The sequence below is a fragment of the Pseudomonas sp. UBA2684 genome (assembly GCA_002354655.1).
Taxonomy (GTDB): Bacteria; Pseudomonadota; Gammaproteobacteria; order Pseudomonadales; family Pseudomonadaceae; genus Aquipseudomonas.
This window is the reverse complement of sequence record DELY01000048.1, coordinates 55,688-112,875: the sequence shown is the minus strand read 5'-3', so window position 1 is coordinate 112,875 and position 57,188 is coordinate 55,688. Positions and strand designations below refer to the sequence as shown.

The 57,188-nt window shown below is 61.0% G+C and carries 48 protein-coding genes and 5 pseudogenes (2 of these 53 running past the window's edge); 15 read left to right on the top strand and 38 right to left on the bottom strand.

Going from position 1 to position 57,188, the window contains the following annotated elements; all coding sequences use genetic code 11:
• A protein-coding gene (locus B3M58_RS17000; protein WP_296220875.1) for a hypothetical protein crosses the window boundary here: on the top strand, nucleotides 1–336 show its 3' portion. It extends 312 nt beyond the left edge of the window; the window shows 336 of its 648 coding nt (coding positions 313–648); the start codon falls outside the window, past its left edge; its stop codon occupies nucleotides 334–336.
• A 219-nt stretch (nucleotides 337–555) separates the two neighbouring features.
• Here the strand turns inward: B3M58_RS17000 and B3M58_RS16995 are convergent, their stop codons facing one another.
• The 4 genes from B3M58_RS16995 to B3M58_RS16980 form a co-directional block, all read right to left on the bottom strand.
• Nucleotides 556–1,323, bottom strand: coding sequence for an SDR family oxidoreductase (locus tag B3M58_RS16995; RefSeq protein WP_296220874.1), 768 nt, complete (start codon nucleotides 1,321–1,323; stop codon nucleotides 556–558).
• A 33-nt stretch (nucleotides 1,324–1,356) separates the two neighbouring features.
• Nucleotides 1,357–2,424 carry a phosphotransferase family protein gene (locus B3M58_RS16990; protein ID WP_296220872.1) on the bottom strand — a complete coding sequence of 356 codons (1,068 nt, stop codon included), beginning with the start codon at nucleotides 2,422–2,424 and terminating at the stop codon, nucleotides 1,357–1,359.
• 209 nt (nucleotides 2,425–2,633) lie between these two features.
• Nucleotides 2,634–2,945, bottom strand: coding sequence for an SCP2 sterol-binding domain-containing protein (locus B3M58_RS16985; protein WP_090255840.1), 312 nt, complete (start codon nucleotides 2,943–2,945; stop codon nucleotides 2,634–2,636).
• Nucleotides 2,946–3,004: 59 nt separating this feature from the next.
• Nucleotides 3,005–3,715 (bottom strand): histidine phosphatase family protein, encoded by a 711-nt coding sequence (locus tag B3M58_RS16980; RefSeq protein WP_296220868.1) that lies wholly within the window; start codon nucleotides 3,713–3,715, stop codon nucleotides 3,005–3,007.
• A 214-nt stretch (nucleotides 3,716–3,929) separates the two neighbouring features.
• Between B3M58_RS16980 and sohB the strand changes: the two genes are divergently transcribed.
• Entirely contained in the window at nucleotides 3,930–4,949 is a 1,020-nt protein-coding gene (sohB, locus tag B3M58_RS16975) for a protease SohB (RefSeq protein WP_296220866.1), read from the top strand.
• A gap of 26 nt (nucleotides 4,950–4,975) precedes the next feature.
• Nucleotides 4,976–5,965 (top strand): YhdH/YhfP family quinone oxidoreductase, encoded by a 990-nt coding sequence (locus B3M58_RS16970; RefSeq protein ID WP_296220865.1) that lies wholly within the window; start codon nucleotides 4,976–4,978, stop codon nucleotides 5,963–5,965.
• 91 nt (nucleotides 5,966–6,056) lie between these two features.
• Here the strand turns inward: B3M58_RS16970 and B3M58_RS16965 are convergent, their stop codons facing one another.
• A complete protein-coding gene (locus tag B3M58_RS16965) occupies nucleotides 6,057–6,557 on the bottom strand; it encodes a DUF934 domain-containing protein (RefSeq protein ID WP_296220864.1) in 501 nt (166 codons plus the stop codon).
• Nucleotides 6,541–8,199, bottom strand: a complete 1,659-nt coding sequence (locus B3M58_RS16960) for a nitrite/sulfite reductase (RefSeq protein WP_296220861.1) — start codon at nucleotides 8,197–8,199, stop codon at nucleotides 6,541–6,543. The genes B3M58_RS16965 and B3M58_RS16960 overlap by 17 nt, the downstream gene beginning before the upstream one ends.
• A 541-nt stretch (nucleotides 8,200–8,740) precedes the next feature.
• Here B3M58_RS16960 and B3M58_RS16955 point away from each other — a divergent pair.
• Nucleotides 8,741–9,811, top strand: a complete 1,071-nt coding sequence (locus tag B3M58_RS16955; protein ID WP_414704103.1) for an ABC transporter substrate-binding protein — start codon at nucleotides 8,741–8,743, stop codon at nucleotides 9,809–9,811.
• Nucleotide 9,812: 1 nt separating this feature from the next.
• On the opposite strand, the gene B3M58_RS16950 is transcribed toward B3M58_RS16955, so the two are convergent.
• Entirely contained in the window at nucleotides 9,813–10,034 is a 222-nt protein-coding gene (locus tag B3M58_RS16950) for a DUF2970 domain-containing protein (RefSeq protein WP_296220857.1), read from the bottom strand.
• A gap of 351 nt (nucleotides 10,035–10,385) precedes the next feature.
• Nucleotides 10,386–11,426, bottom strand: a complete 1,041-nt coding sequence (locus tag B3M58_RS16945) for an RNA methyltransferase (protein ID WP_296220856.1) — start codon at nucleotides 11,424–11,426, stop codon at nucleotides 10,386–10,388.
• Between the two features lie 153 nt (nucleotides 11,427–11,579).
• Between B3M58_RS16945 and B3M58_RS16940 the strand changes: the two genes are divergently transcribed.
• Entirely contained in the window at nucleotides 11,580–11,882 is a 303-nt protein-coding gene (locus tag B3M58_RS16940) for a DUF1883 domain-containing protein (RefSeq protein WP_296220855.1), read from the top strand.
• Nucleotides 11,883–11,907: 25 nt separating this feature from the next.
• Here the strand turns inward: B3M58_RS16940 and B3M58_RS16935 are convergent, their stop codons facing one another.
• Entirely contained in the window at nucleotides 11,908–13,284 is a 1,377-nt protein-coding gene (locus B3M58_RS16935) for a sensor domain-containing protein (protein WP_296220853.1), read from the bottom strand.
• A gap of 56 nt (nucleotides 13,285–13,340) precedes the next feature.
• The gene (gene metH, locus B3M58_RS16930; RefSeq protein ID WP_296220851.1) at nucleotides 13,341–17,057 is read right to left on the bottom strand and encodes a methionine synthase; all 3,717 of its coding nucleotides are present in this window, start codon (nucleotides 17,055–17,057) and stop codon (nucleotides 13,341–13,343) included.
• Between the two features lie 171 nt (nucleotides 17,058–17,228).
• Here metH and B3M58_RS16925 point away from each other — a divergent pair, with 171 nt between their 5' ends.
• Together B3M58_RS16925 and nfuA are read left to right on the top strand one after the other, a co-directional pair.
• The gene (locus B3M58_RS16925; protein ID WP_296220850.1) at nucleotides 17,229–19,508 is read left to right on the top strand and encodes a fatty acid cis/trans isomerase; all 2,280 of its coding nucleotides are present in this window, start codon (nucleotides 17,229–17,231) and stop codon (nucleotides 19,506–19,508) included.
• A 228-nt stretch (nucleotides 19,509–19,736) separates the two neighbouring features.
• Complete coding sequence (nfuA, locus tag B3M58_RS16920; protein WP_296220849.1) at nucleotides 19,737–20,321, top strand: Fe-S biogenesis protein NfuA; 585 nt, start codon at nucleotides 19,737–19,739, stop codon at nucleotides 20,319–20,321.
• Nucleotides 20,322–20,496: 175 nt separating this feature from the next.
• On the opposite strand, the gene B3M58_RS16915 is transcribed toward nfuA, so the two are convergent.
• The 3 genes from B3M58_RS16915 to B3M58_RS16905 form a co-directional block, all read right to left on the bottom strand.
• A complete protein-coding gene (locus B3M58_RS16915; protein WP_296220848.1) occupies nucleotides 20,497–20,730 on the bottom strand; it encodes a DUF1272 domain-containing protein in 234 nt (77 codons plus the stop codon).
• A 21-nt stretch (nucleotides 20,731–20,751) separates the two neighbouring features.
• Nucleotides 20,752–20,991, bottom strand: a complete 240-nt coding sequence (locus B3M58_RS16910) for a helix-turn-helix domain-containing protein (RefSeq protein ID WP_296221046.1) — start codon at nucleotides 20,989–20,991, stop codon at nucleotides 20,752–20,754.
• Nucleotides 20,992–21,111: 120 nt separating this feature from the next.
• Nucleotides 21,112–21,381, bottom strand: coding sequence for a hypothetical protein (locus tag B3M58_RS16905; RefSeq protein WP_296220846.1), 270 nt, complete (start codon nucleotides 21,379–21,381; stop codon nucleotides 21,112–21,114).
• A gap of 623 nt (nucleotides 21,382–22,004) precedes the next feature.
• On the opposite strand from B3M58_RS16905, the gene B3M58_RS16900 reads away from it, so the two are divergent.
• On the top strand, nucleotides 22,005–22,673 hold the full coding sequence (locus tag B3M58_RS16900) for a hypothetical protein (RefSeq protein ID WP_296220844.1): 669 nt from the start codon (nucleotides 22,005–22,007) through the stop codon (nucleotides 22,671–22,673).
• Nucleotides 22,674–22,810: 137 nt separating this feature from the next.
• Here the strand turns inward: B3M58_RS16900 and B3M58_RS16895 are convergent, their stop codons facing one another.
• Nucleotides 22,811–23,653, bottom strand: coding sequence for a hypothetical protein (locus B3M58_RS16895; RefSeq protein WP_296220843.1), 843 nt, complete (start codon nucleotides 23,651–23,653; stop codon nucleotides 22,811–22,813).
• A gap of 236 nt (nucleotides 23,654–23,889) precedes the next feature.
• Nucleotides 23,890–24,969 (bottom strand): patatin-like phospholipase family protein, encoded by a 1,080-nt coding sequence (locus B3M58_RS16890; protein WP_296220842.1) that lies wholly within the window; start codon nucleotides 24,967–24,969, stop codon nucleotides 23,890–23,892.
• Nucleotides 24,970–25,171: 202 nt separating this feature from the next.
• Between B3M58_RS16890 and B3M58_RS16885 the strand changes: the two genes are divergently transcribed.
• From B3M58_RS16885 to B3M58_RS16870, 4 genes are read left to right on the top strand one after another with little or no spacing between them, the layout of a single operon-like run.
• Complete coding sequence (locus B3M58_RS16885; RefSeq protein WP_296220840.1) at nucleotides 25,172–25,480, top strand: PepSY domain-containing protein; 309 nt, start codon at nucleotides 25,172–25,174, stop codon at nucleotides 25,478–25,480.
• Nucleotides 25,480–25,794, top strand: coding sequence for a PepSY domain-containing protein (locus B3M58_RS16880; protein WP_296220839.1), 315 nt, complete (start codon nucleotides 25,480–25,482; stop codon nucleotides 25,792–25,794). The genes B3M58_RS16885 and B3M58_RS16880 overlap by 1 nt, the downstream gene beginning before the upstream one ends.
• Nucleotides 25,795–26,463, top strand: coding sequence for a response regulator transcription factor (locus B3M58_RS16875; RefSeq protein ID WP_296220838.1), 669 nt, complete (start codon nucleotides 25,795–25,797; stop codon nucleotides 26,461–26,463). It abuts the gene before it with no gap.
• On the top strand, nucleotides 26,460–27,788 hold the full coding sequence (locus B3M58_RS16870) for a sensor histidine kinase (protein WP_296220837.1): 1,329 nt from the start codon (nucleotides 26,460–26,462) through the stop codon (nucleotides 27,786–27,788). The genes B3M58_RS16875 and B3M58_RS16870 overlap by 4 nt, the downstream gene beginning before the upstream one ends.
• 180 nt (nucleotides 27,789–27,968) lie before the next feature.
• Here B3M58_RS16870 and B3M58_RS16865 read toward each other — a convergent pair whose 3' ends face one another.
• From B3M58_RS16865 to B3M58_RS22655, 3 genes and pseudogenes are all read right to left on the bottom strand, one after another.
• The gene (locus B3M58_RS16865) at nucleotides 27,969–28,565 is read right to left on the bottom strand and encodes an NADPH-dependent FMN reductase (protein ID WP_296220836.1); all 597 of its coding nucleotides are present in this window, start codon (nucleotides 28,563–28,565) and stop codon (nucleotides 27,969–27,971) included.
• A 182-nt stretch (nucleotides 28,566–28,747) separates the two neighbouring features.
• Nucleotides 28,748–29,260: pseudogene (locus B3M58_RS22660) on the bottom strand (methyl-accepting chemotaxis protein); the annotation flags it as partial.
• Between the two features lie 345 nt (nucleotides 29,261–29,605).
• Nucleotides 29,606–30,673, bottom strand: a pseudogene (locus B3M58_RS22655) (HAMP domain-containing protein); the annotation flags it as partial.
• A 497-nt stretch (nucleotides 30,674–31,170) separates the two neighbouring features.
• Between B3M58_RS22655 and B3M58_RS16855 the strand changes: the two are divergent.
• The 3 genes and pseudogenes from B3M58_RS16855 to B3M58_RS22645 all read left to right on the top strand — a co-directional run.
• A complete protein-coding gene (locus tag B3M58_RS16855) occupies nucleotides 31,171–32,490 on the top strand; it encodes a Na+/H+ antiporter family protein (protein ID WP_296220834.1) in 1,320 nt (439 codons plus the stop codon).
• Nucleotides 32,491–32,676: 186 nt separating this feature from the next.
• Nucleotides 32,677–33,501 (top strand): annotated as a pseudogene (locus B3M58_RS22650) (cache domain-containing protein); the annotation flags it as partial.
• A 363-nt stretch (nucleotides 33,502–33,864) separates the two neighbouring features.
• A pseudogene (locus B3M58_RS22645) lies at nucleotides 33,865–34,359 on the top strand (methyl-accepting chemotaxis protein); the annotation flags it as partial.
• Nucleotides 34,360–34,527: 168 nt separating this feature from the next.
• Here B3M58_RS22645 and nuoN read toward each other — a convergent pair.
• The 20 genes and pseudogenes from nuoN to B3M58_RS16750 form a co-directional block, all read right to left on the bottom strand.
• Nucleotides 34,528–36,015 carry an NADH-quinone oxidoreductase subunit NuoN gene (nuoN, locus tag B3M58_RS16845; RefSeq protein WP_296220832.1) on the bottom strand — a complete coding sequence of 496 codons (1,488 nt, stop codon included), beginning with the start codon at nucleotides 36,013–36,015 and terminating at the stop codon, nucleotides 34,528–34,530.
• Between the two features lie 21 nt (nucleotides 36,016–36,036).
• Nucleotides 36,037–37,566 carry an NADH-quinone oxidoreductase subunit M gene (gene nuoM / locus B3M58_RS16840; protein ID WP_296220831.1) on the bottom strand — a complete coding sequence of 510 codons (1,530 nt, stop codon included), beginning with the start codon at nucleotides 37,564–37,566 and terminating at the stop codon, nucleotides 36,037–36,039.
• A gap of 39 nt (nucleotides 37,567–37,605) precedes the next feature.
• Nucleotides 37,606–39,453: an NADH-quinone oxidoreductase subunit L gene (gene nuoL / locus B3M58_RS16835; RefSeq protein WP_296220829.1), complete on the bottom strand. Its 1,848-nt coding sequence runs from the start codon at nucleotides 39,451–39,453 to the stop codon at nucleotides 37,606–37,608.
• Nucleotides 39,450–39,758: an NADH-quinone oxidoreductase subunit NuoK gene (gene nuoK / locus B3M58_RS16830; protein ID WP_296220828.1), complete on the bottom strand. Its 309-nt coding sequence runs from the start codon at nucleotides 39,756–39,758 to the stop codon at nucleotides 39,450–39,452. The genes nuoL and nuoK overlap by 4 nt, the downstream gene beginning before the upstream one ends.
• Entirely contained in the window at nucleotides 39,755–40,264 is a 510-nt protein-coding gene (nuoJ, locus tag B3M58_RS16825; RefSeq protein WP_296220826.1) for an NADH-quinone oxidoreductase subunit J, read from the bottom strand. The genes nuoK and nuoJ overlap by 4 nt, the downstream gene beginning before the upstream one ends.
• Nucleotides 40,265–40,274: 10 nt before the next feature.
• Entirely contained in the window at nucleotides 40,275–40,823 is a 549-nt protein-coding gene (gene nuoI, locus B3M58_RS16820) for an NADH-quinone oxidoreductase subunit NuoI (protein WP_296220824.1), read from the bottom strand.
• A gap of 12 nt (nucleotides 40,824–40,835) precedes the next feature.
• A complete protein-coding gene (nuoH, locus tag B3M58_RS16815; protein WP_296220822.1) occupies nucleotides 40,836–41,828 on the bottom strand; it encodes an NADH-quinone oxidoreductase subunit NuoH in 993 nt (330 codons plus the stop codon).
• Nucleotides 41,825–44,554 (bottom strand): NADH-quinone oxidoreductase subunit NuoG, encoded by a 2,730-nt coding sequence (gene nuoG / locus B3M58_RS16810; protein ID WP_296220821.1) that lies wholly within the window; start codon nucleotides 44,552–44,554, stop codon nucleotides 41,825–41,827. Before nuoG ends, nuoH begins: the two co-directional genes overlap by 4 nt.
• A gap of 92 nt (nucleotides 44,555–44,646) precedes the next feature.
• Nucleotides 44,647–46,002 (bottom strand): NADH-quinone oxidoreductase subunit NuoF, encoded by a 1,356-nt coding sequence (nuoF, locus tag B3M58_RS16805; protein WP_296221045.1) that lies wholly within the window; start codon nucleotides 46,000–46,002, stop codon nucleotides 44,647–44,649.
• Nucleotides 46,003–46,016: 14 nt separating this feature from the next.
• On the bottom strand, nucleotides 46,017–46,517 hold the full coding sequence (nuoE, locus tag B3M58_RS16800) for an NADH-quinone oxidoreductase subunit NuoE (protein WP_296221044.1): 501 nt from the start codon (nucleotides 46,515–46,517) through the stop codon (nucleotides 46,017–46,019).
• Nucleotides 46,514–48,295, bottom strand: coding sequence for an NADH-quinone oxidoreductase subunit C/D (nuoC, locus tag B3M58_RS16795; protein WP_296220819.1), 1,782 nt, complete (start codon nucleotides 48,293–48,295; stop codon nucleotides 46,514–46,516). Before nuoC ends, nuoE begins: the two co-directional genes overlap by 4 nt.
• Nucleotides 48,296–48,355: 60 nt before the next feature.
• Nucleotides 48,356–49,033 carry an NADH-quinone oxidoreductase subunit B gene (locus B3M58_RS16790; RefSeq protein WP_296220817.1) on the bottom strand — a complete coding sequence of 226 codons (678 nt, stop codon included), beginning with the start codon at nucleotides 49,031–49,033 and terminating at the stop codon, nucleotides 48,356–48,358.
• A 10-nt stretch (nucleotides 49,034–49,043) separates the two neighbouring features.
• The gene (locus B3M58_RS16785) at nucleotides 49,044–49,457 is read right to left on the bottom strand and encodes an NADH-quinone oxidoreductase subunit A (protein WP_296220815.1); all 414 of its coding nucleotides are present in this window, start codon (nucleotides 49,455–49,457) and stop codon (nucleotides 49,044–49,046) included.
• Nucleotides 49,458–49,924: 467 nt separating this feature from the next.
• Nucleotides 49,925–50,415 (bottom strand): annotated as a pseudogene (locus B3M58_RS16780) (DUF4442 domain-containing protein).
• Between the two features lie 104 nt (nucleotides 50,416–50,519).
• Nucleotides 50,520–52,511 carry a PhoX family protein gene (locus B3M58_RS16775; RefSeq protein WP_296220814.1) on the bottom strand — a complete coding sequence of 664 codons (1,992 nt, stop codon included), beginning with the start codon at nucleotides 52,509–52,511 and terminating at the stop codon, nucleotides 50,520–50,522.
• A gap of 268 nt (nucleotides 52,512–52,779) precedes the next feature.
• Nucleotides 52,780–54,375, bottom strand: a complete 1,596-nt coding sequence (locus B3M58_RS16770) for an isocitrate lyase (protein ID WP_296220812.1) — start codon at nucleotides 54,373–54,375, stop codon at nucleotides 52,780–52,782.
• Nucleotides 54,376–54,888: 513 nt separating this feature from the next.
• Nucleotides 54,889–55,698, bottom strand: a complete 810-nt coding sequence (locus B3M58_RS16765; protein WP_296220811.1) for a secretin N-terminal domain-containing protein — start codon at nucleotides 55,696–55,698, stop codon at nucleotides 54,889–54,891.
• Nucleotides 55,695–56,336 (bottom strand): histone acetyltransferase HPA2, encoded by a 642-nt coding sequence (locus B3M58_RS16760; protein ID WP_296220809.1) that lies wholly within the window; start codon nucleotides 56,334–56,336, stop codon nucleotides 55,695–55,697. Before B3M58_RS16760 ends, B3M58_RS16765 begins: the two co-directional genes overlap by 4 nt.
• Before the next feature lie 8 nt (nucleotides 56,337–56,344).
• Nucleotides 56,345–56,770 carry a GNAT family N-acetyltransferase gene (locus B3M58_RS16755; RefSeq protein WP_296220807.1) on the bottom strand — a complete coding sequence of 142 codons (426 nt, stop codon included), beginning with the start codon at nucleotides 56,768–56,770 and terminating at the stop codon, nucleotides 56,345–56,347.
• Nucleotides 56,763–57,188 carry the 3' portion of a cupin domain-containing protein gene (locus B3M58_RS16750; protein WP_296220805.1) on the bottom strand. 741 nt of this gene lie beyond the right edge of the window, so 426 of the gene's 1,167 nt are visible here — the last part of the coding sequence; the start codon falls outside the window, past its right edge; its stop codon occupies nucleotides 56,763–56,765. The genes B3M58_RS16755 and B3M58_RS16750 overlap by 8 nt, the downstream gene beginning before the upstream one ends.

Here is a 57,188-nt window from a genome sequence, read left to right as displayed (position 1 = left end):
GCGCGCCTGCTGCAATGGAAAGGCTTGGCCGCGTTGATCGGCTTGCAGCCAGGCTACCGTCTGGAAAAACTCTCGGGGCGTTTCCTGTCCATCGAGCAACAAACCTTGGCCCAGCATGCCCAGGCCGATCTGGCGGAAAGCCCGTACGGCATCGATGTGTGGCGCTGGTTGCGCCTGGGCCAGCATGACCTGTTCATGTTCGACCCGCAGGCGCGACGCGTCACCTACCTGCCAATCGCCGACGACGCCGTTTACAGCGTCAGCCTGACGCCGACGGGGTTACTGGCGCAGCCGATGAATCAAGCGGCCAATCAGGCCATGCAGGATTGGCAGTAAGCGCTGCGCCTACAAAGCAAAAAAGGGACCCGTAGGTCCCTTTTTCATGGCTCTGTACCCGTTAACTGTTGATGCAGACCGCCGTCACGTGGGAGCGGCTTTAGCCGCGAAAGATCTTCAGTTTTCAAAGATTTTCGCGGATAAATCCGCTCCCACAAAAGCGCGGTTTCTCCTGCAACACGTAACCGGGACATAGCCTTTGTCGTGTGCAACGCTTTATCAGGAAAGGAAGCCGCCATCGACATTCAGCGACACACCGGTGGTGTAGCTGGAGGCATCGCTGGCCAGGTACAACACTGCGCCGGCCATTTCGCTCGGGTCGGCGACGCGCTTGAGCGGGATACGTTGCAGGGCGATATTGAGAATCGCGTCGTTCTTGGTCAGTGCTGAGGCGAACTTGGTATCGGTCAGGCCTGGCAGCAGGGCGTTGCAGCGAATGCCGAACTGCGCGCATTCCTTGGCAAAGACCTTGGTCATGCTGATCACCGCGGCCTTGGTCACCGAGTAGATGCCCTGGAACTCGCCCGGCGAGACGCCGTTGATCGAGGCGACGTTGATGATGCTGCCGCCACCGTTCTGCTTCATCAGCTTGCCGCCTTCGATGGACATGAAGTAGTAGCCGCGGATGTTCACGTCGACGGTTTTCTGAAAGGCCGACAGGTCGGTGTCCAATACGTTGCAGAATTGCGGGTTGGTCGCGGCGTTGTTGACCAGAATGTCCAGGCGGCCGAATTGCTCGCGGATTTGCGCGAAGACGTTCTGGATCTGCTCCATTTCACCGATGTGGCAGGCAATCGCAGTCGACTTGCCGCCAGCGGCGACGATCGCATCGGCAACCGCTTGGCAGCCGTCGAGCTTGCGGCTCGAGACGATCACATGGGCGCCTTGCTGGGCCAGCAATTTGGCGATGGATTCACCGATGCCACGGCTGGCACCGGAGACGAAGGCGATTTTGCCGTCGAGGTCGAACAGTTGGGTCTTGGACATGCGGTTCCCCTTGTCTGAATGCGTTAGGCCGGATTACAGCTGCGACTTGTTGATGACCTGCAGGCTCATCTGCTCCAGCAGCTTGTTCATCTGAATGAACTGCGCGAAGCGTTTGTCCTGGGTTTGCCCGTGGTAATAGCGGTAGTAAATCTGCTGCACGATGCCGGCCAGGCGGAACAGGCCGTAGGTGTAGTAGAAGTCGATGCTGTTGATTTCGATGCCGGCGCGCTCGGCGTAGTAGTCGGCGAACTGCTGACGGGTCAGCATGCCCGGTGCATTGCTCGGCTGACGGCGCATCAGTTGTACCGGTGGCGGATCGCCGGCTTCGATCCAGTAGGCGAGGGTGTTGCCCAGGTCCATCAGCGGGTCGCCGATTGTGGTCAGCTCCCAATCCAGCACGCCGATGATCTGGCTCGGGTTCTGCGGGTCGAGGATCACGTTGTCGAAGCGGTAGTCGTTGTGCACGATTGCCGGTTTGTGGTGATCGGCGGGCATCTTGTCCTTGAGCCAAGCCTTGACCGGTTCCCACAGCGGCGCATCGGGGGTTAGGGCTTTCGCATAGCGGTCGCTCCAGCCACCGATCTGACGCTGTACGTAGCCTTCCGGCTTGCCCAGGTCGCCGAGGCCGCAAGCCTGATAATCGACGTTGTGCAGTTCGACCATCTTGTCGATAAAGCTTTTGCACAGGGCGCGGGTTTTATCGGCGTCGAAGTTCAGCTCAGTTGGCATGTCCGAGCGCAGGATGATGCCGTTGACCCGCTCCATGACATAGAACTCGGCACCGATCACCGATTCGTCGGTGCAGTGCACATAGGCTTTCGGGCAATAGGGAAAGCCGGCGTTGAGCTGGTTGAGGATGCGGTACTCGCGGCCCATGTCGTGCGCGGATTTGGCCTTGTGACCGAACGGCGGACGACGCAGGACGAATTCTTTGTCAGGGTATTCGAGCAGGTAGGTCAGGTTCGATGCGCCACCGGGAAACTGGCTGATGCGCGGTTCGCCACTCAGGCCGGGGATATGCGCCTTGAGGTAGGAGTCGATGATCGCCGCGTCGAGCTCTTCGCCTTCGCGGATACGAGTGGACTGGTCAGTAAGCGCCATGCTTATCCCTTCTACTTATGATGGGTGCCCGAGATTATTGGTTAATCTAATGCTGCACCCTGATCATCACAAGCAATACGCGCCGTTATAGGCGGGCGTGTTGCCACACAATCAGGTTGCCTGATTGATCATTGAAGCCCAGTCTGCGGACGAAAAAAAACCGGAGTCCAGGACTCCGGTTTTCTTTGTGTTCAGTGTTGGCCTGTCGCTTAAACCGGGAACAGTTCGCCCAGTTTCATGGCCAGCATCATGTCGCCTTCGGCGCGCAGCTTGCCGGACATGAAAGCCTGCATGCCATCGGTTTCACCGCTGGTGATGCCTTTCAGGGTTTCGGTGTCCATGATCAGGGTCACGTTGGCGTTGGCGTTGTCGCCTTTCTCAACGGCGCAGGTGCCGTCCTTGACGATCAGGGCGTAGTTCTCGCCGTCTTCGATGTTGAACTGGAACACCAGATCCAGGCCGGCAGCGGCACCGGCGTTGAACTTGGACTGCATGGTATTGACGATGTCTGCAACGCTCATGGTTTCTTCCTTTATTTTCAGGTTTTTCTAGCGCCCGTATGGGAGCAGTGGGCCGGCACTCAGCGATAGGTGATGAGTTCCGGCGTCTTCAACAGCTGTAAATGCACATGGCTGTTGAAGGAAGCCAGGCTCACTTGGTTGCCGCGAAACTTCAGGCAACTCAGTGAGGTGTTGACGATTTGCCAGTTCAGCTCGAAGGCTTGGGCCGGCGGCACGCCAGTGATCAGGTGGAGCAGGGCGGTGATGGTGCCGCCGGAGGTGAATACCGCGATGTTCTGCTTGCTCTCGGCTTGTTCGAGCAGGCGCAGCAGGCCGCCTTGGACTTGTTCGACGAAGCCCTGCCAGCTCTGCAGGCCAGGCTTGTCATGCTCGCCGCTGATCCAGCGGCCAATCAGGCGGGCGAACAGGCGCTGGAATTCGGCACGGTTTTGCGCGGCATTGCGCAGCACGTGCAGGGCTTCGGGTTCTTCGGGGAGTAGGTCCGGGAGCAGGGCGCGGATCACCGCATCGGCATCGAACTCGTTGAAGGCTGCGTCAATTTCCAGTGCGGGCGCTTGCAGGCCGGCACGGGTCAGCTGGGTCAATGCGGCAGTAGCAGTGTGTTGTTGGCGGCGTAGATCGCCGCTCACGCTGCGGTCGATGCGCAGACCCAGCTGGGCCAGGTGCGCGCCCAATACTTCGGCCTGGCGAATACCAATGGGCGATAGCACATCGTAGTCGTCGGCACCGAATGAGGCTTGGCCATGTCGAATCAGGTAGATGCTGCCCACGTCCGCTGCGATCCCGGTACGTTGAAAGTTTCGCGAGGGTATGAGGATCGCTGGGGACTGTCAACGAAAAAACATACGCTTGTTTGAATTAGATCCGTACGACTAATGGCGCCACACCAGGTAACTGGTCGTCGACCAGTGGCGCCGGTATGCTTGGGTGCTGAGCGCGCCCCTCGACACCGGGCGCTGGCATGCATAAATGAGGGGGAATGGCGTGGAGTTTCTTGCTGAGTACGCGGGCTTTCTGGCCAAGACGGTCACCCTGGTGGTGGCCATTCTGATCGTGCTGGTAGCGCTGGCGGCGGTGCGCGGCAAAGGCCGGCGGGTTGCGGGACAGTTGCAGGTGCACAAGCTCAATGATTTCTACAAGCAGCTGCACCAGCGCTTGCAGCAAGCCGTGCTGGACAAGGATCAGTTGAAGGCGGCGCATAAGGCGGACGGCAAGGCCGCCAAGCTGGCCAAGAAGGCCGGCGTGCATAAACCGCGGGTCTATGTGCTGGACTTCGACGGCGACATCAAGGCATCGGCCACCGATAACCTGCGCCATGAAATCACCGCCGTGCTGAGCCTGGCCACACCGCAGGACGAAGTGGTGCTGCGTCTGGAGAGCGGCGGCGGCATGGTGCACAGCTACGGCCTGGCCTCCTCGCAGCTGGCGCGCATTCGTCAGGCTGGCGTGCCGCTGACCGTGTGCATCGACAAGGTCGCGGCGAGTGGCGGCTATATGATGGCGTGCATTGGCGAGAAGATCATTTCCGCGCCGTTCGCCATCCTGGGTTCGATTGGCGTGGTCGCCCAGCTACCTAACGTGCACCGTTTGCTGAAAAAGCATGACATTGATTTCGAGGTGCTCACCGCTGGCGAGTACAAACGCACCCTGACGATTTTCGGCGAGAACACCGAGAAGGGACGGGAGAAGTTCCAGGAGGATCTGGAAACCACCCATGAACTGTTCAAGAACTTCGTGGCCCGCTATCGCCCGCAGTTGGACATCGACGGCATCGCCACGGGCGAGGTCTGGCTGGGGCTTGCCGCATTGGATAAGCAACTGGTGGATGAGTTGCAGACCAGCGACGAATACCTGGCCGAGCGGGCCAAGGAGGCGGAGTTGTTCCACTTGCATTACGCCGAGAAGAAAACCCTGCAGGAGCGCGTTGGCCTGGCGGCCAGCGTGGCATTGGATCGCTTTGCCCTGAACTGGCTGAGTCGCCTCAACCAGCAGCGCTTCTGGTAATCCGCTTTCGACTAGAGGAGATGAAAATGACGACATTCATGGCATTGCAGGCTCGCGAAAACGCTGCCGGTGCATTCGAGCAGGTGCTGGTTCAGCGCGATACCCAGGAGTTGCCGGCGGGCGAGCTGTTGATTCGCGTCAAATACTCCTCGTTGAACTACAAGGACGCGCTGTCCGCCAGCGGCAACCGTGGGGTGACCAAGCTCTTCCCGCATACCCCAGGCATCGATGCGGCTGGGGTGGTGGCGGCCTCCAGCGTTGCCGAGTTCGCGGCCGGCGATGAAGTGATAGTCACCGGCTACGACTTGGGCATGAATACCGCCGGCGGTTTTGCCCAGTACATCCGTATTCCCGCCGCCTGGGCGCTCAAGCGGCCGCAAGGCTTGTCGCTGCGTGAGGCCATGGTACTTGGCACTGCGGGGCTGACTGCCGCGCTGTGCGTTGACAAGCTCGAGCAGGCCGGCGTGACGCCAGATGCCGGCCCAGTCTTGGTCACGGGTGCCACCGGCGGTGTCGGCAGTGTCGCGGTGGCCTTGCTGAGTCGGCTCGGCTATCGCGTGGCGGCCTCTACCGGCAAGGAGGCGCAAGGCGAATTTCTCAAGGGCCTGGGCGCCGAGCAAATCGTGCTGCGTGACGCTTTGCTGGAGGGCAGCGAGCGGCCAATGCTTAAGGAACAATGGGCCGGTGCGGTGGATACCGTGGGCGGCGAGATTCTGTTCAATGTGGTCAAGGCGTTGCGCTATGGCGGCAGCGTGGCGTGCTGCGGGCTGACCGCGGGCGTCGGTTTCAAGGGCAGTGTGCTGCCGTTCATCTTGCGTGGGGTGAATCTGCTGGGAGTCGATTCTGTCGAGTTGCCGCTGGTGGTCAAGGCCTCCATGTGGGACAGGCTATCGCTGCAGTGGAAGCTCGATCTGGAGGCGCTGGTGACTGAGGTCAGCCTGGAGCAATTACCCCAGGCGATTGATCAGATACTCGCCGGCAAGCTGGTCGGCCGGGTGCTGCTGCGGGTGGACTGAGGTGTAGGTTGCGCCCGGCATTGACGCCAGCCTGCCAGCCACAAACGAAAAAGCCCTGCGTATGCAGGGCTTTTTTTGGCTTGTGCTTAGCTCACGGCTGGCGGCGGCGGAACAGCGGCTGAGGCTGGTCGCACGCGGCCTGGTAGACCTCGTCGAAGTCGTTCAGGCTGGCCAGTGCATCGTACGGATCACGATCCGGGCGAATTGCGTAGGCATCGAAGCCGCAGCGTTTCATGAAGAACAACTGGTCGCGCAGAACATCGCCAATCGCCCGCACTTCACCTTGGTAGCCATAACGCTCGCGCAGCAAACGCGCACTGGAGTAATGGCGGCCGTCGGTGAAGCTGGGGAAGTTCAGGGCAATCACTTGGAAGTTGGCGAGGTCGTCGGCAATTTCTTCGATTTCCTCGTCGGCATCCAGCCATACGCCCAGGCCGCCGTCGCGGGCTTTCAGGGCGTGGTCGTGCTCGCGCCACAGGCTCAGTGGAACGATCAGGTCGTCACAGTTGGACAGGCTATCCAAAGTCGCGTCCTTGGGCAGCAGGTGCCAGGTTTCGTCGACGACTTGGTTGTTCTTAATGATTCGCTGCATAGACGCGCTCCTTGAACAGGTCGATGCCGATACGGCGGTAGGTGTCGATAAAGCACTCGTCTTCGGTGCGCTGTTCAATGTAGACCTTGATGATCTTCTCGATCACGTCGGCCATGGCATGCTCGGCGAAGGACGGGCCGAGAATCTTGCCCAGGCTGGCATCGCGGTTGGCGCTGCCGCCGAGCGAGACCTGATAGAACTCCTCGCCTTTCTTGTCCACCCCAAGGATGCCGATGTGGCCGACGTGGTGGTGACCGCAGGCGTTCATGCAGCCAGAGATATTCAGGTCGACTTCACCGATATCGAACAAGTAGTCGAGGTCGTCGAAGCGGCGCTGGATGGCTTCGGCAATCGGGATCGACTTGGCGTTGGCCAGGGAGCAGAAGTCGCCACCTGGGCAACAGATGATGTCGGTCAGCAGGCCGATATTCGGCGTGGCGAAACCGTTCTCGCGCAACTCGCCCCAAAGCTGGAACAGCTGACTCTGCTCGACGTCGGCAAGAATCATGTTCTGCTCGTGGGAGTTACGCACTTCACCGAAGCTGTAGCGGTCGGCCAGATCGGCAATCGCATCCAGTTGTTTGTCGGTGACATCGCCCGGTGCTACGCCGGTTGGCTTGAGCGACAGGGTGACGGCCACATAACCGGGCTTTTTGTGCGCGCAGGTGTTGCGCGCGCGCCAGCGGGCAAAGCCGGGATGCTCTGCATCCAACTCAGCGAGCGCGGCGGTTTGCTGCTCCAGCGCTTTGTAGGCCGGATCGACGAAGAACTGCTTCACGCGTTGGACTTCGGCGTCGGTCAGGGTGGTCGGGCCATCCTTCAGGTGCGCCCATTCGGCGTTGACTTTTTCCGCGAAGACTTCAGGGCTCAGCGCCTTGACCAGGATCTTGATCCGCGCCTTGAACTTGTTGTCGCGGCGGCCATAGCGGTTGTACACGCGCAGGATGGCGTCGAGGTAGCTCAGCAGGTGTGGCCAGGGCAGAAACTCGTTGATGAAACTGCCAACGATTGGCGTGCGGCCCAAACCGCCACCGACCGAGACACGGAAACCCAACTCGCCGGCATCGTTGCTGACGGCTTCCAGGCCGATGTCGTGCACTTCAATTGCCGCACGGTCGCTGACCGCACCATTTACGGCGATCTTGAACTTGCGTGGCAGGAAGGCGAATTCGGGGTGGAAGGTCGACCACTGGCGGATGATTTCACACCAGGGGCGCGGATCGATCAGTTCGTCGGCGGCGACACCGGCAAACTGGTCGGTGGTGGTGTTGCGAATGCAGTTGCCGCTGGTTTGAATCGCGTGCATCTGCACGGTGGCCAGCTCGCCGAGGATGTCCGGAATGTCTTCAAGTTCGGGCCAGTTGAACTGTACGTTCTGGCGAGTACTGATGTGTGCATAGCCCTTGTCGTAGTCACGGGCGATCTGCGCCAGCTTGCGCACCTGCGTCGACGACATCAGGCCGTAGGGCACGGCGACGCGCAACATCGGGGCGTAACGCTGAATGTACAGGCCATTCTGCAGGCGTAGCGGGCGGAACTCTTCGCCGCTCAGCTCGCCGGCCAGGTAGCGGCGGGTTTGATCACGGAACTGCTTAACGCGGCTCTCGATGATGTGTTGATCGTACTGGTCGTATACGTACATGAAGGGTCCTGTTTTCAGGCTGCTTGCAGCAAATCAGCGCGCACGGCCGCGCACTCCAGGCGGAGCCGGGGCAAGATACCAGCTCAGGGTTATGCGCAAAAGTGAAGAATTAGTATATGAACAGAACTGTAAGAACTAAGGCGACGCCAAAGCATAACCACAATGCTTGAGCAAGACGCCGTCCTGGTCTTAACTGCAAGGGCGATCCACCCATAAGCACAATAAAGGGGTAGCCAATGACCGAACATTCCGAACCCGATAACCGCGACAGCGTGGTTGACGCCAGCGCGATCTTTGCCTTGATCCTGATTGCCGTGCTCACCGCGGTATTCTGGGTCAGCAACCAGTAGATCCGGTTGCTGGACTGATACCGCTGGATTGATGAGGAAGCGGGCTTCAGGCAACTGAAGCCCGCTCTTTTTGTGGGTTTACAGATGGGTGGCGGCAAAATGCCACTGCTTCGGCTTTACAATGCGCGCGCATTTTTGAGGGTGTGTGCGTGATCAGGTTAGTCGTTGGTTTTTTCTTTGGGGTGTGGCTCGTGCTCTTTGCTGGCGCGACGCATGCGGCGTCCGCCGCCAGTATCAGCGTCGGGACCAAGCCGGCGTCGGTGGTATTTCTCAATCCAGGTTATGCCAATGAGCGATTCTGGGTCGCATACAGCGCGTTTATGCAAGCCGCTGCCGATGATCTCGGCATGCACCTGGAGGTGATTTATGGCGACCGAGACCCGCAGCGTTTGCTGAGTAACGCGCGCCGTGTGTTGGCGCGCCCGCAACAGCCGGATTACCTGGTGTTCGTCAATGAGATGTATGCCGCGCCAGAACTGCTGCGCTTGTTCGCCGACAGCCCGACCAAGCTATTTTCCGTGCACAGCACCCTGACACCCGAGCAGCGCAGCATCGTCGGCGGGCCGCGTGAGCACTACCGCAACTGGATTGGCAGCCTGATTCCCAACGACGAAGAAGCCGGCTACCTGATGGCGAAGGCGTTGATCGCCAAGCTCAAGGGTCAGCCGGGTGAGCTGCTGGCATTTTCCGGTACGCGCCACACACCGTCGGCACTGCTGCGTCAGCAGGGCTTGCGCCAGGCGCTGGCGGAACACCCAGAAGTCAAATTGCAGCAGCTGGTGTATGGCGAATGGACGCGCCAGCGCGCCTACGAGCAGGCGCAAACGCTGCTACAGCGATACAGCCATGTGCGCCTGGTCTGGTCGGCGAATGACGAGATGGCTTTTGGTGCCATGCAAGCGGCGCAGGAGCTGGGTAAGCGTGCGGGCACGGATCTGTATTTTTCGGCCCTGAACAACTCTGAAGAAGTGCTGCGGGCGCGAATGGCCGGCCAGGTCTGTGTCTTGGTGGGTGGACATTTCACCCTGGGTGGCTGGGCCATGGTGCTGCTGCACGATTACCACGCGGGGCAGGACTTCGCCGTGCGCGGCGGTAAGGACCAGATCGCGCCGGTATTTAGCCTGCTCGATGCCGAGCAGTCCGCGCGCTTGTCGACACGTTTGCAGGTGCCAGGTTATGACCTCGACTTTCGCCGTTTCAGCGCCCTTTATCAGCCGCGGATGAGGGCTTACCGCTTCTCGATCACACCGTTGTTGCAGTGATTCAGACGCCGGCGAAATGCAGCACCAGCTTGACCACGGCTATGATCACCAGCACGAACAGTGCGGTGAACAGCACGCCGAGCATAATGAAATGGCTAGGTTTGCCGCGGCTAAAGTCGCGGCTGCGGTTTTTCCCGCTCTGTACGCCGAGTGCTGCCGCCAACACGCTTTGCAGCATTTCCCACAAAGTCAGCGGTTTGTCGTTGTCGTCGTGCTCGCTCATATGCACCTCCGTCGTTCAAGTCTAGCTGCTTATAGCCTGATGCGGCGTTGCCATATCAGCGCGACAATCAACGAGGTCAGCCTGCGGTGGAGAACTTGCCCTGTTGCATGGGGTTGGCGCGTGTGAATCGCCCGGTTTTCGTGGCTGCCGCCCGATGCTCTGAGGTCGGTTGGCGTTGAGCGTAGCGAAGTCCAACAGCCTGTGGCAGAGTCGCTGGGCTTCGTCGCGTCCCCTCAGGCTACACCCACGACCCTAATCTACGGCTTATTGTGTTTGGCTGGACCATGGCGCAACCGCGTACGCCGAGCTGTCGCTGGTGTCGCGGCCGGGCTGGGAGCGCTGGGTGTACCGTCAGCGGGGCGGTGTCTGCTGGCGCCGGGTGTTGAGCACGCCGGCGGCGCGGGCGCGTAACTGACCGCAGCCGCCGTCGATGTCCTGCCCGGCGGAGTTGCGCACCTTGGTCAATACGCCGCGGCTGTGCAGATAGCGCACGATTTGCACGATGCGCTCACCATCGGGGCGCTGGTAAGCGTCGGCTTCCAGGCTGTTGTAGGGGATCAGGTTCATCAGCGCGTACTTGCCCTTGAGCAGGCGCAGGATGCCGTCCATTTCTTCCTGGCTGTCGTTGATGCCCTTGAGCAACGTCCACTGATACTGGATTGGGTAGTCGATCTGCCGGGCATAGCGCTCGCCCAATTCCACCAGTTCTTCCGGGTCGATGCGCGGCGCGCGCGGCAGTAATTGCTGGCGCAGTTCGGCGTTGGTGGTGTGCAGCGAGAGCGCCAGGGCCGGCTTGATGTGTTGCTGCGGCAACCGCTCGAACACCCGCGGGTCGCCCACGGTGGAAAACACCAGGTTGCGCTGGCCAATGCCCCCTTCGGTGCCGAGCAGGTTGATCGCTTCGAGCACGTTGTCGAGGTTGTGCGCCGGTTCGCCCATGCCCATGAACACCACCTTTTTCACCGGACGAAAGCGCCTGGCGAGTGCGACTTGGGCAACGATTTCAGCCGTACTTAACTGCCGCAGCAGGCCGCTCTTGCCAGTCATGCAGAACACACAGCCCACCGCGCAGCCCACTTGGCTGGACACGCACAAACCATCGCGCGGCAGCAGCACGCTTTCCACCATCTGCTTGTCGGCAAGCTCCACCAACAGGCGTGCTGAACCATCGGCCGCCGGGTGCTCGGCGCTGAGGCGGGCGAGGGCGTTGAGCTCTTGCGTCAGCTGTGGCAACGCTTGGCGCACGCTGAGTGGCAGAAAATTCTCGGTTTTCTGATGGCGCGTGCCTGTGTCCAGCGGTAACCCACGCAGCCAGGCACGGCTGATCCGCCCGATGTGCATGGGTTTGGCACCGAGGTCGGTCAGGCGTTGGTGAAAATCATGGATGTGCATGGCGCGCGCATCCTAGCACCGGGCAAGCTGTGTGGGTATCCGTCGCGATTGCCTGCTAGATCGCCGCTGACGCCGGCTTGTGCTTTGCTCAAGCGGGCCTACACACTCATACTAGCGGTTTGATTTAGCTGACAAAGCTGTGCGGAGCGGTAGATGAAATTCATACACCAACGCGAACACCTCAACGAAGACGATATTGTCGTCATCGAGTGCTCGCAGACCTGCAATATCCGCCTGATGAGCGATGCGAATTTTCGCAGCTTCAAGAATGGCGGCCGGCATACCTACCACGGCGGCGCGTTCGACAGCTTTCCCGCCAAGATCACCGTACCGAGCAGCGGTTTCTGGAATATCACTATCGACACGGTGAGCCGCAAGGCCATCAGCGTGACGCGCAAACCGACGCTGAAACATTCGATCAAGATCATCCGCAAGTCGACTTCGCGCCTGAGCTGAGTGCCACGCCGGCGTGTGTTGGTGGCTACTCGTCCTGAATCTGGGCATGCAGCGCTAGGCTGTGGCCCAAGCGGTACTGGTTATTGCCGCTGCGCTTGGCTTCATACATCGCCAGGTCGGCGATATGAATGAGCTTATCCATCGTCGGCGCGTGATCCGGGAACACTGCAATGCCCAGGCTCGCGCCGATGCGTTGATGTGTGCTGCCCACTTGAATCGGCAGTGCGAGAGCGGCGAGGACTTTGCCCGCGATGTTATGGGCCTCTTCCTTGACGTCGTTGCCCGCGACGATGCCCTCCAGAATGGCGACGAATTCATCGCCGCCAATACGCGCCAGGGTATCCGACTCACGTAGCGCAGCGCTGAGTCGTGCACAGGTGCTGATCAGTACGCTGTCGCCGGCGGCATGCCCGTGGCGGTCATTGATCGCCTTGAAGCCGTTGAGGTCGATAAACACCAGAATCACCCGGGTCGTATTGCGCCGGGCCCGGTCGAGGGCTTTGGCCAAGTGCTCTTCGAATACCAGGCGGTTGGCCAAGCCCGTCAGCGGATCGTAATGGGCGCGCTGATGCAGCTGATTGGCCCAGGCTTTTTCTTCGGTGATATCACGCACCACGCCCATCATTTTCAGTGCGTTACCCTGCGCGTCCTTGATCACGTTGCCGGTTTCGCGAAGCCAGCGCTGGGTGCCGTCGGGCCAGAGCACCCGGTACTCTTCGTCGTGATTTTCACCGGTTTCGATGCACCGTAACTCGCCAGCCCGGACATGGGTGCGGTCTTCTGGGTGGACGCTGGCGCAGAAGCGCTCGTAGGAGGGCGTTACTTCTCCGACCTGGTAGCCGAACATGCCGTAAATGGCGTCCGACCAATAAAGCTGGTCGGTGTCGATTCGCCAATCCCAGGTGCCGATGCGAGCGAAGTACTGACTGCGTTTGAAGCGCTCGACATCTTCGCTTGATCCACTGTCGTCAGGGGGCGCATGGATAAGCACAATCACCGCCGTGTCGGCCGAGGTCTCTTGCGCGATGTTCAGGCAGCTGATTTCGAGCGGATATGGCAGGCCGTCGCGACGCAAGGCGTTGGTGTGCTGACGCAAGCCGCTCGCTGCCGCGTCAGTGCGTTGCGCCGCATTGGCAAACTGCGGCAGCCAGGTGGCGAGGTGAGTGCCATCGAGCTCTGCCGGGCTTAGGCCAAACAGATGGGCTGCCGCCTTGTTGGGTTGGCGGATGATGCCGTTGGCATCGACCAGCATGACCCCCTCGGAGAGCTTGTCGAGCAGCGCCGGGCAAGCAACCCATGGCGTTTGCCGACTGGGTTTGCGGCGTAGCCGTGCAGCCCAGAGCACCGTTAACAGCGCGAGCGTGATGGCCATGCCAAGGAAGACTGCGATGATTTCCGTCACGACTGATCCCGCTGTAAATAAGGGCCACACCTGCTAGTGCGGTTGTGTGGCTTACCTCAATTGTCGTAGCCCAGGTTCGGCGCCAACCAGCGTTCGCTGACGTTCAGATCCTGCTGCTTACGGGCGGTATAGCTTTGCACCTGATCCTTGTCGATCTTGCCGACGGCGAAGTACTGCGCCTGTGGGTGGGCGAAGTACCAGCCGCTGACGGAGGCGGCGGGGAACATGGCGTAGTGCTCGGTGAGGAATACGCCGCTACGGCCGGCCTTGTCGAATTCGGCAATCGGGTCGAGCAGGTTGAACAGAGTCTTCTTCTCGGTGTGGTCCGGGCAGGCCGGGTAGCCGGGAGCAGGGCGGATGCCTTTGTAGGCTTCCTTGATCAGCTCGTCATTACTCAATGCTTCTTCCGGGTCATAACCCCAGTAGTTGGTGCGCACTTCGCGGTGCAGCCATTCGGCGCAGGCTTCGGCCAGGCGGTCAGCCAGGGCTTTGACCATGATCGAGTTGTAGTCGTCGCCAGCGTCCTGATAGGCCTTGGCTACTTCTTCTGCGCCGATGCCGGCGGTGGTGATAAAACCGCCGACGTAGTCGGTGATACCGCTGTCCTTCGGCGCAACGAAGTCAGCCAGCGAGTAGTTCGGCTTGCCGTCCGGCTTGATGGTTTGCTGGCGCAGGTGGTGCAGGGTGGCCAGTTTCTCGCCGTTGCCTGAGTAGACATCCAGATCGTCGTCGTTCACCTGGTTGGCTGGCCAGAAGCCGAAGACGGCGCGGGCGCTGATCAGCTTCTCGTCGATCAGCTTCTTCAGCATTTCCTGGGCGTCGGCATACAGTGCGGTGGCGGCTTCGCCGACCACTTCATCGGTGAGGATGCGCGGGAACTTGCCGGCCAGGTCCCAGGAGATAAAGAACGGCGTCCAGTCGATATATTCGGCCAGCACCTTGAGGTCGATATTCTCTAGCACCTTCACGCCGGTAAATCTCGGCACGGTGGGCTGATAGGTCGCCCAGTCGAACTTGGGTTTGTTTTCCACCGATTTGGCGTAGCTCAGGCGCTCGGTGCGGGCGCTGCGGTTGGCGGTACGTTCGCGTACTTCGATGTAGTCGAGGCGAGTACGCTCGACAAAATCGGCTTTCAATTCCTTGGACAGCAGCTGAGTGGCCACGCCGACCGCGCGCGAGGCGTCGGTGACGTAGACCACGGCATCGTTCTGGTACTTGGGCTCGATCTTCACCGCGGTGTGGGCCTTGGAGGTGGTCGCGCCGCCGATCATCAGCGGCAGGCTAAAGCCCTGGCGCTGCATTTCGCGGGCGACATGCACCATCTCATCCAGCGACGGGGTGATCAGGCCGGACAGGCCGATGATGTCGCATTTTTCGGCAATCGCGGTTTGCAGAATCTTCTCCGCCGGCACCATCACGCCCAGGTCGACGATATCGTAGCCATTGCACCCTAGAACCACGCCGACGATATTCTTGCCGATATCGTGCACGTCGCCTTTCACGGTAGCCATGAGGATCTTGCCCTTGGCTTCCGGCTTGTCGCCTTTTTCCAGCTCGATAAAGGGGATCAGGTGCCCGACCGCCTGCTTCATCACCCGAGCTGATTTCACCACTTGCGGCAGGAACATCTTGCCGGCGCCGAACAGGTCGCCGACCACGTTCATCCCGGCCATCAGTGGGCCTTCGATGACTTCGATGGGCCGTGTGCACTGCTGACGGCATTCCTCGGTGTCTTCGATGATATGGCTGGTGATGCCCTTGACCAGCGCATGCTTGAGGCGGTCGACCACGCTCCAGCTGCGCCATTCTTCGGTCTCAACTTCCTTGACGCTGCCGTCGCCCTTGTAGTTGTCGGCGATCGCCAGCAGCGCTTCGGTGCTGCCTGCGTGGCGGTTAAGCACCACATCTTCCACCGCGTCGCGCAGTTCCTTGGGAATCTCGTCGTAGATTTCCAGTTGGCCGGCGTTGACGATGCCCATGGTCAGGCCGTTCTGGATCGCGTAGTACAAGAACACCGAGTGAATGGCTTCACGCACCGGGTTGTTGCCGCGGAAGGAGAACGACACGTTGGACACGCCGCCCGAGCTCAGGGCGTGGGGCAGGTGGTCGCGGATATAGGCGCAGGCCTCGATAAAGTCGACCGCGTAGTTGTTGTGTTCCTCAATGCCCGTGGCCACGGCGAAGATATTCGGGTCGAAGATGATGTCTTCCGGCGGGAAGCCCACGTCGTTGACCAGAATGTCGTAGCTGCGCTGGCAAATCTCGCGCTTGCGCGCGGCGGTGTCGGCCTGGCCGGCTTCGTCGAAGGCCATCACCACCACGGCGGCGCCGTAGCGCTTGCACAGCTTGGCGTGGTGCTTGAACTGCTCGACGCCTTCCTTCATCGAAATCGAGTTGACGATGCCCTTGCCCTGGATGCACTTGAGGCCAGCTTCGATCACTTCCCATTTGGAGGAGTCGATCATGATCGGTACGCGCGAGATATCCGGCTCGCCGGCAATCAGATTCAAGAAGGTGACCATGGCCTTCTGTGAATCGAGCATGCCCTCGTCCATGTTGATGTCGATCACCTGCGCGCCGGCTTCCACCTGCTGCAGGGCGACTTCGAGGGCTTCGGTGTAGTTGTCCTCGCGGATCAGCCGGGCGAACTTGGCCGAACCGGTGATATTGGTACGCTCGCCGACGTTGATAAACAGCGAGTTGCGGTCGATGGTGAAGGGCTCAAGACCCGACAGACGGCAGGCCTTGGGGATCTCCGGAATCACGCGTGGCGGGTATTTGCTCACCGCTTCGGCAATCGCCTGGATATGCGCCGGCGTGGTGCCGCAGCAGCCGCCAACGATGTTCAAAAAGCCCGAGGCGGCGAACTCTTCGACCACCACGGCCATTTCCGCCGGGGTTTCATCGTATTCACCGAAGGCATTCGGCAGGCCGGCGTTGGGGTGAGCGGAGACGTTGGTTTCCGCCTTGGCCGCCAGCTCTTCGAGGTACGGACGCAGGTCCTTGGCACCGAGGGCGCAGTTCAGGCCCACGGAGATCGGCTTGGCGTGACGCACCGAGTTCCAGAACGCTTCGGTGGTCTGCCCGGACAGGGTGCGGCCGGAGGCATCGGTGATGGTGCCGGAGATCATGATCGGCAGTTCAACGCCATCGTCCTCGAACACCTGTTGCACGGCGAAGATCGCCGCCTTGGCGTTGAGGGTGTCGAAGATTGTTTCGATCAGGATCATGTCCGCGCCACCTTCGATCAGGCCGCGGGTGGCTTCCACGTAGTTTTCCACCAGTTCGTCGAAGGTGACGTTGCGGTAGCCAGGGTTGTTCACATCCGGGGAGATCGAGCAGGTGCGGCTGGTTGGGCCTAATACGCCGGCAACGAAACGCGGGCGATCCGGGGTTTCCAGGGTCTTGGCATCGGCCACTTTACGGGCCAGGCGTGCGCCTTCGACATTCAGCTCATAGGCCAGGGACTGCATGCCGTAGTCGGCCTGGGACACTTGAGTGGCGTTGAAGGTGTTGGTTTCGAGAATGTCGGCACCGGCATCCAGATAGGCCTTCTCAATGGCGCCGATCACATCCGGGCGGCTGAGAATCAACAGGTCGTTGTTGCCTTTGACATCCTGCGGCCAATCGGCGAAGCGCGCGCCGCGGTAGTCCTCTTCTTCCAGCTTGTAGCTCTGGATCATGGTGCCCATGCCGCCGTCGAGGATCAGGATGCGTTCCTTCAGGGCTTGCTGAAGTGCGTGGAGGCGGGCGCTACGATCGGACAGAGACATGGACGGAATTACCTGAGCAAAGCTGAAACAAAAAGGTGCGCGATGATAGCAAACCTGTGCGCTTTTGCAGCAGGTCGGCCTTTTACATGAATCAGGCTCATGTTGATGCGTTGGCCTTGCATGGCGCATGGCGGCTAGAATCGCCGCCATTGCTAAATTAGGGATAGGGATATGCAGTATCGCGCCTTGCTCAGCGCTTGTTGTTTGCTCATCAGCCCGTTGCTTGCGGCGCAGCCGATTTCCTACAGCCGCGATGTTCAGCCGATCTTCACGCAGAACTGTGTGGCTTGCCACGCTTGTTACGACGCGCCGTGCCAGCTCAACCTGGGCAGCGCCGAAGGCGCCACGCGTGGTGCGAACAAGCTGCCGGTGTATAACGGCACGCGCACCGCCACGCAGGACACCACTCGCCTGTTTCTCGATGCTCACGGCAGCGATGCCTGGCGGCGCAAGGATTTCTTCTCGGTGCTGGAGCAGCAGGGCAGCCAGGCTGCATTGATGGCGCGCATGCTCGAGCTGGGCCGTGCCACGCCGCTGCAAGCCAATGCCAAGCTGCCAGATGACCTGGATATCAGTATCAACCGTGCCAATCAGTGTGCGCGGCCGGACGAATTCGACGCGTTCGCGCAGAAGCATCCGCAGGCGGGCATGCCTTTCGCGGTAACCGGCCTGAGTGAGGCGGATTATCAAACCGTGCAGCGATGGCTGGCCGAAGGCGCGCCGGTCGATCAGCAGATGCTGCAAGCCAGTGCTGCCGAAACCAGACAAATCGCGACCTGGGAAGCGCTACTCAATTCGCCGGGCGCCCGTGAAGACCTGGTCGGGCGTTGGCTGTATGAACACCTGTTCCTCGCGCATTTGTATTTCGAGGGCGGCGAGCCTGGGCATTTCTTCCAACTGGTGCGTTCGCGTACTCCCACCGGCAAGCCGGTCGATCCGATTGCCACGCGCCGGCCGAACGATGACCCCGGTACCGAGTTCTATTACCGTCTAGCGCCGATCCAGGGCGTGATTATGCACAAGACCCACATCACCTATCCGCTCGGGCCGAAGAAACTGGCACGGGTCAAGGAGCTGTTCTTCGCCAGTGACTGGCAGGTCGAGACCGTGCCCGGCTATGGCGCTCAGCGCCGTGCCAATCCGTTCGAGACGTTCGCGGCGATCCCGCCGCAGGCGCGCTACCAGTTCATGCTGGATAACGCCGAGTACTTCGTGCGTACCTTTATTCGCGGCCCGGTGTGCCGCGGGCAGATTGCCACCGACGTGATCCGCGATAACTTCTGGGTGGTGTTCCAGGACCCGCAGCACGACCTGTATATGAGCAATGCCGAGTACCGCGCCGAGGCGACGCCGTTATTGGCCATGCCGGGCCAGTTTGACGATATCGGCGACTTGCTCGGCTTGTGGCGCAGCTACCGCGACAAGCGCAATGCCTACGAGGCCTTGCGCATGGAGACCTACGCCGATGCCCCCGCGCCGAGTTGGTCGCATATTTGGGCGGGTAACGACAACGCACTGCTGTCGATCTTCCGTCAGCATGACAGCGCCTCAGTGCGCAAAGGCCTGCTCGGGGAAATTCCGCAGACGCTTTGGTGGATGGATTACCCGTTGCTGGAGCGTACCTATTACCAGTTGGTGGTGAATTTCGACGTATACGGCAATGTCTCGCACCAGGCGCAGACCCGCTTGTACTTCGATCTGATCCGCAACGGTGCCGAGCAGAACTTCCTGCGCCTGATGCCGGCAGAATCGCGCCAGGCGATCCTCGACGACTGGTACCAGAACAGCGGCAAGTTGAAGATGTGGATGGATTATCAGGGCATCGACGATGAAAGCCCGAGCGCCCTGCATCTCGATCAACAAGACCCCAAGCGCAGCTTTGTCGAGGCGTTGCTGGCGCGCTATGCCGACCTCAATGCGCGACCCGACCCGATCAATCGCTGCAGTGGCGCGCAGTGCCACCGCGATGGTCTCTCGCCTCAGTTGCAAGGGGTCGAACAGACGCTCAGTCGGCTGGCGAGCAAGCCGGCTGGCGGTTTGAAGGTCATCGAGCAGTTGCCCGAGACGACCGTGCTGCGCGTCGAGCTGGCTGATGGCCAACGCGAGGTCTACAGCCTGCTGCGCAACCGGGCGCACAGCAACGTGGCGTTCATGCTCGGCGAGGAACTGCGCTATCAGCCAAAACTGGATACGTTGACCGTTTCCCCAGGCGTACTCAGCAGTTACCCGAACTTCATCTTCAATCTCAAGGCAGAGCAGGTGCCCGAGTTCGTTGCGGCACTGGAACAGGTGCGTGATGCCGGCAGCCTCGAGCGGGTTGTCGAGCGCTGGGGGATTCGCCGCAGCCATCCCGAATTCTGGCGCTACTTTCACGACCTGTCGGCGTATATCCGCGAAACCGAACCGGTCGAAGCCGGTGTACTGGATATGAATCGTTATCAGAACCTGTAGGTTGGGGCGGGGCGCGCAGCCTGAGGAGCTGGCGCCGAAGCCCAACAGGGGGAGCGCTTGCGGTTCCGCCCGGCGCTCGGGCTCGTGGGCGTGATGGGCTCTAACAGGCCGCTCTCGTGCTTGATGCTGCGAACAGCCGAGGGCGATGGGTATTCCTACTAAAATGCTAGGACTTTGCCCGCTGCAGGCGAGTGGCGTACACTGCGCGCATGTTTGCGAGGAGTTGCCATGAGCACTATTACCATTACCGACGCGGCCCACGACTATCTGGCTGATCTGCTGAGCAAGCAGAGCACCACGGGTATCGGCATTCGCGTATTCATTACCCAACCGGGCACCCAGTACGCTGAAACCTGCATCGCCTACTGCAAGCCCGGCGAGCAGAAAGCGGAAGATACGGCCCTGGCCCTGGCCAGCTTCACGGCTTGGATCGACGCGGTCAGCGAACCCTTCCTGGAAGATGCCGTGGTCGATTACGCCACTGACCGCATGGGCGGCCAGCTGACCATCAAGGCGCCAAACGCCAAGGTGCCGATGGTCAACGAAGACAGTCCGATCAACGAGCGCATCAGCTATTACCTGCAAACCGAGATCAATCCCGGTTTGGCCAGCCATGGCGGTGAAGTCAGCTTGATCGATGTGGTCGACGATGGCATCGCCGTATTGAAATTCGGCGGCGGTTGCCAGGGCTGTGGTCAGGTCGATCTGACGCTCAAGGAGGGTATCGAAAAAACCCTGCTGGAGCGCATTCCCGAGCTCAAAGGCGTACGTGACGTGACCGATCACACTAACAAAGAAAACGCCTACTACTAGGGTCTGTTGCCGTTTCGTTCGCGACCGCGCAGTGCTCAAACGGCAACCGAAAAAGGCGACCTCAAGGTCGCCTTTTTGTTTTTGTGCAGCGCCTGCGCCAGGCTATTCGCCCACTCAACAAGAGCCTGAATAACCTCTTTGCTTGAGCGTTGCCCGTGTCGGTAAGCCGTGCGCCTCAGGAGCAGGGCTTGAATACACGCTCAGTCGCGGCGGGGAATTGGGCCAGCTTGGCAGCGGGGCGAATTGGCCGTCTGACCAGCTCGCCAGCGCAGTTAGGGCAGCGCAGCTGCAGTTGTCCTTCGCCACAGTCGCGGCAGAAGGTGCATTCGAACGAGCAGATCAGCGCTTCATCGGTGGCGGCGGGAAGGTCGCGGTCACAGCATTCGCAGTTAGGGCGCAGTTGCAGCATGGTCGGCTCCTTGAACGGGGATCAGGCAAAGCGTTCGCTGTATGCCTGCGGGCTGATTGCCAGGTGTTTATGAAAGGTGCGGCGCAGATTTTCTGGGTGGCCGAAACCGGTCAGGCGCGCCACTGTGTCGATCGACGTCTGGGCGTCTTGCAACAGGTTGCGCGCGGCTTTCAGGTGAATTCGCTCAACGCTGGGTACAGCAGGCAGGCAATGGTTCTTGGCGCATCCATGGGGGAGTGTCTCGCTGAGCGATGGATGCAGTCTGCGCTCAACGCAATGATGGCAACAAGGCCAAAAAGCCCACAGATATTGCCACGTTGATCAGCGCCAGGAAGGCGCCGATCAGACGGGCCTTATGCAAGGCCCGTCATCAGCCGTGGGTTATTCCGGCATGCTCCACGGTTCCAGATCGAAGCCTTGCTTGCTCAGATCGTCGCGGGACTTTTTCAATACCTTGGCCAATTGCACGGGGTCGCTGTAGATGCTGCTGGACAGCTGCGTGCGTCCCAGAAGCCGGGTGCTGGTGCGGTCGATGACGGTCAGGCTGAGCTCGCCGGTGCCGTCTTGCGGTGCCCAGGCGACGCATTGGAAGGGTTGAAAAGCGCGGTCGGCGATCAGCAGTGCTTCGTTAAAACGCAGTGGCGCGTTCATGGGGTCGGTTTCTCCGGGTGATCCCAAATGTCTTAAGAGCTGGTGGCGATAACGCTACACCGCTCAGTCATAACTGTTGATGACTGAAGTTGACTGTCGAGTCACATAGGCGTCTGAAAAATGCTGGTTTTTTTGCAAATAATCGGCTGAGTCCAGGTTTTACCTGGGCTGCGCGGGCTCCAGCGCGTAGCGCAGGTGGTCTGAGCGAGGCTGCGTCAGCCGATCACAGTGGCATCGGCAGTGATTTTCCTGGCCAGTGGCCACTAATTTCTGGCGTCATAAGATCAGCACCGTCTGTCGGGCGTTCTGATCAAAAATTGAACGGATTCATGTTTTTCTGCTCATAAAGTAGCCAGACGACGGCGAGCTCGATAGCCTCGCTTTCATCCAACCAGGAGCTTTTTTCTCACATGACGCGTCATGTGCGAGGAAGCTTTTTTACTTTTGAAAGAGGAAATCGAATGATTGAAAGTTCATTCGCCAGGCTGTTATGCACTTAGCGTTTCATAATTGAAATCCGAAAGTTGCACTGGAGTCGTTTCTTCACTGCAAATGTAAAAACCAAAACGAACCATTTGGCGTAGTCGATGTGGTTCACCCGTGATTATAAAAAAGAGGCACCCATGGAATTCACTCTAATTACTTCGTTTTTTGAGCAAAAGACGACCATGGAATTTTTGCGCTTAGGGATTGTGTACGCTCACTTGATCGCCTGTTGTGTTGCAATTGGCATGGTATTAACCAGTGATTTCGCCATGATCAGAGAGTTGATCAAAGGTGAGAAAACACACTTGCAAGACACTCGGCATATGGAAAGCCTGCAAAAAACGGTTTCCGGTGCACTGGCTGTACTCTGGATAACTGGTATTGCGATCATTTGGGTCGACATGTCGGACAAAGGCTTGTCCTATCTGCTCAATCCGAAGTTACAAGCGAAAGTCGCTATCGTCATGTTGCTGACGTTCAACGGTATGCTCCTGCATAGCCTGGTTCTACCAGCGTTGCAGAAGGCTGGCTCGCTGCTGAAGTTGCAATTCAACATGCGTATGTTCGCGCTTTTCGCCGGTGCATTATCAGGCGTGTCATGGTTTTATGCCGCCATGTTGGGGGTCGGTCGTCCGTTGGCCTGGAAGTATTCCTTGGTCGAACTGTTGGCTGCGTATCCAGTGTTGATCGTCGGTGGTTTTATGATGATGGCGCTGTTAACCCAGTGGGCGAAAAATCGTGAAGAAAGTGGCACCGCTACAGCGCAAAGCTACATACAAAGAAACCCGGCGCTGGCAGCCTGGTAACTTAAGTTAGACAAGGCGGCACAGGCTGCCGCCAATCGGCGCTACACCCTAGCGCTGCGATAACATGGCGTCCTCAGGCTCCGACAGTATCTGGCGTACTGTTATGAGTCGGCGGGCGCCATGTTTTTTTGTGCCGATTAACGTGGTTGGTGCGGCGCCGGGCTGGCGGATAGAAGTTCACATAAGTGTCGCGCGACATAACTATGAAAGTGTCGGTCTTCCCAATAAGCCAAGTGGCTCAATGGCGTGTGTCGCTTATACCAGGGGCCGACTGGCATGGCGCAGTCTTCGGCGACCACCGCGGCATAATTCGGCAACGGCCGCAGCGGGTAGCCCAGCGGATCGGCGGGCGCATACAGGTTGAGCCAGCGCGCGCGTTCGCGCATAGGGTCGCTCAGGCAATGGCCGGGGAAGCGGATCGGCACCACCGGATCGTAGGCGAAGGTGAACAGCGGAATATTGCAGCCGAAGGTCACCAACCCGGCCAGGGTTTCCAGTGCAAGAAACGGATCGTGCGGGCAACTGGGGGTTTTGTTGATGCGTTGCTGATCCCAGACGAAATTGGAAAAGATGTGCCCGCCCAATGAATGGGCCAGCACCACCAGCGGCGTGTTGGCGTCGACTTTGGCACGCAGGGCATTGAGGCCACTGCGCAGGCATTGATGCACTTCTTCGTAGGTGGTGTCGTAGGCCTGGCTGACCTTGCGGTAGCCACTGGCATCACCGAGAAACAGGGTGACGATGCGCCGTAGCCAGCGCCAGCGAATCGGTTGGTCGTGCAGTCGGTCGAGGTAGGCGAGTTGGCGCTTATCCAACACACTGGCCCAGTACAGGCTCTGGAACGCCACGTGATTGGCGTCTGCGCCGAGGCGCTGGCGCAGGCCGCGGATAAGTGCTTGGGCAAACGCGTGTTGGCCCTCGCTGTCGCGGCTATCGGGCTGCGTACCGATGCCATGGATGATGGCGACCGCCAGTTTCATAACACGCCTTCCTTGGTTTCGGGCCCGCCAGCCTAATGGCTGATCCGTGTCGCTTCAATTCGCTAGCAGGCCGTTGAAAAACTACCTACGTTGCCGATACGGCGTTAAAAACGGCCTCAAATGCGAGCCCAAGCTAGGCGCCCCCGTCAAAATGCTCATTTACACCACGTAAACTGCGCTTTTTCGGCCGTTTTTGCCTTGTCTCGGCTGCCTCGCCTACATTTTTCAACGGCCTGCTAAAGTGCGACCAGGCGCTCCGCCAGGCGCCCGCTATCCGCTAGTTCGAGGAGCTCGTCGCCGAGTCGGCGGCTTTCGTCCATCGCCTTGCGCCAGTAGCGTTGGCGCCCGGCATCGTCGCCGAGGTAGCGGCTAAAATCCTTGCGGTCCGGCAATTTAGCGTGCGGTAGGCGGGCCAGGTATTCACGCGACGGTGCGAGTAGCAGCACGTCCTGCAAGCGCCCGGCATTGCCACGGCGCCAAGGCATGCTCTTGTCGAACCAACCGGGAATGACTTTGTCGGTGAAATGCGGGTAGAGCACGATATCGTTGCCGCTGTAGGGCAGATCAAGGTGGTAATCGAGCAAACCGCCGTCACGGTAGGTGCCGGGACCTGCGCCGGGAATGTCGCGCACGCCTTCCATGACCATGGGGATCGAGCCGGACGCCAGCAGTGCATGACGCAGGTTGCCGCTGTCCAGGTGCAGGTAGCGCGACGGGAAGTCGGTTAGTTCGCTCAACGGTGGCGGCAGGCGTGCATCGTGCAGGATCACCCGCTCGAAATGCCGAGCCAGCCGTGGACGACCGAGGATGTTGCTACCGATTACCGATGAGAGGCCCAGGCCCAGTGCGCCGCGACGATCCAGGGCGAGCAGGCCGTGGCTCTTTACCACGACAATGTTCAGGCGGTAATCCGGGTTGCTCAGAACGCTGGCGTCCTGGCCATTGAGCAGTTCGTCGAGCATCAGGCTGCAACTGCGCGAGACCTCGGCCATGCTCACGCCTTTGGCGAAACGCTGCGCGGTATAGAGTTCGCCCAAGCGCCGGATACCCTCGGCGGCATTGGGCAGGCAGGCGCTGGCGAAACGCCAGGAGCCGATGGATGCGCCGATCAGCGAGCGTTCGCGCGGTGCGCGGGGCAACCAGTCGCCGAACAAGGCCAGATCCAGCCCCTGAATCCCCAGCGCTTTTGGTCCGCCGGCGGCGCCAGGCAAAATGCCCACATCCGCCGGTTGCAAGCCGCGCTCGCGGATGCGTGCCAAGGCTCGGGAACCGGCCTTGATCGTCAGGGCAGGGGATTTGATCTGAATCGCACTCATGCTGGCCTCCATCACGCAAGGCAGCGATTATAGAGTGCTGATTGAACAGGCCAAGTCACTTCAGCCTATGAATGATGCAGGCATTGCCTATCGATAAGGTGGGCCGGCCGCGCGTATGACAGGCATCGGTGAATTCAGCTTGAATTAAGTCGTCGTGCGTAAAGTGAACAGCGTCGAAAGCATATTCCCACGGAGATTGACCATGAAAACATTGACCGCACTGTTCGCTGTTGCCGCGCTGACCGTCACCGCCGGCGTTGCCCAGGCTCGCGATCTCGGCCCGGACGAAGCGCTGAAACTGCGTGACGCCGGCACCATTCAGTCGTTTGAAAAGCTCAATGCCGCAGCGCTGGCCCAGCACCCAGGCGGCGCGATTGAAGAAACCGAGCTGGAAGAGGAGTACGGCCGCTACATTTACCAAGTTGAAGTGCGCGATCCGCAAGGCTTGCAGTGGGACATGGAACTGGACGCCACCAATGCCCAGATTCTGAAGAATCACCAGGACGACTAATGAAAGACACCGCCGGTTACCGCGCGCTGTTGCTCCTGGTGCTGATTGCGCTGGCGTTTACCGCCAGCGCGCGGGATCTGGATCAGGACGAAGCGCTGCGTTTGCGCCGTGAAGGCGTGATCCTGCCGCTCGAACAACTCATGCGTCCGGCGCTGCAGCGTTACCCTGGCGCCACCTTGTTGGAAGCCGAGCTGGAAGAAGAGGACGATATTTTCGTCTATGAAGTCGAACTGCTGACCGAGCAAGGTGTGGTTCGTGAATTGGAGCTGGATGCCCGCGATGGGCGCATCCTGAAGGACGAGGTAGACGACTGAATGCGCCTGCTGCTAGTGGAAGACCACGTACCCCTGGCCGACGAGCTACTCGCCGGCCTTACGCGTCAGGGCTATGCGGTGGATTGGTTGGCCGACGGCCGCGATGCGGTGTATCAGGGGGCGAGCGAGCCCTATGACTTGATCATTCTCGACCTCGGCCTGCCGGGCAAACCTGGCTTGGAGGTGCTCCAAGAGTGGCGCACCGGCGGTATCGCGACGCCGGTGCTGATCCTTACGGCGCGTGGCTCCTGGGCCGAACGTATCGAAGGGCTGAAGGTCGGTGCCGACGACTACCTGACCAAGCCCTTCCACCCGGAAGAGCTGCAACTGCGCATCCAGGCCCTGTTGCGTCGCGCGCGGGGCTTGGCCAACCAGCCGCAGTTGCACGCCGCGGGCTTGCAGTTGGACGAAAGCCGGCAATGCGTCAGTCGCAATGGCGATGAAGTGGACCTGACGGCGGCGGAGTTCCGCTTGCTGCGCTATTTCATGTTGCATGCCGGGCAGATTCTCTCGAAAAGCCATCTGGCCGAGCACCTGTACGACGGCGAGACCGAGCGCGACTCGAATGTCATTGAAGTGCACGTCAACCACCTGCGTCGCAAACTGGGCCGGGAGGTCATCGAGACCCGCCGTGGCCAGGGCTATCGTTTCAGTGGAGATGCTGCTTGAGGTCGATTCAGCGACGCTTGAGCCTGGGCTTGATCAGCGTGCTGCTGGTCGTCGGTCTATTGCTGGCGCAGACCAGCCTCTGGCTGTTCGACCACAGCCTGCGGCGTTACCTGCAAGCCGGCCTGAAAGACGAAGCCGAAACCCTGTTGATTGCCCTGGTGCGTGGCCCGCAAGGCGTACAGTTGGATGAGCTGCGCCTCAGCGCGGCCTTTCAGCGGCCCTTTTCAGGGCTGTATTTCCGTATCGACTTTGCCGACAAAACGTGGCGCTCACGTTCGTTATGGGACCGCGAGCTGAAACCGACCCAGGCCGCGGGCTTACAGACCGAACTGGGCGACGGTCCGCAGGGCCAGTTGCTACTGACCTACCGCGGCGATTACCAACGCTTCGGCGAGCACCTGTCGATCTATGTGGCGCAGGACTATACCCCGGTGCTGAAAAGCTTCCGCCGGGTGCAGCAAATCGGCCTGGGGCTGGGTTTGGGTGCTTTACTGCTGATCCTGCTGCTGCAACGACTGACAGTCAGCCGGGCGTTGCGCCCTCTCGAACAGGCGCGCCAACAGATCGCGCAGTTGCAGCAAGGCCAGCGTGCGGAGCTCGATACCCAGGTGCCGCAGGAACTGGAGCCGTTGGTGGCGCAGATCAACCACCTGCTGGCGCATACCGAAGACACCCTGAAGCGCTCGCGCAATGCCCTCGGCAACCTCGGCCATGCGTTGAAAACCCCGCTGGCGGTGCTGGTCAGCCTGGCCTCGCGTGAGGAGTTGCAAGAGTACCCGCAATTGCGCAGCACCCTGTTCGAGCAGTTGGAACAAATCGAGCAACGCCTGGCCCGCGAACTGAGCCGCGCACGCCTGGCAGGAGAAGCCTTGCCCGGCGCGCACTTCGAGTGCACCGAGGAGCTGCCAGGGCTGTTTTCCACCCTGGCGATGATCCACGACCGTAACCTGCAACTGGAGTGGCAGGCCGCACCGGGTTTGCGCCTGCCCTGGGACCGCGAGGACTTGCTGGAACTCCTCGGCAACCTGCTGGACAACGCCTGCAAATGGGCGCGCGGCCAGGTCCGCCTGCATATTCAACGTACGCCGCAGCATTACCTGTTGAGCGTCGACGACGATGGCCCGGGCATCGGCAGCGATCAGCGCGAGGAAGTGCTGAGTCGTGGCACGCGTCTGGATGAACAAGTGGCTGGGCACGGTTTAGGCCTGGGCATCGTGCGCGATATCGTCGATGCCTGGGGCGGCCGGCTTGAGCTGCTCGACAGTGAGTTAGGCGGTTTGTGCGTGCGCATCGAACTGCCGCTGCGCGCGCTACGCAAGGTGTGATGCCCGGCCTGATTACTGGCATGCCCGGATGACGTGCGGCGCGACTCGCCGCGCTTTTCGTGGGGGCGGCTTTATCCGCGAGAATCTTCGCAAACTGAAGCTCTTACGCGGTTAAAGCCGCCCACCTATGCACGCGTTCTTCTGTAATCCGTAACCCAGACCATCTTTAAAACCGGCGTTTCACATGCCGTTGGCAAATGCCGGGATGCTCAGGTCGATAGTTTCACGCACGGGTTTCAAGGCATTGGCGTACTTGACCAGGATGTCCAGGTCATAGTCGATGCGTGCGCGCAGGCGCTGGTCGTCTTCGCTGGCAGCCTCGGGGCTGTTCAGCACGTTCTCGACGTGACGCACGATCAAGTGTTCGGGCACGTAACACAGCCGGCAGTTCTTGTAGCTGGAGGCGCGCAGTTCGCTGATGGGATAGGCACCGCCGATACCGGACGAAACGCCGACCAGCAACCCCGGCTTATGTGCCAGTTCGGTCTTGCTGGCATAGATAAAGAAGTTCTTGATGGCCGGGCAGGCCATGCCGTTCCACTCCGGCGCGATGATTACCACGGCGTCGGCGGCCTGTAACTGTTGGCGGTACAGTGCCCAGGGGCCAGTGTCGTCGGCCGGCCACAGGGGCAGGGGGGCCAGCCCCAGGTCGATGACATGGCTCAGCTCGTCGCTGGTTTTTTCAAGCTGGATCAGGCGTTGCCGCAGAAAGCGCGCAACCTTGCCCGATTGGCTGTTGCTGCGACCAGAGCCGGCAACCAAAGCGATATTAAGCATGTGCGATCCCCCAAAATAGAAACGCGCAGGCTAGCGGCAGCAGGCCTGCGCGGCAAGGAGGGGCACGTCAGCCGAACGCTCGAATGGCGCCACCGCTGCTCATGGCAGTGGCTTTAGCCACGGTGCGTCAGCTCTGCGTGCAAGCCTTTCGCGGCTGAAGCCGCTCTCGCGTACGCAACCTGTCAGACACGGAATTGATCCATCAGGCCTTGTTGGTGGTTGGCCAGGCGGTTGAGGTCCTGGCTGACCTGTGCCGACTCGTCGGCCTGGCCGGAGATCGCTTCGGTGACATCGCGAATCGAGGCGACGTTGCGGTTGATTTCCTCGGCCACCGAACTCTGTTCTTCGGCGGCGCTGGCGATTTGCAGGTTCATGTCGGTGATCACACTGACGGCTTGGCTGATGCGTTGCAGGGCGGCGACTGCCTGCTCGACCTGCTCGACACTGCCCTGGGCCTGACGGTGGCTGCTGCTCATGGTGCTGACCACTTCCTTGGTGCCGCTTTGCAGACCCTCGATCACCTGGCGGATTTCCTCCACTGAGTCCTGGGTGCGTTTGGCCAGGTTACGCACTTCATCGGCGACCACCGCGAAGCCACGACCCGCCTCACCGGCGCGCGCCGCTTCGATGGCGGCGTTGAGCGCCAGCAGGTTGGTCTGCTCGGCAATCGAGCGGATCACTTCGAGCACCGAGCCAATCTGTTCGCTGCTGTTGGCCAGGCCCTCGACTTCCTGCATAGCCACGTTCATTTCGTTGGCCAGCAGTTCGATGGTCGAGGTGGTTTTGCCGATCACCCCGAGGCCTTCGCGACTGGCCTGGTCGGCACTGCGCGCGGCCTCGGCGGCTTGCGCGGCGTTGTGCGCGACATCCTGAGCGGTGGCGCTCATTTCCTGGAAAGCAGTGGCCACCTGGTCGACTTCGCGGAACTGCTGCTGCATGCCGGCGCTGGTTTGGCTGGCAATAGCCGCCGACTGGTCGGCGGTGCTGCGCGCATCCTGCACGCTGCGTTTGACGTCGGCGATGATCGGCTGAAGTTTGTCGAGGAAGCGGTTGAACCAGCCTGCCAATTCGCCCAGCTCATCCTGCTTGGCGTAGTCCAGGCGGCGGGTCAGATCGCCTTCGCCGCTGGCGATATTCTTCAGCATCGCGGCCACGCCGAGAATCGGCTTGGTCACCCCGCGGGCGGTCAACCACATCAGCAGCAAGCCGAGCAGCATGGCCACCAGACCAATCAGCAGGGCCACGGCGCTGTCGCCGGTGCGGCGCTGTTCAAGTTGCTGTTCGAGGGTGAGCGCGGGGGCCAGCAGGACTTTTTCCGGCACCTCCAGCAGCACGCTCCAAGGCTTGGATTCGGGAATCGGCTTGAACGGTTGCAGCACGCGCAGCATGTCGCCGTGCTGCAACTCGGCCGCTTCGCCGTTAGCGATGCGGCTGCGTAATTCGCTGGCATGCTCGGCATACGCTTTGTCGACCGGTTGGCTCAGCAGGCTGGCATCGCGGCTATGGCCGGCCAGCAGCGACGACGGGCTGAGGATGCTGACATGCCCTTGGCCGTCATAGAGCTCGCGGTTCGCCTCGCTGCTCAGCTGTTGCAGGCTGTCGAGGCTGATATCGACGCCCATCACGCCGACGACTTTGCCGTCCAGTTCGAGGGGGAAGGCGATGCTGGTCATCAGCACCTGCTGCCCGCCGACTTCATCGAAGTAAGGCTCCAGCACGCAGGTTTTGCGGTTGTCGCGCGGGCAGGTGTACCAAGCGTTATAGGGATCGCCGCTTGGACCGGTCTTGGTGTCGTTGAGCAATTCCTCGGTCATCGACTCCGATTCCAGCTTGCCGGGCTGTGGCTGTGCCCAGTACAGCGAGAAACGCCCGTTGTCGTTGCTGCCCAGCTCGGCCTGATCGACGAACAGTTCGTCCTTGCCATCCAGGGCGTTAGGCTCGAACACCACGTACAGACCGAGCAGCGAGGGGTTGGCTTCCAGGCTGCTGCGCACTTGGCGGGTCAGGTCTTCGCGCAGGTCGAAGGCATCGAGGAAGCGTTTTTCCGCCTGTTCGCGGAGAAACAGAATCTGCCGGGAAAACCCCTTGCCGTATTGGTAGGCATCCATGAAGTAACGCTGGATGCGGATCGCCTGCAACTCGCCGCGCGCTTGCAGGCGTAGCTTGGCGCTCTGTTCGAGCATGCTGCTACTGGAGCTGCGCACCAGCTCGGCACTGCGCGTGGATTGGTAGAGCGAGGCGCCCACCAATAACGTCACGATGGCCAATAAGCAGAGCCCGGCAAGCAGGGTGATTTTCCACTGGATCGAAAGACGGCTGAACAGCATGGGGGCGGTTCCTTACTTCGTTGTACTACACGTCCACTATCGGCGCGTACGCGGCTTTCTTGATCAAAAGCAGTGCGCGGTGACGCTTTTATTGGACCGTTCGGGCTGATGTGAAACTGGCAGGCAAGAATTATGCACAATTTGCTCAGTATTTCGCACAGGGTATTTTTGACAGCCCAGGACGCTTGCGGCAGAGTACGCGGCTTTTTTCGGGGTATGCCGCCAACTGGCGGCAGGTTCTTGGGTTTCTCCAGCAAAAGCTTCACTAGGAGCGTTTCATGAATGCAGTAATTGCAGCAGTCGGCATCATGCTGATCCTCAGCCTGTGCCGGGTGCATGTGGTGGTCGCCTTGATCATTGGCGCCTTGGCCGGTGGCTTGCTTGGCGGTCTGGGCGTTGAGGGTTCGCTGGCCGCGTTCAACAAAGGCCTGGGCGGCGGCGCGACGGTGGCGTTGTCCTATGCGTTGCTCGGTGCGTTTGCCGTGGCGATTGCCAAATCCGGCTTGGCCCACGCGTTGGCCGACAAGGCCTTGGCCATGGTCGGCAAGCAGGACATGCAGGGCGGCGGCATGCTTAAGTGGGTCTTGATTGCCCTGTTGCTGGCGGTGGCGGTGGCTTCGCAGAATATCCTGCCGATCCACATCGCCTTCATTCCGCTGTTGGTGCCGCCGCTGCTGTACGTGTTGAGCAAATTGCAGCTGGATCGGCGCTTGATCGCCTGCGTACTGACTTTCGGCCTGATTACGCCCTACATGTTCCTGCCGGTGGGCTTTGGCGGGATTTTCCTCAATGAGATCCTCCTGGCTAACGTGGCCAAGGCTGGCGTCGACATCAGTGCGGTAAATGTTACCGAGGCCATGGCGATTCCGGCCCTGGGCATGCTGTGCGGTCTGCTGGTGGCGGTGTTGTTCAGCTACCGCAAGAAGCGTGTCTATGACCTGGCGAAGGTCGAACAAGCCGAGCGCATCGACGTTGCCTACAACCCCTTGAGCCTGTTAGTGGCGGGCGTAGCGATTGCCGCAGCCTTCGTCGTGCAGCTGTGGCTGGACTCGATGATCATCGGCGCGCTGGTGGGATTCGTGATTTTTTCGATCTCCGGCGTGGTGCGCTGGAAAGAAGCCGACGGCCTGTTTACCGAGGGCATGAAGATGATGGCGATGATCGGCTTCATTATGATTGCCGCCGCCGGTTTCGCCGAAGTGATGAAAGCCACCGGCGAGGTAAAAACCCTGGTCGATAGCTCGGCCGCGATGATTGGCCACGACAAAGCCATTGGTGCACTGCTGATGTTGCTGGTTGGCCTGCTGGTGACCATGGGCATCGGTTCGTCGTTCTCCACGGTGCCGATCATTGCGGCGATCTTCGTGCCGCTGGGCGTGCAGCTGGGCTTCAGCCCGCTGGCCATCGTCTGCATCGTCGGTACTGCCGGCGCGCTGGGCGATGCCGGCTCGCCGGCCTCCGACTCGACCCTGGGGCCGACTTCGGGCCTCAACGTCGATGGCCAGCACAGCCACATCTGGGACAGCGTGGTGCCAACCTTCCTGCACTACAACTTGCCGTTACTGGTGTTTGGTTGGGTCGCCGCGATGGTGCTGTAAGCGATTGCGAGTGCTCGGCATTCGAACAAACCGCGCTTAACCTCTGCACGGGGCTGCCGATACACCGGTAGCCCCGTTTTATTTGGCGCTGTGGTCGAGCGCTCCCACAACAGCACGCCGTCTCATGCCGCAGGTAAGCGGGAGATTGCCCGGTATTGGGCATGAGCGTTTCTCGAGGAAAGGACAATGCGCCTGACATTGAAATCAAAAGTGGTGCTGCTGGCCCTGGTGCCCGTCATTCTGTTTGCCCTGGTACTCAGTGGCGCGGCGGCCAAAGTGTTGCAGAACCTGGCGGCGGCGGAAGTGGAAGAAACCCGCGAGCGCTTGCTGCTGGAAAGCCGCACCGAATTGCAGCATTACGTGCAGATCGCCCTGGGCTCGGTGCAGACGCTCTATGACGCCGCCGCATCGGGCGATATGGCCAGCCGTGAACAGGCGATTGCCGTGCTGGCGAAGATCAAGTTCGGCAAGGATGGTTACTTCTTCGGCCACGATTCCAATGTGGTGCGCCTGTTCCGCGGCGACAGCCCGGTGGATGTCGGCAAGAGCCTGGCGGATCGCCGTGACCCGAACGGCGTTTACCTCAACCGTGAGTTGGTCAACGTTGCGAAGAACAATACCTACTACGTCAATTACTCGTCGGCGTTGCCGGGTAACGAGGCGATCCTGGTGCCGAAACTGGCGTACAGCTATTACCTGCCGAAGTGGGACATGGCGGTGGGCGCGGCGATCAACCTCGATGGTGTCGAAGCCGAAATCGCCAAAGTGCAGGACGCCATCGACGAGCGTATCGGCACCATCATCACCAGCATCCTGGTGATCGCGGCGATCCTGCTGCTGGTATTCGGCGTGTTGGGGGTGATCCTCAGCAATACCTTCCTGCGGCCGTTGCAGCAGATCAAAAACAACCTCGACGACATTGCCGCCGGCGAGGGCGACCTGACCCGTCGCCTGCCAATCACTGGCGACGACGAGCTGGGGCAACTGGCGGGTTCGTTCAACCGTTTCGTCGAGAAGATCCACGGTCTGGTGCGGCAGATCGTCGAGATGACCGGGCAGTTGACCGAGCTGGTCGGCCAGGTCTCGGCGCAAACACAACGCTCCGAGCACGCCATGCAGCAGCAGCGACACGAAACCGATCAAGTCGCCACGGCCATCAATCAGATGTCCGCGGCAGCCCATGAGGTTGCCCAAAGTGCCCAAGGCGCTGCGGTTGCCGCACAAAAGACCGACCTTGAAGGCCAGGCCGCCAAGCTGGTGGTCAATGGCAGCATTGCCAGCATCCATGCGCTGGTGCTGGATATTCGCGAGAGCGGCGTGTCGCTCGACAGTTTGCAGAAGGACGTGTCGTCGATTGTCAGCGTGCTCGATGTAATCCGCTCGATTGCCGAGCAGACCAATCTGTTGGCGCTCAACGCCGCCATCGAAGCCGCGCGCGCCGGTGAGGCTGGGCGAGGTTTTGCCGTGGTCGCCGATGAGGTGCGTGCCTTGGCCAGCCGCACGCAGCAGAGCACCCAGGAAATTCAGGGGATGATCGACCGCTTGCAAAAAGGCACGCATGAGGCGGTTTCCTCGATGCGGCAGTCCAGCGATGCTGGCGAACTGAGCAGCGAGCAGGCCAACAAGGCCGGCTCTTCGCTGGACGCCATCGCGCAGCTGATTGGCACCATCAACGCGATGAACGCGCAAATCGCCAGCGCGGCCGAGGAGCAGACCGCAGTGGCTGAGGAGATCAACCGCAGCGTGCACCAGATTGCGGTGTCGGTGGACAGCGTGGCCGATGAAACCCAACAAGGGGCACAAACTGCACGCAACCTTGCCGGCCTCGGTGAACGCTTAGGCGCACTGGTGCGCCAGTTCCGTATCTGATGCGGGGTTGATCGAATGGAATGAGGGCGCCTAAGGCGCCCTTTTTTATGCTTCTGTGGTGTTGCATGAGCGCGGTCTTGACCGCGAGCTGTTCAGCAAGGTCCTGACAGCGCTGTGTTGCGCTCAAGGTCGGCGGGACGCAGAGCCCTGGCCGGGCTCTGCATGACCTCAGAGGACCGCGAGGCCGGCCTGTTGCACCAACTCCAACAACGGCTGCGGGTAGACGCCGAGGAAGAAGGCCAGCAAGGCGACGAACAGCAGCATGATCCCGCCGGCACGCTGGCCCCAGTTGAACGGTGCATCGTGACGGCGCAGGTTCGGCTCGCTGAGGAACAGGGTGACCACCACGCGCAAGTAGTAGAACACCGCGATGGCGCTGCCCAGTACCAGGGCGCCGAGCAGCCACCAGAGTTGCGCTTGCACACCCGCGGCGATCACGTAGAACTTGCCGATAAAGCCGGCGGTCAGCGGGATGCCGGCCAGCGACAGCATCATCACGGTAAGCACGGCGGTCAGGTACGGCCGCCGCCAGAACAGGCCGCGGTATTCGTATAACGCATCGCAATCGCGGCCGTTGTAAGGCGTGGACATCAGGGTGACCACGCCGAAGGCGCCGAGGCTGGTCAGCACATAGGTGGCCAGGTACACGCCGATGGCTTCCACGGCCAGGCCTTTACTGGCCACCAGCGCCACCAGCAGGTAACCGAAATGGGCGATCGAGGAGTAACCGAGCAGACGCTTGAGGTTGCTTTGCAGCAAGGCCAGCAGGTTGCCGAAGAGGATCGAGGCGATGGCGATCACCGTCAGCAAGTCGTTCAGCCAGCCGCCGGCGGTGGCCGGGGATATTTGGTAGAGACGCAGCAACACGGCAAACACCGCGACCTTGCTGGCCGTCGCCAAAAACGCCGCCACCGGTGCCGGCGCGCCTTCGTAAACATCCGGCGTCCACAGGTGGAAGGGCACCAGCGACAACTTGAACGCCAGGCCGATTAGCATCATGCCGATGCCGATCTGCACCAACAGGCTGCTGCCGTAGGTCACCAGGTTGGTGCCGATTTCGGCGAAACTCAGGCTGCCCGACTCGGCATACAACAGCGCCATGCCAAACAGCAGGAAGGCGCTGCCGGCAGCCGACAGCACCATGTACTTGATGCCGGCTTCCAGCGAACGCTTGTTGAAGAAGGCGTAGGCGACCATGCCGTAAACCGGCACCGAGAGCAGTTCCAGGCCGATGAACAGGCCTGCGAGGTGCTGCGCACTGACCAGTACCAGCCCGCCCGCGGCGGACAGCAGCATCAGCAGGTACATCTCTTCGCGGTTGCCTGGGTAGCCTTGCGTGCTGGCTCCGCCAGTGCCGACGGTGGCCTCGCCGAGATAGGCATGGGTCAGGGTCACGCAGGCCAGGGTCGCGGCCAGCACCAGCGCCATGTAGTAACAGGCGAAGTTATCCACCAGCAGCAGCGGGGTGACCTGCAACGGCGCGACCTTGAGTGCTGGAATGATCGACAGCAAGGCCAGGTTGAGGCCCAGCACCGACAAGACGAAGGTCAAGGCGTGGTTACGCTTCCAGGCGATGGCCAGCATCACCACGATAATCGTGGCGCTGGTGACCAGCAGCGGCAGCAGGGCGATGAAGTGTTGAACGGTAAATTGCATAACGCTGCTTTCCATGACCGACTACCGGGCCGAGGCGAGTTGAGTGAGGGCCGTGTTCATCCACTGCTGCACGCCATGCATGCTGGCGGCGGAGGTGTCGAGCACCGGCTGCGGGTAGACGCCGAGCAGGATCAGCAACACGGCCAAGAACAGCACCATGCCCAATTCGCGAGCTTTCAGGCCGAGCAGGGCGCCATCCGCCTTGGCTGGGCCGAAGTAGGCGCGGTGGATCATGATCAGCGAGTAAACCGAACCGAACACTAGGCCGGTGGCGGCGAGCACGGTGATCCATGGCGCCGCCGGGAAGGTGCCGATCAGGATCAGGAACTCGCCGACGAAGTTACCCGTACCCGGCAGGCCCAGCGCCGCAGCGGCGAAGAACAGGCTCAGCGCCGGCAGCCAGGGCATGCGCGCCCAGATGCCGCCCATCTCGCGCATGTCGCGGGTGTGCAGGCGTTCGTAGAGCTGGCCGCAGAGGATAAACAGCGCGGCGGCGGACAGGCCGTGGGCGAGCATCTGCACCACCGCGCCTTGCAGGGCGATTTGACTACCGGAATAGATGGCAATCAGCACGAAGCCCATGTGCGACACGCTGGAGTAGGCCACCAGACGTTTGATGTCGGTCTGCGCGAACGACAGCAGCGCGCCATAGACGATGGCGAACACGCCCAGGCCCATGGCGATTGGCGCGAATTCCGCAGAAGCGTTGGGGAACAGCGGCAGGGCGAAGCGGATCATGCCGTAGGCCGCGGTTTTCAGCAGGATACCGGCGAGGTCCACGGAACCGGCAGTCGGTGCCTGGGCGTGGGCATCCGGCAACCAGGAGTGAAATGGCACCACCGGGAATTTCACCGCGAAGGCGATGAAGAACCCGAGCATCAGCAGGTATTCGGTGCCCGGCGCCAGTTCGGTCTTCAACAGGTCGGCGTAGTTGAAGGTCAGCACGCCGGTGCTGTTGTAGTGCACGAACACCAGCGCGAGGATCGCCACCAGCATCACCAGGCCGCTGGCCTGGGTGTAGATAAAGAACTTGGTGGCGGCGGTGATGCGGGTTTTGCCGGCACTGCCGCTATGACCCCAGAGCGCGATGAGGAAATACATCGGCACCAGCATCATTTCCCAGAAAAAGAAGAACAGGAACAGGTCGACGGCCAGGAACACGCCGACCACGCCGCCGAGAATCCACATCAGGTTGAGGTGGAAGAAGCCGACGCGGTTCTGGATTTCATGCCAGGAGCAGAGCACCGAGAGCACGCCGAGCAGGCCGGTGAGGCTGATCATCAGCACCGACAGGCCATCCAGCGCCAGGTGCACGCTGATACCGAAGCGCTCGATCCACTGCACCTGGAATTCAGCGGCCCACACCGGGTCTGCACCTGGCGCGGGGGCCAGGCTGAAGTCGCCGGTGGCCCACAGCCAGAGGCCGAGGCCGAACAGCAGGGTCATGGTCAACAGCGCTATCCAGCGCGGCAGGGTGTTGCCGAAGCGCTCAGCCAGCCAGCACAGCAAGCCGCCGATAAAAGGGATCAGGATTAGCCAAGGCAGAATCATGATGGGCGGGGTTCCTTTCGCAAAATAGGCATATTCAGGTCAGACCAACAGGACGGCGGCGAATACCAGCACCGCACCGCCAACGAGCGATGCTGCGTACCAACGCAACTGCCCGGTTTCGCTGCGGCTCAGAATGCTGTGGCCGCCACGCGCCAGGCGTGGGATCAGGCTAATGCTGCCGTCGATCGGATCGCGGCCCAGTAGGCGACACGTCAGCAGATAGGGTTTGACGAATAGCTTGTCGTACAGCCAATCGAAGCCCCAGGCGGCGAACCACCAGGCCGACAGGAAACGCCCCGGCGCGCTCTGCGCGATGGCGCTGGCGATGCGGCGTTTGCCGAGGAACAGCAGGGCGGCCAGCAGGATGCCGGCCAGGGCGATGGCGCCCGAGGCAATTTCCAGGCTGTGCTGGGCTGCGCCACCGGCATGCCCGACGCTTTGCGGCAGTACGCCGGCCAGCGGTGGGGTGATCAGCGCACCGACGAAGGTCGAGAGCACGATCAGCGTCGACAATGGCAGCCAGTGCGCGATGCCGTGGCCGGCATGTGCGTCGGTTTTCTGCTCGCCGTGGAAGGTGATGAAGATCAGGCGGAAGGTGTAGATCGAGGTCAGCAGCGCGCCCAGCAGGCCAGCGTAGAGCAGCTCCTGATGACCGCTGGCGAAGGCTTCCCAGAGGATTTCGTCCTTCGAGTAGAAACCGGCGGTGATCAGCGGCAAGGCGGCCAGTGCGGAACCGCCGACCAGGAAGCTGGCGTAGGCCAGTGGCAGTTTCTTCCACAGGCCGCCCATCTTAAAGATGTTCTGCTCGTGGTGGCAGGCGTTGATCACCGCACCTGAGGCGAGGAACAGCAAGGCTTTGAAGAAGGCGTGGGTCATCAGGTGGAAGATCGCCCCACTCCAGGCGCCGACGCCCAGGGCGAGAAACATGTAGCCGATCTGGCTCATGGTCGAGTAGGCGAGGATGCGCTTGATATCGGTCTGCACCAGGGCGGCAAAGCCGGCCAACACCAGGGTTACGCCGCCGACGATGCCGACCAGTTCGAGGATCTCCGGGGTCAGCAGGAACAGCCCGTGGGTGCGTGCGATCAGGTATACACCGGCGGTGACCATGGTCGCCGCGTGGATCAGTGCGGAGACCGGGGTCGGACCGGCCATGGCGTCAGCCAGCCAGGTTTGCAGCGGTAGCTGCGCGGATTTACCGACCGCGCCGCCGAGCAGCATCAGGGTGGCGACCCACAGCCAGGTGTCGCCGGCCACGTACTTCTGCGGCGCCAATACCATCAGCTCCTGGATGTTCAGGGTGCCGAGCTGGAAGAACAGGATGAACAGGCCGATGGCCATGAACACATCGCCGACGCGGGTGACGATAAAGGCCTTCAGCGCGGCATTGCCGTTCGGCGTGTGCTTGAAGTAGAAGCCGATCAGCAGGTAGGAACACAGGCCCACGCCTTCCCAGCCGAAATACAGGAACAGCAGGTTATCGCCGAGTACCAGGAACAGCATGCTGGCAATGAACAGGTTGGTGTAGGCGAAGAAGCGCGAGTACCCCTCTTCGCCGCGCATGTACCAGCTGGCGAACAGGTGAATCAAAAAGCCCACACCGGTGACCACGCCGAGCATGGTCAGCGATAAACCGTCGAGGTAGAGGGTGAAGCTCGGGGTAAAACCCTCCACGCTCATCCACTGCCAGAGCAGCTGGGTGTACACGCCGCCTTCGGGTGGGGCAACGTTGAACTGCCAGATGATCCAAGCGGCGGTGAGGGCGGACAGGCCAACCGAGCCGACGCCGATCACCGCGGCGGTGTTTTCCGAGAAACGCCCGCGGGAGAAGGCCAGGATCAGCCAACCGAGCAGCGGGAACAGACAGGTCAGAAATAGAAGGTTCATCCGCGCATCTCGCTGGCAGCGTCGATATCGAGGGTATGGAAGCGGCGATACAGTTGCAGCAGGATCGCCAGGCCGATACTGGCCTCGGCGGCTGCCAGGGTGATCACCAGAATGAACATCACCTGGCCGTCGGCCTGGCCCCAGCGGGCGCCAGCGACGACGAAGGCCAGGGCGGCGGCGTTCATCATCACTTCCAGGCTCATCAGCACGAAGAGGATGTTACGGCGCACCATCAGGCCAACCAGGCCCAGGCTGAACAGCACGGCGGCCAGCGCCAGACCGTGCTCCATCGGAATAGCACTCATGGCGTTGCGTCCTTAGCGTCGTGGCGGCCGAGGTGATAGGCGGCGACCAGCGCGGCCAGCAGCAGCATGGAGGCCAGTTCGACCGCCAGCAGGTAGGGGCCGAACAGGCTGATGCCCACGGCCTTGGCGTCCACGGTCACCTGACCGATGGTGGCACCGCTTGGCGCCGCGAACAGCACATACAGCAGTTGCGCCAGTAACAGCGCGGAAAGCAGCGCAGGGCCGAACCAGATGCCCGGCGTTAACCATTTCCGCTCCTGCTCGATGGCCGCCGGGCCGAGGTTGAGCATCATCACCACGAAGACGAACAGCACCATGATGGCGCCGGCGTAAACGATGATTTCCAGGGCGCCGGCAAAGGGCGCGCCAAGGCTGAAGAACACCATGGACACCGCCAGCAGCGAGATGATCAGGTACAGCAGGGCATGCACCGGGTTGCTGCTGGTGACCACCCGCAGGGTGGCCATCACGGCAATGCCTGCGGCGAAATAGAAAGCAAACTCCACGCGCTTCTCCTTAGGGCAGCAGGCTTTTCACGTTGATCGGTTCGGCTTCGTTTTGCGCGGCGCCTTTCGGCTTGCCGGCAATGGCCATACCGGCAACGCGGTAGAAGTTGTAGTCCGGGTTTTTGCCTGGGCCGCTGATGAGTAGGTCTTCCTTCTCGTACACCAGGTCCTGGCGCTTGAACTCGCCCATCTCGAAATCCGGGGTGAGCTGGATCGCGGTGGTCGGGCAGGCTTCTTCGCACAGACCACAGAAGATGCAGCGCGAGAAGTTGATGCGGAAAAATTCCGGGTACCAGCGGCCATCGTCACTTTCGGCTTTCTGCAGCGAGATGCAGCCCACCGGGCAGGCCACCGCGCACAGGTTGCAGGCCACGCAGCGCTCTTCGCCGTCGGGGTCGCGGGTCAGTACGATACGGCCGCGGTAACGCGGCGGCAGGTACACCGCTTCTTCCGGGTATTGCAGGGTGTCGCGTTTGCGGAAGGCATGGCCAAAGATCATCACCAGGCTGCGCAACTGGGTCCAGGTGCCATGCACCACATCCCAAATGTATTTGATCATCGCTATTTCTCCTTACTGGGCCGCGGCCAGCACAAATGCGCCGGTCACCAGCAGGTTGATCAGGGTCAGCGGCAAGCAGAACTTCCAGCTGAAGGCCATCACCTGGTCATAGCGTGGGCGCGGAATCGACGCGCGCAGCAGGATGAACAGCATGATGAAGAAGCAGGTTTTCAGGGCGAACCAGATAAACGGAATCTGCGGCAGGATGCCGAACGGGCCGTGCCAGCCACCGAAGAATAGAGTCACCAGCAGCGCCGAAATGGTCACGATGCCGATGTACTCACCCACGAAGAACATGCCCCATTTCATCCCGGCATATTCGATGTGATAACCGTCGGCCAGCTCCTGCTCGGCTTCCGGCTGGTCGAACGGGTGGCGGTGGGTCACCGCGACGCCGGCAATAAAGAAGGTACAGAAGCCGAAGAACTGCGGAATGATGAACCACAGGTTCTCAGCCTGGTAGTCGACGATATCGCGCATGTTGAACGAACCAACCTGGGCGACGATGCCCATCAGCGCCAGGGCCAGGAACACCTCGTAGGAGATGGTCTGCGCCGAGGCGCGCAGCGCGCCGAGCAGGGCGAACTTGTTGTTGCTCGACCAGCCGGCGAACAACACCGCATACACCGACAACCCGGCCATGGCGAAGAAGAACAGGATGCCGATGTTCAGGTCCGCCACGCCCCAGGTCGGGGTGATCGGGATAATGGCGAAGGCAATGAGCATGGCGCCCATGGCAATCACCGGGGCCAGGGTGAAGATCACCTTGTCGGCGAACGGTGGGGTCCAGTCCTCCTTGAAGAACATCTTGATCATGTCCGCGGCGATCTGGAACATGCCGAACGGGCCGACCCGGTTAGGGCCGTAACGATCTTGCCAGAGCCCCAGCAAGCGGCGTTCGACGAAGCTCAGCAGGGCGCCGGTGATGACCACGGCGAGCAGGATCACCACAGCCTTGAGCACCGCGACAAGGATGTCGATCACTTCAGGCGTCAGCCAACTCATTGCGCAGCCTCCTGAACGGTGGTGACCACGGCGCCGGCAATAACCACCGGGATGCCCGGCAGGCCAACAGGCAAGCCAACCAAACCGGCGGCCAGCTCTTCACGCACCTGCAACGGCAGGTGCAAGACCTGGCCATTGACGGTGAGTGCGAGCAGCGCACCGTCGTTGACGCCCAGACGGGCGGCCTCGGCTTTGGCCAGGGCCACATACGGCTGTGGAATGCGTTCTTGCACCGGTGCGGCACGCGCCGAGGTTTCTTCGCTACCGAACAGGTGATGCAGCGGCACGGCCTGCCAGGTGCCCACGGCGGGGTTGAACGCGGCGCTCGGAGTGAACCAGGGCAAGGCTTGGCCGCGGCTTTCGATCAGGCGTACACCCGGATCGCCGGCGCGCAGATGGCCACCGACTTCGTCCTGGAACTTGTTCCAGGCCTGCGGCGAGTTCCAGCCTGGCGACCAGACGAAGGGAATCTGCTGACGGTCTTCCTGGCTACCGGAATAACCTTCCATGGAGAAGGCAAAGGCCGAGTCCTGGTCCTGCGGCTGACGTGGCTCGTGCACGCTGATATTGGCGCGCATGGCGGTACGGCCGCTGTAACGGTGCGGCTCACGGGCCAGCTTGAGGCCCTTGATGCGGAAGGTCGCCTTGGGCGCAGCCTCGCCGATACGCGCCAGGCGTGGGTTGCCGGCCGCGCAGGCGGCGGTGACTTCGTCCAACTGGGTCCACTCGACCGCCTTGCCGTGCAGGGTGCTGTGCAGTGCATGCAGCCAGCGCCAGCCTTCGCGCACCAGAATGTTGGCATCGTGGTAGCTGGGGTCGAAAACCTGGAAGAAGCGTTGGGCGCGGCCTTCCTGGCTGACCAGGGTGCCGTCGCCTTCGGCAAAGCTGGCCGCAGGCAGCACCAGGTGGGCTTTGGCGGTGGTGGCGGTCTGTTGGTGATCGGCGACGATCACCACTTTGGCGGCGCTCAGCGCCGCATCGACCCGGGCGCTTGCGGCGCGCCGGTAGAGGTCGTTTTCCAGCACGACTACGGCATCGGCCTGACCGGAAATCAGCGCCTGCAAGGCGGCATCGACAGATTTTTCCGCCAGTTCGTCACCCAGCAACAGCGCCAAGCCCATGCTGTTGGCTTCCGGCACGACCAGGCTGATGGACGCGTTCTTCTCGCGGTTTTTCAAGGCGCTGGCGATGTTGCTAGCCGCCTCGATCAGGGCTTTGCTGCCCAGTGAAGCGCCAGACACGATCAGCGGACGCTTGGCGTTGAGCAGAGCCTCGGCGATCAGTTGCACCAGCTCGGCGGCCTCGCTATCCAGGCCGCCGACGGCCGGGGCACTCGGGTCGATGGCGTGGGCCACGGCGAAACCGATGCGGGCCAGGTCAGCCGGGGCGGCGTGCACACAGGCTTCGGCGATATCGTCCAGGCGGGTGGCGGCAACGCTGGCAATAAACAGCGGGTGCAGTGCATCCTGAGCGACGTTTTGCACCGCGGCCATGTGCCAGTCCTGAATGCGCATCGCCGCGGCGATTTCAGTGGCTTTACCTTTCACCGCTTGCCGCAGGGCCAGGGCCAGGCGTGCGGCGGTCTGGGTCAGGTCTTCGCCGAGGACGAACACCGCATCGTGGCTCTCCACGTCGCGCAGGGTCGGCACCGGCAGCGGGCCGTTCTGCAGGATGTCGTGGATCAGGCGCAGGTTTTCCAGTTCGTTGGCTTCGATGCCGGCGTAATAATGCGCGGCACCGACCAGCTCGCGCAGGGCGAAGTTGCTTTCCAGGCTGGCACGCGGTGAGCCGATGCCAATCACCTTGCGGTTTTTCAGCAAGGCGGCGGCCTGGTCGAGGGCTGAGTCGATGCCCATCTTCATCTTGCTCAGCATCATCATCGGCTGGCGCGGACGGTCGTCGCGGTTGACGTAGCCGTAGCCGAAGCGGCCGCGGTCACAGAGGAAATACTGGTTCACGTCACCGTTGAAGCGGTTCTCGATGCGGCGGATCTCGCCGTAACGCTCGCCGGGGCTGGTGTTGCAGCCACTGGAACAGCCGTGGCAGATACTCGGGGCGAACTGCATGTCCCACTTGCGGTTGTAGCGCTCGGAGTGGGTCTTGTCGGTGAACACGCCGGTCGGGCAGACCTCGACCAGGTTGCCGGAGAACTCGCTTTCCAGCACGCCGTCTTCGACGCGGCCGAAATACACGTTGTCGTGCGCGCCAAACACACCCAGGTCGGTGCCGCCGGCGTAGTCCTTGTAGTAGCGCACGCAGCGGTAGCAGGCGATACAGCGGTTCATTTCATGGGAAATGAACGGGCCGAGCTGCTGGTTCTGGTGGGTGCGTTTGCTGAAGCGATAGCGGCGCTCGTTGTGGCCGGTCATCACCGTCATGTCTTGCAGGTGGCAGTGACCGCCTTCCTCGCACACTGGGCAGTCGTGCGGGTGGTTGGTCATCAGCCATTCGACGACGCTGGCGCGGAACGCCTTGGATTCCTCATCGTCGATGGAGATCCAGGTGTTGTCGGTGGCAGGCGTCATGCACGACATGACGATGCGACCACGGGTGTCGTTTTCGTCGCTGTACTGCTTGACCGCGCATTGGCGGCAGGCGCCGACGCTACCGAGCGCCGGGTGCCAGCAAAAGTAGGGGATATCGAGACCGAGTGACAGACAGGCCTGCAACAGGTTGTCCGCACCATCGACTTCAAAATCTTTGCCGTCTACGTGGATAGTGGCCATGGTCGGGTTTCTTCTTTATCCGCGTGAGCGGACTTGGCTAATGGAATCACGTTGTGCCGCGGGGCCAGGTCAGTGGCCGCCGCAGCTAATCTTCACGCGGGAACGAACTGTCCCGTCGTTGGCGCAGCGTTCTGACTGGCAACACCGGCCTCGAACTCCGCACGGAAATACTTGATCGCGCTGCCCAGTGGCTCGACGGCGCCGGGCGCGTGAGCACAGAAGGTCTTGCCGGGGCCAAGGAAGTTGACCAGACCCAGCAGGGTCTCGATGTCTTCCCGCGTGCCTTGGCCGCGCTCCAGGGCGCGCAGAATTTTCACGCTCCACGGCAGGCCGTCGCGGCATGGGGTGCACCAGCCGCAAGATTCACGGGCGAAGAACTCTTCCATGTTGCGCAGCAAGGACACCATGTTGACGCTGTCGTCCACCGCCAGTGCCAAGCCGGTGCCCATGCGGGTGCCGACCTTGGCGATGCCGGCGGCGTACATCGTGGCATCGAGGTGTTCCGGCAGCAGGAAGCCAGTGCCGGCACCGCCGGGTTGCCAGCATTTCAGGGTGAAACCGTCGCGCATGCCGCCGGCGTAGTCTTCAAACAGCTCACGGGCCGAAATACCGAACGGCAACTCCCACAAACCGGGGTTCTTCACCTTGCCGGAAAAGCCCATCAGCTTGGTGCCATGGTCTTCGCTGCCCGGACGCGCCAGGGTCTTGTACCAGTCCACGCCGTTGCCGATGATCGACGGCACGTTGCACAGGGTCTCGACGTTGTTCACGCAGGTTGGCTTGCCCCACACGCCGACGGCGGCAGGGAAGGGTGGCTTGGCGCGCGGGTTGGCGCGACGGCCTTCGAGGGAGTTGATCAGTGCGGTTTCTTCACCGCAGATATAGCGCCCGGCGCCGGTGTGGACGAACAGCTCGAAATCAAAGCCGCTGCCGAGGATGTTCTTGCCCAGCAGGCCGGCAGCCTTGGCTTCCGCGATGGCGCGGTTCAGGTTGGCCGCCGCGTCGACGTATTCGCCGCGTAGGAAGATGTAGCCGCGATAGGCCTTGAGCGCGCGCGCGGAAATCAGCATGCCTTCCACCAGCAGGTGCGGCAGCTGCTCCATGAGCATGCGGTCTTTCCAGGTGTTGGGTTCCATCTCGTCCGCGTTGCACAGCAGGTAGCGGATGTTCATGGTTTCGTCGGCCGGCATCAGGCCCCACTTCACGCCGGTGGGGAAACCCGCACCGCCGCGGCCTTTGAGGCCGGAGTCCTTGACCGTCTGCACGATATCGGCCTGGGCCATCTCGCTCAGGGCCTTGCGCGCGGCGGCGTAGCCGTTTTTCTGCTGGTATTCGTCGAGCCACACCGGCTGCGCGTCGTCACGCAGGCGCCAGGTCAACGGGTGGCTTTCCTCGCTCCGGGCGATCTTGTTGGCTGGGCCGATGGAGGTCAGCGTCTTGCTCGTCATGGCGGTGCGCCCAATCATGGATAGGCCTCCAGCAGGTTGGCGACGCCGTCAGGCTGCACGTCGCCGAAGGTGTCGTCGTCGATCATCAGCGCCGGCGCCTTGTCGCAGTTGCCCAGGCAGCACACCGGCAGCAGGGTGAAGCGGCCGTCGGCGCTGGTCTGGCCGAGGCCGATACCCAGTTGTTGCTGGATGCTGGAGACCACCGACTCATGGCCACCGATAAAGCAGGTCATGCTGTCGCACACGCGGATGATGTGGCGCCCCACCGGCTGGCGGAAAATCTGACTATAGAAGGTGGCCACGCCTTCGACGTCGCTGGCCGGGATGCCAAGGATCGCGCCGATGGCATCGGCGGCGCCGTCGGGCACCCAGCCGCGCGCTTGCTGCACGATTTTCAGCGCTTCGATGCTGGCGGCGCGCGGGTCTTCGTAGTGGTGCATCTCGTGCTCGATGGCCGAGCGCTCGGTTTCGCTGAGAACGAAACGATCAGTTTGGATAAGCGTGCTCATAATCAGCGGTCCACGTCGGCCATAACGAAGTCGATACTGCCCAGGTACGCGATCAGGTCAGCCACCATGCTGCCGCGGATCACCGAAGGGATCTGTTGCAGGTGCGGGAAGCTCGGTGTGCGGATACGCGTGCGATAGCTCATGGTGCTGCCGTCGCTGGTCAGGTAATAACTGTTGATGCCTTTGGTTGCTTCGATCATCTGGAAGCTCTCGTTGGCCGGCATCACCGGGCCCCAAGAAACTTGCAGGAAGTGGGTGATCAGGGTTTCGATGTGCTGCAGCGTGCGTTCTTTCGGCGGCGGCGTGGTCAGCGGGTGATCCGCTTTGTACGGGCCTTCCGGCATGTTGCGCAGGCACTGGTCGATGATCTTGATGCTCTGGCGCATCTCTTCCACGCGCACGATGCAACGGTCATAGGCATCGCCGTTGACGGCCAGCGGCACTTCGAACTCGAAACTCTGGTAGCCCGAGTAGGGGCGCGCCTTGCGCAGGTCGAAGTCCAGGCCGGTGGAGCGCAAGCCGGAGCCGGTGACGCCCCATTCCAGGGCTTCCTTGGTGTTGTACTGCGCCACGCCCTTGGTGCGACCAATCAGAATGCTGTTCTTCAGCGCGGCCTTTTCATACTCGTCGAGGCGCTTGGGCAGCCAATCGACGAATTCCTTGACCAGGCCGTCCCAGCCGCGCGGCAGGTCGTGAGCGACGCCACCAATGCGGTACCAGGCCGGGTGCAGGCGGAAGCCGGTGATGGCCTCGATCACCTTGTACGCGCGCTGGCGGTCGGTGAAGGTGAAGAACACCGGCGTCATGGCGCCGACGTCCTGGATATAGGTGCCGAGGAACAGCAGGTGGCTGGTGATGCGGAAGAATTCGGCGAGCATCACGCGAATGAAGTCGACGCGATCCGGCACCTTGATGCCGGCCAGTTTCTCCACGGCCAGCACGTAGGGCAGGTTGTTCATCACCCCGCCGAGGTAGTCGATACGGTCGGTGTACGGAATGAAACTGTGCCAGGACTGGCGCTCGGCCATCTTCTCGGCGCCACGGTGGTGATAGCCGACTTCCGGCACGCAGTCGACGATCTCTTCGCCATCCAGTTGCAATATGATGCGGAATGCACCGTGGGCAGACGGGTGGTTCGGGCCAAGGTTGAGGAACATGTAGTCCTCGTGCTCGCTACCACGCTTCATGCCCCAGTCTTCCGGCTTGAAACGCGCGGCTTCCTCTTCCAACTGCTGCTTGGCCAGGTTCAGGCTGAACGGGTCGAACTCGGTGGCGCGCGCCGGGTAATCCTTGCGCAGCGGGTGACCTTCCCAGGTCGGCGGCATCATGATGCGCGTCAGGTGCGGGTGACCGGCGAAGTGAATACCGTACATGTCCCAGACTTCACGCTCGTACCAGTTGGCGTTCGGCCAGATGCTGGTGACGGTCGGCAGGTTGAGATCGCCTTCGGCCAACGCGACCTTGATCATCACGTCGCTGTTACGGGCGATCGACATCAGGTGATAGAACACCGTGAAGTCAGCCCCCGGCAGGCCGCGACGCTGGGTGCGCAGACGTTCGTCGACGCCATGCAGGTCATACAGCATGACGAACGGGCGCGGCAGGTTGCGCAGGTAGGTGAGCACTTCAATCAGCTTTTCCCGGGCGACCCAGATCACCGGCATGCCGGTGCGCGTGGCTTGCAGGGTGAAGCTTTCAGCGCCAAAGCGGGAATTGAGCTCAACGACGACATCTTGGTCGTCAGCCTTGTACGGCGGAATAGACAGAGCGGTGTCTGCAGTCATGGTCTCGATCGCTATCGGTCAACGTAGAGAATGAATCGGGCCTTCTTGTGGAAGGGGGACTCAGACTTCGTCTGGGCTGCGCAGGTTGGTGACAGCTATGCGCTGTTCACGGCGCTGTTCCTTTTGCGACGGCATTTCGGCGCGGTACACGCCTTGGTCGCCGACGACCCAGGAAAGCGGACGACGCTCCTTGCCGATGGACTCCTGCAACAGCATCAAGCCTTGCAGGAATGCTTCGGGGCGAGGCGGGCAGCCGGGTATGTAGACGTCCACGGGGAGGAACTTGTCCACACCCTGAACGACCGAGTAAATATCGTACATGCCGCCGGAGTTGGCGCACGAACCCATGGAAATAACCCATTTGGGTTCCAGCATCTGCTCGTAAAGGCGCTGAATAATCGGCGCCATCTTGATGAAGCAGGTGCCGGCAATCACCATGAAATCTGCCTGGCGGGGAGACGCACGAATCACTTCGGCACCGAAACGCGCGATGTCATGCGGTGCAGTGAACGCGGTGGTCATTTCCACATAGCAGCAGGAGAGGCCGAAGTTGTATGGCCACAGGGAGTTTTTGCGCCCCCAGTTGACCGCACCGTTCAGCACGTCTTCCAGCTTGCCCATGTAGATGTTTTTGTGGACCTGATCGTCTAGCAGCGGGTCTGAAACGGTCTCCCGCTGGCCAATCGGATACTCCTCGTTGGGCGCATCCGGGTCGACCCGAGTAAGTTTGTATTGCATCGCCAAAGCCTCATTGTTTTAGCTTCGCCTGTCGCTCACGACGTCCTTCGGGAGCCCAATCGAGCGCACCGATACGCCAAAGGTAGACAAGACCTGCCAACAGAATTGCTATAAAAATGGTAGCTTCGATAAAACCGGCCCAGCCGCTTTCGCGAACAGAGACAGCCCAGGCGAAGAGAAAGAGGGCTTCAACGTCGAAGATCACGAAGAGCATCGCGACCAAATAGAATTTTGCCGACAGGCGCAGGCGGGCGCTGCCGGTGGGGAGCATGCCGGATTCAAATGGCTCATTTTTGCTGCGGCCCCACGCCTTGCTGCCCAGCAGGCTGGAAACGCCCAGCATGAATGCACAGAGGCCAATGACCCCAAGCAGGAAAACGGCCAGCGCCCAGTTATGGGAAAGAACGGTAGTTGCTTCCGACATGCCGGAACTCCTCGGTACAAGGAACGGCGTTCACTCGTGTTTGAAAGTTTGAGTTCGCTGGCAACCCACTGATTGTCCAGCAATCTATTTGCACAATATTATGCCCGTATTGAGGTGTAAGTAAATTTTTCAGATCAAAAAATTAACTTTATAGCCAGGTTTCGCTGCGGCATGTGCAGTAGAGCCTTGTAGGGCAGGCCTTTAAGCGCCGCATGCCGACACTGCGGTGTCACCAGTAACGATCTTTATAAGAACTATTATCATTTAAGGGATTGTTATTGATCCCCTGCGAGCATGTCGCTTAGTTGTCACTCGTTGACGCAATTATCAATGTTCGGCGCCACTCAAAAGTTACTCCTCGATACCAATACACATGTGCGGTTGGTTGTTGCCGACAGTCTCTTGGGTGGGCATGCATAAACCATCGCGCTGTGCCTACATCGCGGTCTTAGCGTAGACGACGGCACTCAAGGGCGCTTCTTGCTGATCCAGGCCCAGAGCATTTCGCACTGGATGGGCTGATTGCCGGCTTCGTCGGTGACGCACACGGCAACCAGTACTTCGCCTTTTTCTTGGGTGTGAATGGCTTGAATCTGCTCGGGCGTCAGGCTTGCCTCGGCACGCAGACCGCCAGAGGCGCGCTTGAGGTAATCGATCTTGAGGCTTTTGATCAGCGGCAGTTTGTCGTCGGGTACATTCATGCCAACCAGAAAGCCGCTTGCCGATTCAGCCAACAGCGCCATGGCTGCGGCGTGCACACCTTTGATGTGGTTCTGTACCTTGCGGGTGTTAGCCAGGCTCATCACCGCCCGCTGCTGGCTCAACGCGTGCACACGCACCCTGGCAGTGCCAGCGAACTTGACCTGCGAACCAAACAACAGCGACAGCGCGGGCGTGTGCAGAACGGCGGTAGGCGATGGATTTTCGCGACGATGCGACTCAAGCGGTTGCTGGGCATGGACAAAACCTGTGACGAGGCAGAAGAAGCCGGGAGTCTGTCACAGGGAAAAGTGACCGACCAGGCTTGGTCGGTCACTATCGCTACGCGTTGCTTGCCATTGGTTACAGCAAGCGTTTGCCGTCTTCGCGGGTGATGATGACGGTCGCCGAGCGCGGGCGTTTGCCCGGACCATCCGGCCAGGCGCTGAGCAGGTTGCTTGGCGTCGAGCCTTCGCCCGGGTGCTGGATGTTGACGAACAGCGTGCGAAAATCCGGCGTCGCGGTGATGCCGGTCACCTCAGCGCCTTGTGGCCCGACCAGGAAACGCTTCAGTTCGCCGCTTCGCGGGTCGGCAACCAGCATCTGGTTGTTGCCGAACGGGCCGCTGGCCAACTGGCTGCCGCTCATGTCGGTTTGAATCCACAACCGACCTTCCTCGTCGAACCACAGGCCGTCCGGGCTGGCCAGGCGGTTGTCGGCATTCAGCGGTTGGCCGTTCGGGCCGACGCTGTCGGTTTCCGGGCCGGCCAGCATAAACAGGCTCCAGGCAAAGCGGCGGCCGCCATAATTCTTGCTCAGCTCGCGCCAGCGAACAATATGACCGAAGGCGTTGGCCGGACGCGGGTTGGCGGCGTCCGGCACGCTTCTCGAACTGTTGTTGGTCAGGGTGAAATACACCTCGCCGTTGTCCGGGTTGACCGCGCCCCATTCCGGGCGATCCATCTTGGTGGCACCGGCGATGTCCGCCGCCAGGCGGGTGTTGATCAGCACTTCGCCCTGGTCGGCGAAGCTGACGCCAGCGGCGCTACAGGCACGCTGAAAAGCCTTGTCGTGAACATCCAGGGCCAACCACTCGCCTTGGCCGCTGGCGTTGAAGCGGGCGACGTACAGCGTGCCTTCATCCAGCAGGCTGCCGTTGCTGCGGCCGGGACGGTAGTGGTCGCGGCTGACGTACTTGTAGATGTATTCATTCTGCGAATCGTCGCCGGAGTAGCACACCACTGGTCGACCGGCTTTGACGGGGGCGAACACCAGGCCTTCATGGGCGAAGCGGCCGAGCGCGGTGCGTTTGATTGGCACGGACTCGGGGGCGAACGGATCGATTTCGACGATCCAGCCGAAGTGGTTGGGTTCGTTGCGGTAGTCGTCGCGGGCCGCCGGCGACTTGCGTGTGGCATCGAAACGTTCGAACTCGTCGCCCGGCAAGGTTTCCCAGCCGTAGCGACTGCTGCTGCGCAGACCGTAACGGCTCAGTTCACGCGGCAGGTCGCTGTCACGGGTGGCAAAGTAGCCGGCCCAGTTTTCTTCGCACGTCAGATAGGTGCCCCAGGGCGTAAAACCGTTTGCGCAGTTGTTTAGGGTGCCGCGGGTGGCGATGCCCGCAGGGCTGTAACGGGTGTGCAGCAGCGCATGGCCTCGTGCCGGCCCGCTGATCTGCATGGGCGTGGCCCCAGTGACGCGGCGGTTGCGGGCGCTGGGCAAGACGCTCCACTGACCGTCGAGGCCGCGGCGAATTTCCACCACGGAAACCCCGTGGGCATTGATTTCCTTGCGCACTTCCTCGGCGTTGCTGCGTTTACCGGCGACCACCGTTGCGCCGTTGGGGTGCAGCAGCGGCACATCGACGTATTCGTGATTGAGCACCAACAGGCCGTGGTCGCTTTTGCGGCCATGACCGCGTTGGGCGTCGATCGGAAAGAAGTGCATGCCATCGTGATGCATGCCCAACTGCTCGGCCTGGTCCTGGGCGCTGTTGCTGCCATCGTCGAGGTATGCCGGGTAGCCGCCGGTGATGGGCGTGCCCCATGGAATAAATGCGCGGGCCTGGTAGCCCGCGGGGACTGTGATGGCGTCTGCTCGGGTGATGGCAACAGGGCTAAAGGGTAGTTTTGTGCGGCGCTTGAACGGCCCCGCTGCCAGGCCTTTGGCGGCCGGCTCGGCGGCTTCGGCCGTGCCGGGCAGGGCGCTGCCGAGGAATGCCAGCGCGCCCAGTGCGGCGCCACCAGCCAGGACCTGGCGACGGCTGATCAGCTCATTGATGTGCGGGTTGCTGGAGTGGTTGCTGGGCAACTCATCACCGTTGCCGAACAGCACAGGGTTGTCATTAGTGCTCATGCGGGCTCCTTGGGTTAATCGACCAGGACTTGACGCTAACCAAGGAAAACGACGGACGTATGACAGCGGCTGTGCGGTAGCGCACAAATGCCAGGAAAGACGATTTTCAGGCAAAAAAATGCCCGGTAGGCATTTTTAACGTTACCCAGCGACGGCCAGAAGAGTGGCTACCATGGATGGCCGGGCATAAAAAAACCCCAGCATTTCTGCTGGGGTTTCTTTCAACACACTCAACCTTGATCGTGGCCTCGGTTGAGTGAACCGATTCTTAGCTGAACTGGTTCATGGTGTTGTCTTTGCCGCCGGCTTTCAGGGCCGCTTCACCCGCGAAGTACTCTTTGTGAGCGTCGCCGATGTCGGAACCGGACATGTTCTGGTGCTTGACGCAGGCGATACCCTGACGGATCTCCTGACGCTGAACGCCTTTCACGTAGGCCAGCATGCCCTGGTCTGCGAAGTAACCTTTGGCCAGGTTGTCGGTGGACAGCGCGGCGGTGTGGTAGGTCGGCAGAGTGATCAGGTGGTGGAAGATACCCGCCTGAGCGGAACCGTCGCGTTGGAAGGTACGGATCTTCTCGTCGGCAACCTGAGCCAGCTCGGTTTCGTCGTAGTCGACGCTCATCAGCTTGGTGCGGTCGTAGGCGGAAACGTCCTTACCCTCAGCAGCGAAAGCATCGAATACCTGCTGACGGAAGTTCAGGGTCCAGTTGAACGACGGGCTGTTGTTGTAAACCAGCTTGGCGTTCGGGATGGTTTTACGGATTTCGTTAACCATTTCGGCGATCTGGCCGACGTGCGGCTTCTCGGTTTCGATCCACAGCATGTCAGCGCCGTTCTGCAGCGAAGTGATGCTGTCCAGTACGCAGCGCGCTTCACCGGTGCCAGCACGGAACTGGAACAGGTTGGACGGCAGACGCTTGGGACGCAGCAGCTTGCCACCACGGTTCAGAACCACGTCGCCGTTGTTCAGGTCGGCAGCGGAAACTTCTTCGCAATCGAGGAAGGAGTTGTACTGGTCGCCCAGGTCGCCCGGGGTGTTGGTCACAGCGATCTGCTTGGTCAGGCCGGCACCCAGGGAGTCGGTACGCGCAACGATCACGCCGTTGTCGATGCCCAGCTCGAGGAATGCGTAGCGAACCGCGTTGATCTTCGCCAGGAAGTCGGCGTGAGGAACGGTCACTTTACCGTCCTGGTGGCCGCACTGCTTCTCGTCGGACACCTGGTTTTCGATCTGGATGCAGCACGCACCCGCTTCGATCATCTTCTTAGCCAGCAGGTAGGTGGCTTCCGGGTTACCGAAGCCAGCGTCGATGTCGGCGATGATCGGTACTACGTGAGTTTCGTAGTTGTCGATCTGGTTCTGGATCTCGGCAGCTTTGGCGTTGTCGTCAGCGGCGCGGGCGGCGTCCAGAGCGGTGAACAGCAGGTCCAGTTCGCGGGCGTCGGCCTGGCGCAGGAAGGTGTACAACTCTTCGATCAGGCCGGAAACCGAAGTTTTCTCGTGCATGGACTGATCCGGCAGCGGACCGAAATCCGAACGCAGAGCAGCGACCATCCAGCCCGACAGGTAGAGGTAGCGCTTGTTGGTGGTCTTCAGGTGCTTCTTGATCGAGATCAGCTTCTGCTGCCCGATGAAACCATGCCAGCAACCCAGCGACTGGGTGTAGACGGAGGAGTCGGCATCGTACTCGGCCATGTCTTTGCGCATGATGTCGGCAGTGTACTGAGCGATTTCCAGACCGGTTTTGAAGCGGTTCTGGGCGCGCATGCGGGCCACGGACTCCGGGTCAATCGCGCTCCAGCTGCTACCAGCGGCGGCTTTAAGGGCGGCAACGGCTTTGATGTCGTTTTGATAAGCTGACATGGTCAATCCTTCAAAGTATGTGTTTGGTTGAGCACCGACTTCCCCACTCAAAACCTGCATCGCGAAGGTTAAGGTTGCGGGGGCTCACAGCAGAACAATGGAGAGAGTGACCAGAACGGCAGTGCACTGGGAGGAGGGGGTGACGAGACGAACAGTGCGCGGACTACAACTGCTGCAAATGACAGGTCATTTGGCGTTTACCGGATCAAAGATGCCGTTGGACGACTCAGTGGCTGTAACTGTCTGCTGGCTGCTACGTTAAAACGCTTCCCCGTCCCTCAGGACAACTTCGTTCCAGTCGCAATCTCGTCGAACTGCCTTGTGGGCTTTACAACACGGTTCGTCTCGGGCGGTAAGCTGGAGAACGATCCGGAGGCCCTTACCAGGGCCCCTGATTAGCGGGAGCGAGGCCATCATGCCTCTGCTAAAAGTGTTCGTCAAACGTTTTGTAGTGGTTTTTTATGACTACTACATAATTCTCGCGACGACCGGTGAGTCAGCTCTGCGCAGGGTTTAATCGACCACCTCGACCTTCACCCGCAAGCTCATATCTTCACGACCTTGGGTGGCGCGACGTTGCAGTACATCGCGTTGCTCGGCCAGGTTTTGCTCGCTGACGCCACCAATGCTGATCCACTCGCCGAGCCTGCCGCTGACGCGGGTGTCGGTGCTTTGCACATCGATGGCTCCCGGCTGTGATTGGCTCAGCCGATCGCGGTTGCTGCTGATGCTGATATGCACTATATCGCCGGTCAGGCTGGCGGTGACGTAGAAGCCGCGTGTGACGTTACGGTACTCGGTGTTGTTGTACACCTGGCCGTAAGGGCCGCGGTTGGTGGTGGTGAGTGGAACGCTCTGGCCGACCTGAATCAGCGCTGGATAACCCTCGCTGGTCTGCACCTGCTGCGTACCACCGCCACGGCTATCGGTGCTGCGGCGGATGATGCGCACCTGATCGCGGCCATTGATTTCGCCTCGGCCGATCTGCACGTCGGCATCGCCGGCGCTGATTGAGCCGTCAGCGCGATAGCCACGATCACTCTGGTAGCTGGACTCGCTGCTGTCGACGCTGATCAACAGGCGCCGTGGCGGGGTATCCAGCTGAGTGATCAAGGTCCGAATTTCCTCGATCTTCGCTGGCGTCGAATTGACGATCAACTGGTTGCCGTACGCGCTGACCCGCCCCTCGCTGCCCAATACCGATTGCACCACCGAGAGCACCTCGTCGGCAGTCCGGTAATTCAGCGGGATGACTTCGCTGGCCGCGCTCAGCGGCAGGCTCAGGCTCAACAGCACCGCAGCGAACAGGGCGCGCACGCTCATAGCAGGAAACTCCGTAGATCTGGGTCGGTGATGCTGCTATCCCAGGCTTGATCGAATTGCACCTGGCGCAAGCGCACGCGGGCGGGGTCTTGGTACAGCGCATAACCGGCGAATTGCTCGGGCTCGGGGCGCAACAGCAGGCCACGATCATCCGCTAGCAAAAACGCCACGGCCTCACTTGGGTAGTCCGGGTGCAGTTTGCGGATATGCAGGTTGCTCGACAGCCGGCGCGATAGCGTGAGCAGGCGGTGGCCGTCTCGCACTGCGCGGCCGACGTCTTTGACCAGGATGCGCAAGCGATTTTTCGGGCTGGCCAGAAGAAAGCGCGTACAGGCGTCCTGAATGCTGCTGTGGTGGTAGAGCCATGGCTCCAGGTCGCTGCTGTAGATGCACAGGCAGCGTTGCGCTTGTTGCAGCAGGGCGAGGGCATGAGCGCGCGCTTCGTCCGGCAGGTTGAAGCGCTCCAGCGCCAGGTGTTCGCCCAGGACGAAGGGGGCGGGTTCGCTACGCTCGCTGTCGGGCGTTGGTATATTGGGATTGTGCACGGTAAAACGCCCCGGCGACTGAAACTCGATGGCGGGAAGCGCGGCTGGCGCGTTGCTGTCGGTTGCGTCTGACGGGGCGTTTTCGTCGTTCATTTCAGCCTCTAGGCACTGTGGCGCACCATGTCTACATGCGGAATGCCGGCGTCTAGATACTCACCGCTGACGATGGCAAACCCAAGCCTTTCATAGAACGACGTGGCGTGCACCTGGGCGCTGAGCATTTGCTGCTGCAGGCCACGTTTTTCCGCTTCGCCGATGACGGCGCGCAGCAGTGCATCACCGACTTTCAAGCCGCGCCAGTCCTTGAGCACCGATACCCGGCCGATATGGCCGTCCGCCAACAGGCGCGCGGTGCCGATCGGATAATCGCCCTCGTAAGCAAGAAAGTGCAGGGCATCAGGGTCTTCCGCATCCCACTCCAGCTCCGGTGGCACCGCTTGCTCGGCGATGAACACCATTTCGCGAATGCGCCGCAGCTCGGCGTTGTCCTTCTGCCAGTCGGCCAGGCGGACGTGAATCTCATTCATCGGCAAACTCCAGGCTCCCTTGCTTGGCCAGTTCCAGAAGCAGGTTACGCCCCTCATCATCGGCGAGCCATGGGCCAAGGTTGTCGACATGTAACGCATCGGCCGAGCAGATCAGCTTGAGCAGCTCACGCTGGCCGGCCGAGAGCAAACGGCTCTGGCCACTGGCGAACAGCACCAGGTCCTCGCCGACTTCCGACCAAGCCAGACGTGCGCTGGGGTTGCGCACCAGCACGGCGCCGTCTTCGAGGCTGCCAATAAAGGCCTCCTCGTCGATCTCGATGCCGGCGATCAGCTCCGGGTAGCGCGGTTCGGTCATGAACTGGCCGAACCAGGTCATCAGCAGGCGCTCATCGCCCATGTGCTCGTTGAGCAGGGCTTTGAGGCGGTCCAGGGCGTCGCGCTGAATCTGGTGCGGGTC

Excerpts from the sequence above, each read along its gene's own strand:
- B3M58_RS16875 (WP_296220838.1), top strand. The coding sequence starts at position 25,795 with ATGCGCCTGCTGCTAGTGGAAGACCACGTACCCCTGGCCGACGAGCTA.
- B3M58_RS16855 (WP_296220834.1), top strand. The coding sequence starts at position 31,171 with ATGAATGCAGTAATTGCAGCAGTCGGCATCATGCTGATCCTCAGCCTG.
- B3M58_RS16790 (WP_296220817.1), bottom strand. The coding sequence starts at position 49,033 with ATGCAATACAAACTTACTCGGGTCGACCCGGATGCGCCCAACGAGGAG.
- B3M58_RS16960 (WP_296220861.1), bottom strand. The coding sequence starts at position 8,199 with ATGTACGTATACGACCAGTACGATCAACACATCATCGAGAGCCGCGTT.
- nuoG (WP_296220821.1), bottom strand. The coding sequence starts at position 44,554 with ATGGCCACTATCCACGTAGACGGCAAAGATTTTGAAGTCGATGGTGCG.
- nuoF (WP_296221045.1), bottom strand. The coding sequence starts at position 46,002 with ATGACGAGCAAGACGCTGACCTCCATCGGCCCAGCCAACAAGATCGCC.
- B3M58_RS16865 (WP_296220836.1), bottom strand. The coding sequence starts at position 28,565 with ATGCTTAATATCGCTTTGGTTGCCGGCTCTGGTCGCAGCAACAGCCAA.
- nuoH (WP_296220822.1), bottom strand. The coding sequence starts at position 41,828 with ATGAGTTGGCTGACGCCTGAAGTGATCGACATCCTTGTCGCGGTGCTC.
- B3M58_RS16905 (WP_296220846.1), bottom strand. The coding sequence starts at position 21,381 with ATGAACGCGCCACTGCGTTTTAACGAAGCACTGCTGATCGCCGACCGC.
- nfuA (WP_296220849.1), top strand. The coding sequence starts at position 19,737 with ATGAGCACTATTACCATTACCGACGCGGCCCACGACTATCTGGCTGAT.
- metH (WP_296220851.1), bottom strand. The coding sequence starts at position 17,057 with ATGTCTCTGTCCGATCGTAGCGCCCGCCTCCACGCACTTCAGCAAGCC.
- B3M58_RS16895 (WP_296220843.1), bottom strand. The coding sequence starts at position 23,653 with ATGAAACTGGCGGTCGCCATCATCCATGGCATCGGTACGCAGCCCGAT.
- nuoN (WP_296220832.1), bottom strand. The coding sequence starts at position 36,015 with ATGCAATTTACCGTTCAACACTTCATCGCCCTGCTGCCGCTGCTGGTC.
- B3M58_RS16770 (WP_296220812.1), bottom strand. The coding sequence starts at position 54,375 with ATGTCAGCTTATCAAAACGACATCAAAGCCGTTGCCGCCCTTAAAGCC.
- B3M58_RS16950 (WP_296220857.1), bottom strand. The coding sequence starts at position 10,034 with ATGAGCGAGCACGACGACAACGACAAACCGCTGACTTTGTGGGAAATG.
- nuoI (WP_296220824.1), bottom strand. The coding sequence starts at position 40,823 with ATGATCAAATACATTTGGGATGTGGTGCATGGCACCTGGACCCAGTTG.
- B3M58_RS16765 (WP_296220811.1), bottom strand. The coding sequence starts at position 55,698 with ATGAGCGTGCGCGCCCTGTTCGCTGCGGTGCTGTTGAGCCTGAGCCTG.
- B3M58_RS16915 (WP_296220848.1), bottom strand. The coding sequence starts at position 20,730 with ATGCTGCAACTGCGCCCTAACTGCGAATGCTGTGACCGCGACCTTCCC.
- B3M58_RS16970 (WP_296220865.1), top strand. The coding sequence starts at position 4,976 with ATGACGACATTCATGGCATTGCAGGCTCGCGAAAACGCTGCCGGTGCA.
- nuoC (WP_296220819.1), bottom strand. The coding sequence starts at position 48,295 with ATGACTGCAGACACCGCTCTGTCTATTCCGCCGTACAAGGCTGACGAC.
- B3M58_RS16995 (WP_296220874.1), bottom strand. The coding sequence starts at position 1,323 with ATGTCCAAGACCCAACTGTTCGACCTCGACGGCAAAATCGCCTTCGTC.
- B3M58_RS16965 (WP_296220864.1), bottom strand. The coding sequence starts at position 6,557 with ATGCAGCGAATCATTAAGAACAACCAAGTCGTCGACGAAACCTGGCAC.
- B3M58_RS16775 (WP_296220814.1), bottom strand. The coding sequence starts at position 52,511 with ATGAGCACTAATGACAACCCTGTGCTGTTCGGCAACGGTGATGAGTTG.
- B3M58_RS16885 (WP_296220840.1), top strand. The coding sequence starts at position 25,172 with ATGAAAACATTGACCGCACTGTTCGCTGTTGCCGCGCTGACCGTCACC.
- nuoL (WP_296220829.1), bottom strand. The coding sequence starts at position 39,453 with ATGAACCTTCTATTTCTGACCTGTCTGTTCCCGCTGCTCGGTTGGCTG.
- B3M58_RS16945 (WP_296220856.1), bottom strand. The coding sequence starts at position 11,426 with ATGCACATCCATGATTTTCACCAACGCCTGACCGACCTCGGTGCCAAA.
- B3M58_RS16785 (WP_296220815.1), bottom strand. The coding sequence starts at position 49,457 with ATGTCGGAAGCAACTACCGTTCTTTCCCATAACTGGGCGCTGGCCGTT.
- nuoK (WP_296220828.1), bottom strand. The coding sequence starts at position 39,758 with ATGAGTGCTATTCCGATGGAGCACGGTCTGGCGCTGGCCGCCGTGCTG.
- B3M58_RS16755 (WP_296220807.1), bottom strand. The coding sequence starts at position 56,770 with ATGAATGAGATTCACGTCCGCCTGGCCGACTGGCAGAAGGACAACGCC.
- B3M58_RS16760 (WP_296220809.1), bottom strand. The coding sequence starts at position 56,336 with ATGAACGACGAAAACGCCCCGTCAGACGCAACCGACAGCAACGCGCCA.
- nuoM (WP_296220831.1), bottom strand. The coding sequence starts at position 37,566 with ATGATTCTGCCTTGGCTAATCCTGATCCCTTTTATCGGCGGCTTGCTG.
- B3M58_RS16985 (WP_090255840.1), bottom strand. The coding sequence starts at position 2,945 with ATGAGCGTTGCAGACATCGTCAATACCATGCAGTCCAAGTTCAACGCC.
- B3M58_RS16900 (WP_296220844.1), top strand. The coding sequence starts at position 22,005 with ATGGAATTCACTCTAATTACTTCGTTTTTTGAGCAAAAGACGACCATG.
- B3M58_RS16925 (WP_296220850.1), top strand. The coding sequence starts at position 17,229 with ATGCAGTATCGCGCCTTGCTCAGCGCTTGTTGTTTGCTCATCAGCCCG.
- B3M58_RS16940 (WP_296220855.1), top strand. The coding sequence starts at position 11,580 with ATGAAATTCATACACCAACGCGAACACCTCAACGAAGACGATATTGTC.
- B3M58_RS16880 (WP_296220839.1), top strand. The coding sequence starts at position 25,480 with ATGAAAGACACCGCCGGTTACCGCGCGCTGTTGCTCCTGGTGCTGATT.
- B3M58_RS16990 (WP_296220872.1), bottom strand. The coding sequence starts at position 2,424 with ATGGCGCTTACTGACCAGTCCACTCGTATCCGCGAAGGCGAAGAGCTC.
- B3M58_RS16890 (WP_296220842.1), bottom strand. The coding sequence starts at position 24,969 with ATGAGTGCGATTCAGATCAAATCCCCTGCCCTGACGATCAAGGCCGGT.